This window comes from Variovorax sp. N23 (assembly GCF_025486315.1).
Taxonomy (GTDB): domain Bacteria; phylum Pseudomonadota; class Gammaproteobacteria; order Burkholderiales; family Burkholderiaceae_C; genus Variovorax.
In genome coordinates, this window is sequence record NZ_JAOOPY010000002.1 from 163,004 (window position 1) to 217,735 (window position 54,732).

At 69.8% G+C, this 54,732-nt stretch carries 54 protein-coding genes (2 of these 54 only partly in view); 29 read left to right on the forward strand and 25 right to left on the reverse strand.

Annotated features, from left to right (window positions below; all coding sequences use genetic code 11):
- A protein-coding gene (locus N8A90_RS03735) for an ATP-binding protein (protein ID WP_262073307.1) crosses the window boundary here: on the forward strand, nt 1–784 show its 3' portion. It extends 509 nt beyond the left edge of the window; 784 of the gene's 1,293 nt are visible here — the last part of the coding sequence; its start codon lies beyond the left edge, outside the window; it ends in the stop codon at nt 782–784.
- A gap of 33 nt (nt 785–817) precedes the next feature.
- Here the strand turns inward: N8A90_RS03735 and N8A90_RS03740 are convergent, their stop codons facing one another.
- A complete protein-coding gene (locus N8A90_RS03740; protein WP_262073308.1) occupies nt 818–1,513 on the reverse strand; it encodes a dienelactone hydrolase family protein in 696 nt (231 codons plus the stop codon).
- Between the two features lie 17 nt (nt 1,514–1,530).
- Complete coding sequence (locus N8A90_RS03745; RefSeq protein WP_262073594.1) at nt 1,531–2,352, reverse strand: alpha/beta fold hydrolase; 822 nt, start codon at nt 2,350–2,352, stop codon at nt 1,531–1,533.
- Nucleotides 2,353–2,808: 456 nt separating this feature from the next.
- Between N8A90_RS03745 and N8A90_RS03750 the strand changes: the two genes are divergently transcribed.
- Nucleotides 2,809–9,249, forward strand: a complete 6,441-nt coding sequence (locus N8A90_RS03750) for an AAA family ATPase (RefSeq protein WP_262073309.1) — start codon at nt 2,809–2,811, stop codon at nt 9,247–9,249.
- 12 nt (nt 9,250–9,261) lie between these two features.
- Here the strand turns inward: N8A90_RS03750 and N8A90_RS03755 are convergent, their stop codons facing one another.
- Nucleotides 9,262–9,615, reverse strand: a complete 354-nt coding sequence (locus tag N8A90_RS03755) for a response regulator transcription factor (protein ID WP_262073310.1) — start codon at nt 9,613–9,615, stop codon at nt 9,262–9,264.
- A 190-nt stretch (nt 9,616–9,805) separates the two neighbouring features.
- On the opposite strand from N8A90_RS03755, the gene N8A90_RS03760 reads away from it, so the two are divergent.
- From N8A90_RS03760 to N8A90_RS03770, 3 genes are read left to right on the forward strand one after another with little or no spacing between them, the layout of a single operon-like run.
- Nucleotides 9,806–10,525, forward strand: a complete 720-nt coding sequence (locus N8A90_RS03760) for a response regulator (protein WP_316044000.1) — start codon at nt 9,806–9,808, stop codon at nt 10,523–10,525.
- A gap of 44 nt (nt 10,526–10,569) precedes the next feature.
- Complete coding sequence (locus N8A90_RS03765; protein WP_262073312.1) at nt 10,570–11,475, forward strand: cation diffusion facilitator family transporter; 906 nt, start codon at nt 10,570–10,572, stop codon at nt 11,473–11,475.
- Nucleotides 11,472–11,873 (forward strand): DUF4189 domain-containing protein, encoded by a 402-nt coding sequence (locus N8A90_RS03770; protein ID WP_262073313.1) that lies wholly within the window; start codon nt 11,472–11,474, stop codon nt 11,871–11,873. Before N8A90_RS03765 ends, N8A90_RS03770 begins: the two co-directional genes overlap by 4 nt.
- A 16-nt stretch (nt 11,874–11,889) precedes the next feature.
- Here the strand turns inward: N8A90_RS03770 and N8A90_RS03775 are convergent, their stop codons facing one another.
- On the reverse strand, nt 11,890–12,351 hold the full coding sequence (locus N8A90_RS03775; RefSeq protein ID WP_262073314.1) for a GNAT family N-acetyltransferase: 462 nt from the start codon (nt 12,349–12,351) through the stop codon (nt 11,890–11,892).
- Nucleotides 12,352–12,505: 154 nt separating this feature from the next.
- On the opposite strand from N8A90_RS03775, the gene N8A90_RS03780 reads away from it, so the two are divergent.
- The 7 genes from N8A90_RS03780 to kdpE all read left to right on the forward strand — a co-directional run bounded on the left by N8A90_RS03780 (nt 12,506) and on the right by kdpE (nt 20,850).
- A complete protein-coding gene (locus tag N8A90_RS03780) occupies nt 12,506–12,640 on the forward strand; it encodes a hypothetical protein (protein ID WP_262073315.1) in 135 nt (44 codons plus the stop codon).
- On the forward strand, nt 12,637–12,735 hold the full coding sequence (gene kdpF / locus N8A90_RS03785) for a K(+)-transporting ATPase subunit F (RefSeq protein ID WP_262073316.1): 99 nt from the start codon (nt 12,637–12,639) through the stop codon (nt 12,733–12,735). Before N8A90_RS03780 ends, kdpF begins: the two co-directional genes overlap by 4 nt.
- Nucleotide 12,736: 1 nt before the next feature.
- Nucleotides 12,737–14,539 (forward strand): potassium-transporting ATPase subunit KdpA, encoded by a 1,803-nt coding sequence (gene kdpA, locus N8A90_RS03790; RefSeq protein ID WP_262073317.1) that lies wholly within the window; start codon nt 12,737–12,739, stop codon nt 14,537–14,539.
- A 10-nt stretch (nt 14,540–14,549) separates the two neighbouring features.
- The gene (gene kdpB / locus N8A90_RS03795; protein WP_262073318.1) at nt 14,550–16,649 is read left to right on the forward strand and encodes a potassium-transporting ATPase subunit KdpB; all 2,100 of its coding nucleotides are present in this window, start codon (nt 14,550–14,552) and stop codon (nt 16,647–16,649) included.
- Nucleotides 16,650–16,659: 10 nt separating this feature from the next.
- A complete protein-coding gene (kdpC, locus tag N8A90_RS03800; RefSeq protein WP_262073319.1) occupies nt 16,660–17,232 on the forward strand; it encodes a potassium-transporting ATPase subunit KdpC in 573 nt (190 codons plus the stop codon).
- A 9-nt stretch (nt 17,233–17,241) separates the two neighbouring features.
- Nucleotides 17,242–20,022 (forward strand): DUF4118 domain-containing protein, encoded by a 2,781-nt coding sequence (locus N8A90_RS03805; RefSeq protein WP_262073320.1) that lies wholly within the window; start codon nt 17,242–17,244, stop codon nt 20,020–20,022.
- Between the two features lie 123 nt (nt 20,023–20,145).
- Nucleotides 20,146–20,850, forward strand: a complete 705-nt coding sequence (gene kdpE, locus N8A90_RS03810; protein WP_262073321.1) for a two-component system response regulator KdpE — start codon at nt 20,146–20,148, stop codon at nt 20,848–20,850.
- Nucleotides 20,851–20,869: 19 nt separating this feature from the next.
- Here the strand turns inward: kdpE and N8A90_RS03815 are convergent, their stop codons facing one another.
- The 3 genes from N8A90_RS03815 to N8A90_RS03825 all read right to left on the reverse strand — a co-directional run bounded on the left by N8A90_RS03815 (nt 20,870) and on the right by N8A90_RS03825 (nt 23,508).
- Nucleotides 20,870–21,283: a DoxX family protein gene (locus N8A90_RS03815; protein WP_262073322.1), complete on the reverse strand. Its 414-nt coding sequence runs from the start codon at nt 21,281–21,283 to the stop codon at nt 20,870–20,872.
- A 3-nt stretch (nt 21,284–21,286) separates the two neighbouring features.
- On the reverse strand, nt 21,287–21,748 hold the full coding sequence (locus tag N8A90_RS03820) for a hypothetical protein (RefSeq protein ID WP_262073323.1): 462 nt from the start codon (nt 21,746–21,748) through the stop codon (nt 21,287–21,289).
- 110 nt (nt 21,749–21,858) lie between these two features.
- The gene (locus N8A90_RS03825) at nt 21,859–23,508 is read right to left on the reverse strand and encodes an adenylate/guanylate cyclase domain-containing protein (protein ID WP_262073324.1); all 1,650 of its coding nucleotides are present in this window, start codon (nt 23,506–23,508) and stop codon (nt 21,859–21,861) included.
- A 57-nt stretch (nt 23,509–23,565) separates the two neighbouring features.
- Between N8A90_RS03825 and N8A90_RS03830 the strand changes: the two genes are divergently transcribed.
- The 7 genes from N8A90_RS03830 (at nt 23,566) to N8A90_RS03860 (ending at nt 29,732) form a co-directional block, all read left to right on the forward strand.
- Nucleotides 23,566–24,285, forward strand: a complete 720-nt coding sequence (locus N8A90_RS03830) for a Crp/Fnr family transcriptional regulator (RefSeq protein ID WP_262073325.1) — start codon at nt 23,566–23,568, stop codon at nt 24,283–24,285.
- A gap of 115 nt (nt 24,286–24,400) precedes the next feature.
- On the forward strand, nt 24,401–25,084 hold the full coding sequence (locus N8A90_RS03835; protein WP_262073326.1) for a GntR family transcriptional regulator: 684 nt from the start codon (nt 24,401–24,403) through the stop codon (nt 25,082–25,084).
- Nucleotides 25,085–25,282: 198 nt separating this feature from the next.
- A complete protein-coding gene (locus N8A90_RS03840) occupies nt 25,283–26,263 on the forward strand; it encodes a Bug family tripartite tricarboxylate transporter substrate binding protein (protein WP_262073327.1) in 981 nt (326 codons plus the stop codon).
- A 65-nt stretch (nt 26,264–26,328) separates the two neighbouring features.
- Complete coding sequence (locus tag N8A90_RS03845; protein ID WP_262073328.1) at nt 26,329–27,927, forward strand: gamma-glutamyltransferase family protein; 1,599 nt, start codon at nt 26,329–26,331, stop codon at nt 27,925–27,927.
- A gap of 121 nt (nt 27,928–28,048) precedes the next feature.
- Nucleotides 28,049–28,393 (forward strand): hypothetical protein, encoded by a 345-nt coding sequence (locus N8A90_RS03850; protein WP_262073329.1) that lies wholly within the window; start codon nt 28,049–28,051, stop codon nt 28,391–28,393.
- A gap of 204 nt (nt 28,394–28,597) precedes the next feature.
- On the forward strand, nt 28,598–28,825 hold the full coding sequence (locus N8A90_RS03855; RefSeq protein WP_262073330.1) for a DUF3606 domain-containing protein: 228 nt from the start codon (nt 28,598–28,600) through the stop codon (nt 28,823–28,825).
- 85 nt (nt 28,826–28,910) lie between these two features.
- The gene (locus N8A90_RS03860) at nt 28,911–29,732 is read left to right on the forward strand and encodes a pseudouridine synthase (RefSeq protein WP_262073331.1); all 822 of its coding nucleotides are present in this window, start codon (nt 28,911–28,913) and stop codon (nt 29,730–29,732) included.
- A gap of 22 nt (nt 29,733–29,754) precedes the next feature.
- Here the strand turns inward: N8A90_RS03860 and aqpZ are convergent, their stop codons facing one another.
- A complete protein-coding gene (aqpZ, locus tag N8A90_RS03865) occupies nt 29,755–30,453 on the reverse strand; it encodes an aquaporin Z (RefSeq protein ID WP_262073332.1) in 699 nt (232 codons plus the stop codon).
- 202 nt (nt 30,454–30,655) lie between these two features.
- On the opposite strand from aqpZ, the gene htpG reads away from it, so the two are divergent.
- The gene (htpG, locus tag N8A90_RS03870) at nt 30,656–32,692 is read left to right on the forward strand and encodes a molecular chaperone HtpG (protein ID WP_262073333.1); all 2,037 of its coding nucleotides are present in this window, start codon (nt 30,656–30,658) and stop codon (nt 32,690–32,692) included.
- A gap of 55 nt (nt 32,693–32,747) precedes the next feature.
- Nucleotides 32,748–33,137 (forward strand): hypothetical protein, encoded by a 390-nt coding sequence (locus N8A90_RS03875; protein WP_262073334.1) that lies wholly within the window; start codon nt 32,748–32,750, stop codon nt 33,135–33,137.
- A gap of 99 nt (nt 33,138–33,236) precedes the next feature.
- Here N8A90_RS03875 and N8A90_RS03880 read toward each other — a convergent pair whose 3' ends face one another.
- On the reverse strand, nt 33,237–34,055 hold the full coding sequence (locus tag N8A90_RS03880) for an IclR family transcriptional regulator (RefSeq protein ID WP_262073335.1): 819 nt from the start codon (nt 34,053–34,055) through the stop codon (nt 33,237–33,239).
- Nucleotides 34,036–34,671: a flavin reductase family protein gene (locus N8A90_RS03885; protein ID WP_262073336.1), complete on the reverse strand. Its 636-nt coding sequence runs from the start codon at nt 34,669–34,671 to the stop codon at nt 34,036–34,038. Before N8A90_RS03885 ends, N8A90_RS03880 begins: the two co-directional genes overlap by 20 nt.
- 201 nt (nt 34,672–34,872) lie before the next feature.
- Between N8A90_RS03885 and N8A90_RS03890 the strand changes: the two genes are divergently transcribed.
- From N8A90_RS03890 to hpaH, 5 genes are read left to right on the forward strand one after another with little or no spacing between them, the layout of a single operon-like run.
- Nucleotides 34,873–35,847, forward strand: coding sequence for a Bug family tripartite tricarboxylate transporter substrate binding protein (locus N8A90_RS03890; protein ID WP_262073337.1), 975 nt, complete (start codon nt 34,873–34,875; stop codon nt 35,845–35,847).
- The gene (locus tag N8A90_RS03895; protein ID WP_262073338.1) at nt 35,844–36,266 is read left to right on the forward strand and encodes a RidA family protein; all 423 of its coding nucleotides are present in this window, start codon (nt 35,844–35,846) and stop codon (nt 36,264–36,266) included. Before N8A90_RS03890 ends, N8A90_RS03895 begins: the two co-directional genes overlap by 4 nt.
- Before the next feature lie 23 nt (nt 36,267–36,289).
- Nucleotides 36,290–37,177 (forward strand): amidohydrolase family protein, encoded by an 888-nt coding sequence (locus tag N8A90_RS03900; protein ID WP_262073339.1) that lies wholly within the window; start codon nt 36,290–36,292, stop codon nt 37,175–37,177.
- Nucleotides 37,174–38,061, forward strand: a complete 888-nt coding sequence (locus tag N8A90_RS03905) for a fumarylacetoacetate hydrolase family protein (RefSeq protein WP_262073340.1) — start codon at nt 37,174–37,176, stop codon at nt 38,059–38,061. The genes N8A90_RS03900 and N8A90_RS03905 overlap by 4 nt, the downstream gene beginning before the upstream one ends.
- Nucleotides 38,058–38,870 carry a 2-oxo-hept-4-ene-1,7-dioate hydratase gene (gene hpaH, locus N8A90_RS03910; protein WP_262073341.1) on the forward strand — a complete coding sequence of 271 codons (813 nt, stop codon included), beginning with the start codon at nt 38,058–38,060 and terminating at the stop codon, nt 38,868–38,870. The genes N8A90_RS03905 and hpaH overlap by 4 nt, the downstream gene beginning before the upstream one ends.
- A gap of 58 nt (nt 38,871–38,928) precedes the next feature.
- On the opposite strand, the gene N8A90_RS03915 is transcribed toward hpaH, so the two are convergent.
- The 5 genes from N8A90_RS03915 to N8A90_RS03935 all read right to left on the reverse strand — a co-directional run bounded on the left by N8A90_RS03915 (nt 38,929) and on the right by N8A90_RS03935 (nt 42,799).
- Nucleotides 38,929–39,963 carry a serine/threonine protein kinase gene (locus tag N8A90_RS03915; protein ID WP_262073342.1) on the reverse strand — a complete coding sequence of 345 codons (1,035 nt, stop codon included), beginning with the start codon at nt 39,961–39,963 and terminating at the stop codon, nt 38,929–38,931.
- 93 nt (nt 39,964–40,056) lie between these two features.
- Nucleotides 40,057–40,482 (reverse strand): organic hydroperoxide resistance protein, encoded by a 426-nt coding sequence (locus N8A90_RS03920; RefSeq protein ID WP_262073343.1) that lies wholly within the window; start codon nt 40,480–40,482, stop codon nt 40,057–40,059.
- A 58-nt stretch (nt 40,483–40,540) separates the two neighbouring features.
- Entirely contained in the window at nt 40,541–40,990 is a 450-nt protein-coding gene (locus tag N8A90_RS03925; protein WP_262073344.1) for a MarR family winged helix-turn-helix transcriptional regulator, read from the reverse strand.
- A gap of 82 nt (nt 40,991–41,072) precedes the next feature.
- A complete protein-coding gene (locus tag N8A90_RS03930; protein WP_262073345.1) occupies nt 41,073–41,888 on the reverse strand; it encodes a crotonase/enoyl-CoA hydratase family protein in 816 nt (271 codons plus the stop codon).
- A 62-nt stretch (nt 41,889–41,950) separates the two neighbouring features.
- A complete protein-coding gene (locus N8A90_RS03935; RefSeq protein WP_262073346.1) occupies nt 41,951–42,799 on the reverse strand; it encodes a 3-hydroxybutyryl-CoA dehydrogenase in 849 nt (282 codons plus the stop codon).
- Nucleotides 42,800–42,956: 157 nt separating this feature from the next.
- On the opposite strand from N8A90_RS03935, the gene purT reads away from it, so the two are divergent.
- Complete coding sequence (gene purT / locus N8A90_RS03940) at nt 42,957–44,174, forward strand: formate-dependent phosphoribosylglycinamide formyltransferase (protein WP_262073347.1); 1,218 nt, start codon at nt 42,957–42,959, stop codon at nt 44,172–44,174.
- 60 nt (nt 44,175–44,234) lie between these two features.
- Here the strand turns inward: purT and N8A90_RS03945 are convergent, their stop codons facing one another.
- The 3 genes from N8A90_RS03945 to N8A90_RS03955 form a co-directional block, all read right to left on the reverse strand.
- Entirely contained in the window at nt 44,235–45,746 is a 1,512-nt protein-coding gene (locus N8A90_RS03945) for a tripartite tricarboxylate transporter permease (RefSeq protein ID WP_262073348.1), read from the reverse strand.
- 13 nt (nt 45,747–45,759) lie between these two features.
- Complete coding sequence (locus N8A90_RS03950) at nt 45,760–46,248, reverse strand: tripartite tricarboxylate transporter TctB family protein (RefSeq protein ID WP_262073349.1); 489 nt, start codon at nt 46,246–46,248, stop codon at nt 45,760–45,762.
- Nucleotides 46,249–46,434: 186 nt separating this feature from the next.
- Nucleotides 46,435–46,851, reverse strand: coding sequence for an RNA recognition motif domain-containing protein (locus N8A90_RS03955; protein ID WP_262073350.1), 417 nt, complete (start codon nt 46,849–46,851; stop codon nt 46,435–46,437).
- A gap of 306 nt (nt 46,852–47,157) precedes the next feature.
- Here N8A90_RS03955 and N8A90_RS03960 point away from each other — a divergent pair, with 306 nt between their 5' ends.
- On the forward strand, nt 47,158–48,414 hold the full coding sequence (locus tag N8A90_RS03960; protein ID WP_262073351.1) for a DEAD/DEAH box helicase: 1,257 nt from the start codon (nt 47,158–47,160) through the stop codon (nt 48,412–48,414).
- A 3-nt stretch (nt 48,415–48,417) separates the two neighbouring features.
- On the opposite strand, the gene N8A90_RS03965 is transcribed toward N8A90_RS03960, so the two are convergent.
- The 7 genes from N8A90_RS03965 to gorA all read right to left on the reverse strand — a co-directional run bounded on the left by N8A90_RS03965 (nt 48,418) and on the right by gorA (nt 54,289).
- Nucleotides 48,418–49,179, reverse strand: a complete 762-nt coding sequence (locus tag N8A90_RS03965; RefSeq protein WP_262073595.1) for an ABC transporter permease — start codon at nt 49,177–49,179, stop codon at nt 48,418–48,420.
- A 46-nt stretch (nt 49,180–49,225) separates the two neighbouring features.
- The gene (locus N8A90_RS03970) at nt 49,226–50,176 is read right to left on the reverse strand and encodes an ATP-binding cassette domain-containing protein (protein WP_262073352.1); all 951 of its coding nucleotides are present in this window, start codon (nt 50,174–50,176) and stop codon (nt 49,226–49,228) included.
- Nucleotides 50,177–50,255: 79 nt separating this feature from the next.
- The gene (locus N8A90_RS03975; protein WP_262073353.1) at nt 50,256–50,483 is read right to left on the reverse strand and encodes a DUF3820 family protein; all 228 of its coding nucleotides are present in this window, start codon (nt 50,481–50,483) and stop codon (nt 50,256–50,258) included.
- 4 nt (nt 50,484–50,487) lie between these two features.
- Entirely contained in the window at nt 50,488–50,850 is a 363-nt protein-coding gene (locus tag N8A90_RS03980) for a translation initiation factor Sui1 (protein ID WP_262073354.1), read from the reverse strand.
- 56 nt (nt 50,851–50,906) lie between these two features.
- Complete coding sequence (locus N8A90_RS03985; RefSeq protein ID WP_262073355.1) at nt 50,907–52,391, reverse strand: AMP nucleosidase; 1,485 nt, start codon at nt 52,389–52,391, stop codon at nt 50,907–50,909.
- A 77-nt stretch (nt 52,392–52,468) separates the two neighbouring features.
- Entirely contained in the window at nt 52,469–52,864 is a 396-nt protein-coding gene (locus N8A90_RS03990) for a YkvA family protein (RefSeq protein ID WP_262073356.1), read from the reverse strand.
- 60 nt (nt 52,865–52,924) lie between these two features.
- Nucleotides 52,925–54,289, reverse strand: a complete 1,365-nt coding sequence (gene gorA, locus N8A90_RS03995) for a glutathione-disulfide reductase (RefSeq protein WP_262073357.1) — start codon at nt 54,287–54,289, stop codon at nt 52,925–52,927.
- Nucleotides 54,290–54,345: 56 nt separating this feature from the next.
- Here gorA and N8A90_RS04000 point away from each other — a divergent pair, with 56 nt between their 5' ends.
- A protein-coding gene (locus N8A90_RS04000; protein WP_262073358.1) for a rhodanese-like domain-containing protein crosses the window boundary here: on the forward strand, nt 54,346–54,732 show its 5' portion. Its footprint extends 36 nt past the window's final position; only the first 387 of its 423 coding nucleotides appear in the window; the start codon lies at nt 54,346–54,348; the stop codon falls past the right edge of the window.

Here is a 54,732-nt window from a genome sequence, read left to right on the forward strand (position 1 = left end):
GAACGGCGACCCCACGCGCCTGGCGCAAGTCGTCGGCAACCTGCTGCACAACGCCAGCAAATACACCCCCGACGATGGCGCCATCGACCTGAGCGTTCGCCAGGACGGGGCGTCCGTGGTGCTGCGTCTGAAGGACAACGGAGGCGGCATCGCCGAAGAGGCGATCGAGGGCATCTTCGACCTCTTCACGCAGGAGGAGCGCTCGCTGAGCCGCAGCCATGGCGGCCTGGGTGTGGGGCTTGCCGTGGTGCGCAGCATGGTGGAACTGCACGGCGGGACGATCTCGGTGCACAGCGACGGTGTCGGTCGAGGGACCGAATTCACGGTCGTTCTCCCGCGGATCGACCATGTGGCCGAGCCGGCCCCGGCGCACGCGAGCGAACTCGGCTTCGGCCCCGCGCGCGTCCTGGTCGTCGACGACAACCAGGATGCCGGCGACATGCTCGCCATGCTGCTGCAGGTGTCCGGCCATGAGGTGGAAGTCGCCCGCGACGGGCTCACCGCGCTCGCCACCTTCGCGCGGCAGCGCTCGGAGGTCGTGCTGTGCGACATCGGCCTTCCCGGCATGAGCGGCTACGAGGTCGGGAAACGCATTCGCCTCGAGAAGAAGGAGGACGGCCTCGAACCGCTGCTGATCGCGCTCACGGGGTATGACTCACCCGCCGACCGGGCCAGAACGCTGGCGTCGGGCTTCGATTGCCACGTGGCGAAGCCGGCTGATTTCGACGCCATCCTCGCGTTGATCCAGCGTCACTTCGCCGCGAGACGCGCGATCAACCCCTGAGGCCGGCACCACGTCCTCGACGCACGTGTCGGGTCATGCCTGCAGCCGTGCCTTGAAAAAATCGTGCGTTCGGGCATTGGCCAGCCGTGCGGCCGCCGCGTCGTAGTGCGCGCCCCCGTGCCGCGCGAAGGCATGCATGCAGCCGGGGTAGCGGTAGACCTCGACGTTCGGCTTGCCGGCCAGTGCGTCGACGATGGCCTGCTGCGCGGCCGGGTCGATGAACTCGTCGTCCTCGCCCAGGTGCATGAGCAACGGCGCGGTCAGCCCCGGCGCTTCATTTAGAAACTCGTTCGTGCGGCCGCCGTAGTACGCCACGGCCGCGTCGGGGGCCGCACGCACGGCCGTCAGGAAGGTCATGAGCCCGCCGAGGCAGAAGCCCATGAGCCCGACCTTGCCCGAGGCAACCGGCAGATGCCGGGCGGCCTCGAGCGTGGCGGCCACGTCGCGCACGCCGGCGTCCAGGTCGTAGGCCTGGTAGAGCGCCAGGGCCCGCGGCCAGTCGGTGTCCGGCGACAGGTCCAGCCCCGGTTCGAGGCGCCAGAACAGGTCGGGGCACAGGGCGATGAAGCCCTGCGCCGCCAGCGCGTCGCAGGTGGCGCGCAGGTCGGCGTTGATGCCGAAGATCTCCTGGCAGACCACGATGGCGGGCGCGGGCTTCGCGCCCGGCGCCGGGCGTGCCGCGTAGGCCGCGAAGTCGCCGTCCGGCGTGGTGATGGTCACGCTGTTCATCGGGGTCCGCCTCGGGCTCAGCCCTTGATGAAGCTCAGCAGGTCGGCGTTGATGACGTCCGCATGCGTCTTGAACATGCCGTGCGGGTAGCCCGGGTAGATCTTGAGCGTGGCGCCCTTCACCAGCTTGGCCGACAGCACGGCGGCGTCCTGGTAGGGCACGATCTGGTCGTCGTCGCCGTGCATCACGAGGGTGGGCACGTCGATCTTCTTCAGGTCTTCCGTGAAGTCGGTTTCGGAGAAGACCTTGATGCAGTCGTAGTGCGCCTTCACGCCGCCGGCCATGCCCTGGCGCCACCATTCGGTGCGGATGGCTTCGGACACCTTGGCGTTCGGCCGGTTGTAGCCGTAGAAGGGGATCGTGAGGTCCATGTAGAACTGCGAGCGGTTGGCGGCCACGCCGGCACGGATGCCGTCGAACACCTCGATCGGCAGGCCGCCCGGGTTGGCGGCGGTCTTCACCATGATGGGCGGCACGGCGCTGATCAGCACGGCCTTGGCGACGCGCTTGGTGCCGTGGCGTCCGATGTAGCGGGCGACTTCGCCGCCGCCGGTGGAGTGGCCGATGTGGATCGCGTTCTTCAGGTCGAGTGCTTCGGTCAGCGCGGCCAGGTCGTCGGCATAGGTGTCCATGTCGTTGCCGGTCCAGGTCTGGGTCGAGCGGCCATGGCCGCGGCGGTCGTGCGCGATTACGCGGTAGCCCTTCTGCAGGAAGTACAGCATCTGGATGTCCCAGTCGTCGGCCGAGAGCGGCCAGCCGTGCGAGAACACGATGGGCTGGCCGGTGCCCCAGTCCTTGTAGTAGATCTGGGTGCCGTCTTTGGTGGTGATGGTGGGCATGGGTTGGTTTCCTTTGGAGAGCGGTTGATGGGATGGGAAAGGGCTGCCACCTGCGGCGCAGCCTGGCAGGGCCATGGCGGCGGTCACGGCCGCCGCGCCGCCCGCCAGCAGCAGCTGGCGGCGCGACAGGTCGGCGAGGAAGGTGGTCGGGGATTCGTTCACGGGGACTCCTGATGGGGCGTTGTGCCTGCGGAAAGTCTGCAGGCCGGCCATCGCAAGGGCGTCTCCCCGAAGGGGCGAAAGGCTTCCGTCCGATGGCGCATCGATGGGAACCCGAATGGCGCGCGCGCGCATCGGTCAATGGGGGGAGATGGCGCGGAACGGGCGTGCGCGCCGTATGTCCGCTGTCGACGATGCGCGTCGCCTGGTCACAATGGCACGCGGCGCGGCGCCTTCCAATGCGCGTGCGCCCACCACGACCGGGGCGCGACGGGATCTCAACATGCTGGATGGACGATGGGAACTTTGCAGGGCAGCCGCGTGACCGACGGCGCGGACCGGCCGCCGAGCCGGCTGGTCGACCGCACGCTGCGCAGCGACGCCCAACTGCTGCTGGCGCGGCGCACCGCGACCGGCGGCGGCGCGTCGGTGCTGATCCTGCGCACCGCCGCGACCCGGCCCGGCGCTGCGCTGCGCGAGCGGCTGCGCCACGAGTACGCGCTGCGCGAGCGGCTCGACGACGGCTGGGCCGCGCGGCCGATCCACCTCGACCTCGAGGCCGAGCACCCCGCGCTCACGCTCACCGACCCGGGCGGCGAGCTGCTGTCGCGCCGCATGGGCGGACCCTGGCCGGTGCGCGCGGCGCTGCGGGTGGCGGTGGGCATGGCCGCCGCGCTCGGCCAGCTGCATGCGCGCGGGCTGGTCCACAAGGACATCCAGCCCGGCCATTTCTTCGTCGACGTGGCGGCGGCGCGGGCCTGGCTCACTGGCTTCGGGCTCGCCTCGGCCGTGCCGCGCGAACAGGCCAGCGCGGCGCACTCGGACATCATCGCCGGCACGCTGCGCTACATGGCGCCGGAACAGACCGGCCGCATGAACCGCTCGGTCGACGCGCGCAGCGACCTGTACGCGCTGGGCGCCACCTTCTACGAGATGCTGACCGGCGTCGCCCCCTTCCAGGTCACCGACCCGGCCGCGCTGATGCACGCCCACCTCGCGCAGCAGCCGGTCGCCCCCGGCGTGCGCGTGCCCAGCCTGCCGAACACGCTGTCGCGCATCGTCATGAAGCTGCTGGCGAAGGCGGCGGAAGACCGCTACCAGACCGCCGCCGGGCTCGAGCTCGACCTACGGCGCTGCCTGTCGGACTGGGAGCGCCAGGGCAGCCTCGACGACTTCGTGCTCGGCACCGCCGACGTGCCCCGCCAGCTGCTCGTGCCGGAGCGGCTCTACGGCCGCGAGCGCGAGGTGGCCGCGCTGCGCGCCGCCTTCGACCGCGTGGCCGACCAGGGGCGGATCGAGCTGGTGCTGGTGCATGGGCCCGCGGGCATCGGCAAGTCGTCGATGGTGCGGGAGCTGCAGCGCGCACTGCTCGGCGCCGGCGGGCTGTTCGCCTCGGGCAAGTTCGACCAGTACACGCGCGACGTGCCGCTGGCCACGCTGTCGCAGGCGCTGCAGGGCCTGCTGGGCATGGTGCTCGGCCGGCCCGAGCCCGAGCGCGCCGCGTGGCAGGCCGCGCTGCGCAAGGCGGTGGAGCCGCACGGCCATTTCGTCGCGGGGCTGCTGCCGCAGCTGGAGACGTTGATCGGCCCGCAGCCCGAAGGGCCGGAGCCCTCGTCGCAGGACGCGCAGGCCCGCTTCCATCAGGTGTTCCGGCGCTTCCTCCAGGTCTTCGCGCGGCGTGAGCATCCGCTGGTGCTGTTCCTCGACGACCTGCAATGGGCCGACCGGGCCACCAGCGACCTGCTGGTGCAATGGCTCATGGCGCCCGACGACGCGCATCTCCTGCTGGTCGGTGCCTGCCGCGACGTGGGGGGCGATGCGGCATCGGCCGACGCCTCCGATCTGGTGGCGCGGCTGCGGGCCCTGGGCGGCGAGGGTGCGCCGGTCAGCGAGATCGCGCTGCGCCCGCTCGACCTCGAGGACATCGGCTGGCTGGTGGCCGACACCCTGCGCACCGACACGCATCGCGTCGCCGCGCTGGCGCGGCGGGTGCACGAACGCACCGGCGGCAACCCCTTCTTCGCGGGCCAGTTCATCACCGAGCTGGCCGACGAGCACCTGCTGCTCTACGACGCCCCGACCGCCGGCTGGACCTGGGACATCGCGCGCATCGATGCACTGGCCGAGGCCGACCCGGGCGCCGACGCCGTGGTCGCGCTGATGGCGCTGAAGCTGCAGCGGCTGCCGGCGGCTACCCGCGGCCTGCTGCAGCAGCTGGCCTGCCTCGGCGTGCAGGCCGAGGCAGCGGCACTGGCCGTCGCCGCGCCCTGCGACGCCGACACGCTGGGCGTGCTGCTGCATCCGGCGGTCGCGGCCGGCCTGCTGCTGCAGCGCCAGAGCCTGTGGGTCTTCGCGCACGACAAGGTGCGCGAGGCGGCCTACGCGCAGGTGCCGGCCGCCGCCCGGCCGCGGCATCACCTGCAGATCGCGCGGCGCATGCTGGCCGGCACGCCGTCGCCGGACGCGCGCATCGCCGCGGTCTTCGACATCGTCGACCAGCTCAACCGCGGTGCCGCCGCCATGACGCGCCAGACCGAACGCGAGGCGGCGGCCGAACTCAACCTGATGGCGGCCCACCGCGCGCGCCGGGCCACCGCCTACGGTTCGGCGCTGGGTTACCTGGGCGCCGGCATGGCGCTGCTGACCGAGGCCTCGTGGCAGCGCCGCCATGCGATGTGCTTCGACCTGCACCTGGTGCGCAGCGAATGCGAACTGCTGGCAGGCCTGACCGCGCAGGCCGACCCGCGCCTGGCCGCGCTGCTGCCGCGCGCCCGCACCCGGGCCGAGCGCGCGGCGGTGTATCGCCTGCGCGTGGTGATGCATGTGCTGTGTTCGGACTACGCCCGTGCGGTGGCGCAGGCCATCGAATGCCTGTCCGACTTCGGCATCGACCTGGTGCCGCACCCGAGCGACGCGCAGCGTGACGCGGCCTACGCCGACGTGCTGATGCGCCTGGGCGACCGCCCCATCGAGTCGCTCAGCGACCTCCCGCGCGCGGTCGACCGCGACGTCGAGGCGGCCATGGCGGTGCTCTCGGAACTCTTTGCGCCGGCCTGCTTCACCGACGAACGCCTGGCCTTCGTGTACCTGTGCCACATGGTGCGGCTGAGCCTGTCGCACGGCATCACGCCCGGCTCGGCGCAGGGCTTCGCCTGGTTCGGCATCCTGCTCGGCCGCTTCTACGGCCGGCACGACGAGGGGCTGCGCTTCGCCCAGCTGTCGCGCGCGCTCGTGCTGCGCCACGGCTTCGGCGCCTACGAAGCCAAGAGCCTGTTCTCGCTCGAGATCGCCAGCGGCTGGACCCGCCCGCTCGACGTGGCGGTGCGGCTGGCGCGCGCCACCTTCACCGCGGCGGCCGAACAGGGCGACGTGGCCGTGGCCTGCTTCGCCAGCCACCATGTGGTGAACGACCTGCTGCTGCGCGGTCATCCGCTCGACGCGGTGGCGCAGGACATCGAGGCCGGCCTGGCCTTCGTGCGCAAGGCGGGCTTTCGCGACGTGGTCGACGAGCTGCTGTCGCAGCAGCGTTTCGTGCAGGCGCTGCGCGGCCGCACGGCCGGCATCAAGAACTGGGACGGCGACGGCTTCGACACCGCCGCATTCGAAGCCACGCTCGAGCCCGACCGCATGCCCACGATGGTCTTCTGGCACTGGCTGCTGCGGGCGCAGTCCTTCTTCATCGGGGGCCGGCCCGACCTGGCGTGGGACGCCGCGCAGCGCGCGCAGGCGTGGCTGTGGTCGGCGGTGCATGTGCAGTGCGCCAACCAGCCCTACATCGCGGCGCTGGCGCTGTCCGGCCTGCCCGCCGAACACCCGGCCTGCGGGGCCGACCGGCCGCAGCGCCTGCGTGGCTACCGCGACCAACTCGCCGGCTGGGGCAGCCACGCGCCCCATACCTTCGCCGACAAGGTGGCGCTGCTCGACGCGGAGATCGCGCGGCTGGAAGGCCGCACGCTCGACGCCGGGCGCCTCTACCAGCGCGCCACCGACCTGGCCCGCACCCACGGGCTGCTGCAGAACGAAGCCATCGCCAGCGAACTGGCGGCCCGCTTCCACGCCGGCGAGGGCCTCGCGACCGTGAGCGAGACCTACCTGCGCAGCGCGCGGCACGCCTACCTGCGTTGGGGCGCCGATGCCAAGGTGCGCCAGCTGGAGCAGACCTTCGCCTTCCTGCGGCACGAGCCGGTGACGGGCGGCGACGTGGCGCCGGACTTCGAGCTCTCGGCCGAGCGCATCGACCTCGCGGCGATGATCCGCGTGTCGCAGGCGCTGTCGGGCGAGATCGTGCTCGACCGCCTCATCGACACGCTGCTGACCGCGGGCATCGGGCATGCCGGCGCGCAGCGCGGCCTGCTGGTGCTGTCCGACGGCGATGCCTGGCGCGTCGAGGCCGAGGCGCACACGCGCCGGGACGGCGAGGGCGTGGGGGTCGACTTCCGCCGCACGGCGCTGACCGAGCACGACATGCCTGCCACCATGCTCCAGCACGTGGTGCGCACCCGCAAGCGCATGCTGCTCGACGACGCATCGGTGGCGCAGGTGCTGAGCCCGCAGGGTGCCGGCCGCGTGGACGAGCGCGCCGGCCGCCGCTCGGTGCTGGCGCTGCCGCTGGTGCGGCAGGGCCAGCTGCTCGGCCTGCTGTACCTCGAGAACAACCTGGCGCCGCGCGTCTTCACGCCGGAGCGGCTGAGCCTGCTCGAGGTGATGGCCTCGCAGGCGGCGATCTCCCTGGAGAACGCGCGGCTCTACGCCGACCTGGCGCGCGAGAACCATGAACGCCGCGTGGCCGAGCGCGAGAACGCGCGCGTGCAGGCGGCGCTGCAGGACAGCGAACTGCGCTTTCGCCGCATGGCCGACGCGACCCCCGACGTGATCTGGATCACCGAGCTCGTGCCCGAGCGCGTGGTGTACGCGAGCCCGAGCTTCGAGCGCATCTGGGGCCGCAAGGTGGAAGACCTGTACCGCGAGCCGCACCTGTGGATCGACAGCATCCACCCGGCGGACCGCGGCCGCATCGGCGAGACCTTCGGCCAGTGGCTCGACGGCGGCGCCCACGCGCCGTGGAACGCGGAGTTCCGCGTGCTGCGGCCCGACGGCGCGGTGCGCTGGATCCACGAGCGCGGCGTGCTCATCTCCGACGGCCAGGTGCAGCGCGTGAGCGGCATCTCGACCGACATCACCGAGCGCCGCATGGCCGAGGCCGCATTGCGCGAATCCGAAGAACGCTTCGCCCTGGCGGTGGCGGGCGCCAACGACGGCATCTACGACTGGGACATCCTGAGCGACCAGATGTTCATGTCGGAACAGGCCCAGCGCCTCTACGGACTGGAACTCGGCCCGACCCTGCGCACGCGCTGGGAATGGCTGATGCTGGTGAAGATCCACCCCGACGACATCGCGGTGCGCAGCGAGAGCATCTTCGGCTACCTCGAAGGCCGCCTGCCGACCTGCGACGGCGAATGGCGCATGCTGCACCCCGACGGCGTCTACCGCTGGCTGCGCGTGCGCGGCGTCTGCGTGCGCGACGCCAGCGGGCGCGCGACGCGCCTGGCCGGCTCGGTCAGCGACATCGACCTGCAAAAGCGCGCCGAGGCGGCGTTGCAGCAGAGCCAGCGGCTGGAGGCGGTCGGCACGCTGGCCGGCGGCATCGCGCACGACTTCAACAACATCCTGGGCGCCATCCTCGGCTTCGGCGAGATGGCGCTGCGCGGCACGCGCGCGGGCAGCCGCACGCGGCGCGACATCGAGTTCATCCTGAAGGCCGGCGAGCGCGGCCGGGCGCTGGTCGAGCGCATCCTGGCCTTCAGCCGCAGCGGCCTGGCCGAGCGCGTGCCGGTGCACGTCGAGGGCGTGGTGGAGGAGGCGCTCAACCTGCTGTCGGCCGGGCTGCCCGAGGGCGTGCGCGTGCGTACCGAGCTGCACGCGGGGGCGGCCGCCATCCGCGGCGACGCCACGCAGATGCACCAGGTGTTCATGAACCTCGCCACCAACGCGCTGCAGGCCATGCCCGAGGGCGGCACGCTGCGCGTCGGCCTGGCGCCGCAGCGGCTCGCGCAGCCGCAGGTCGCGACCACCGGCACGCTCCCGGCCGGCGAGTACCTGGTGCTGTCGATCGCCGACACCGGCGCGGGCATCGGCCCGGAGAACATCGCGCGCATCTTCGACCCCTTCTTCACCACCAAGGAAGTCGGCTCGGGCACCGGCCTGGGCCTGTCGCTGGTGCACGGCATCGTCTCGGAGTTCGGCGGCGCGCTCGACGTGCGCACGGTGCTCGGCGAGGGCAGCACCTTCACCGTGTACTTGCCGCGCATCGACGACCTGCCGCTGCCGGTCGAGCGTGCGCCGCACGCGCTGCCGCGCGGCGCGCACGAGCAGGTGCTGGTGGTCGACGACGAGGAGGCGCTGGTGCGCCTGGCCACCGACACGCTCACCAGCCTGGGCTACGTGCCGGTCGGCTTCACGTCGAGCGAGGAGGCGCTGGCCGCCTTCACCGCGCACCCCGACCGCTTCGACGCCGTGCTCACCGACGAGCGCATGCCGGGGCTGTCGGGTGCGGAGCTGATCCGTGCCCTGCGCCAGGTGCGGCCCAGCGTGCCGGTGGTGCTGGTGAGCGGCTACCTTGGCGCGGCGGTGGTGCGGCGCGCGCGCGAGGCCGGGGCCGACGCGGTGCTCGGCAAGCCCGTGGCCCGGCACGAGCTGGCGAACGCGCTGGCGCGCTTGTTGGGAGCCGTGAGCTGATCCTGGCGGGGCTCAGCCCATCGCCGTCTCGACCGCCTGCATCAGCTCGCCGTGCGTGAAGGGCTTGGGCAGCACGGCGGCCGCGCCGAGCTGCCCGATCAGCGGCGCCGACGTGCCTTGGCCGCGGCCCAGGCGCGCCGACAGAACGATCAGCGGGACGTGCTGCAGCGCCTTGAGCCGGCGCACCAGCGGTGCCGCCGAACGCGGGCTGGACACGTTGGCGATGACCAGGTCGACCTGCAGCCCGGCCAGCGTGCCGGGCTGCGCGACCGTCACCGTGTGGCCGGCCTCCGCCAACCATTGCACGATCAACTGGCGCATGAGGTCGTCGCTCTCGACGACGGCGATACGGTAGGCAGGGGGCACGGTGTCGTCTGTCTCTTTCCGGTGGGGCGCAGGGCCGTGGCCGATGCGCGTGTTGTTCCGCCATTGAAAACCGCCTGCGGCCACTTTGGATGCCAGAAGGATGGCCCCATGTGTCATCGGACACAGACGGGGCGTGAGATGATCGAAGGCGGAGCGAAAATGAGCCATGCATGAGAGCGGCGAGACCGGTTTGACGCACGTCCTCGCGGTGGACGACGACCCGTCCGTGCGCGACCTCATCGCCACCTACCTGGGCGATTACGACATGCGCGTCACGGCGGTGCCGGACGAGCAGGGGATGTCCAAGGTGCTGGCCCGCGAGGCGGTCGACCTGGTGTTGCTGGACCTGCGCCTCAAGGGCGAGGACGGCATGGACATCGCCCGCAGGCTGCGCGCCGAGTCGAAGCTGCCCATCATCATCCTCACCGGCCGGCAGGATGACGCCGACCGCGTGATGGGTCTCGAACTCGGTGCCGACGACTACCTCACCAAGCCCTTCTCGCCCCGCGTGCTGCTCGCGCGCATCCGTGCACTGCTGCGTCGCACCCGCATGCACGAGACGCTGGCCGACACGGTGGCCAACATCCGTGCCTACCGCTTCGCCGGCTGGGACCTGAACCTGCGGCTGCGCCGGCTGAGCGCGCCCGACGGCCGCGCCGTGCCGCTGCGCAACGGCGAGTTCAACCTGCTGATCGCCTTCCTGTCGGCGCCGCAGCGCGTGCTGGCGCGCGAGCAGCTGCTCGACCTTTCCCGCCTGCACAACGCCGAGGTGTATGACCGCTCGGTCGACGTGCAGGTCGGCCGGCTGCGCCGCAAGATGGAAGAGAACCCGCGCGCGCCGACGCTCATCGTCACCGAGCGGGGCGCGGGCTACGTGTTCAAGGCTGCGGTCGACGTGGTGCGCGACTAGGGCCTACAAGGCGACGGCCGTCGAGCGGCTAACCTCGGGCCTCCATGGCCGAATCCCGCATTGCCATCTATGGCGCCATCGTCGCGAACGTGGCGATCGCCGTCACCAAGTTCGTCGTCGCCGGCCTCACCGGGAGTTCGGCCATGCTGTCCGAGGGCATCCACTCGGCGGTCGATACGTTCAACGGCGTGCTGCTGCTGGTCGGCCTCAGGCTGAGCCAGCGCCCCGCGACCGACGAGCACCCCTTCGGCCATGGCAAGGAGCTCTATTTCTGGAGTCTCATGGTGGCCGTGCTGATCTTCGGTCTGGGCGGCGGCGTGTCGTTCTACGAGGGCATCCACCACATCCGCGACCCCGAGCCGCTCAGCGACCCGACGTGGAACTACATCGTGCTGGGCGCGGCGGCGCTGTTCGAGGGCGCGAGCTTCGTCATCGCGCTGCGCCAGTTTCGCGGGCAGGCACGCGGGCGGCCGTTCTGGAACGCGCTGCACGCGAGCAAGGACCCGGGCACCTACACCGTGCTGGCCGAAGACGGTGCGGCGCTGCTGGGGCTGGTCGTTGCCGCCACGGGCATATTCCTGAGCCACCGCTTCGGCATGCCCGAGCTCGATGGCGCCGCCTCGGTCGTCATCGGCCTCCTGCTGGCCGGCGTGGCCGTGCTGCTGGTGCGAGAGTCGCGCGGGCTGCTCATCGGCGAAGGCATCCGGCGGGAGACGGCGCAGGACATCCGGTCGATCGCACGGGCCCAGCCGCATGTGCGCGACGTCGGCCGCATCCTGTCGATGTACATGGGGCCCGAGGAGGTGCTGGTCACCGTCGACCTCGATTTCGACCCCGGCACGCGCACCGAAGAGGCTGCGGCGGTCATCACGGTCATCCAGCGACAGGTGCGCGCGCGTTATCCCATGATCCAACGACTTTTCATCGAGGCCGGAGAGGCCCGCGCATGACCGCATTCCGATCGAGATTCCGCCTGAGATGCGCGTTGGCGGCGCTGGCCTGGCTGCCCCTGTGCGCGACGCCCGCGCTGGCCGTCGCGCCCAGCTGGGGCGCCATTGCCGCCCGGCCCGGCGGCTACGGCTATTCGTTCAACCAGACCAGCCGCGCCGCGGCCGAGCGCGTGGCGCGTGCGCAGTGCGAGGGCGCGGCCGGCCGCTCGACGCGCTGCGAGGTGCGTGTCTATTTCGATCGCAGCTGCGCGGCGCTGGCCACCGGCAATTTCGGTGAGTGGGGCACGGCCATCGGGCCCGACCGGAAGGCTGCGGGACAGGCCGCGGTCGCGCAGTGCGACGGGCACCTGCCGACCGAACCCTGCAAGCTCGCGGTCAGCGTCTGTTCGCTGCCCTGAGAAGCTGTGAACGAGGTCAAAGCAGCTTGCGATAGACCACGAAGCCCGACCTGTCGGCCACCTGGTCGTAGAGACGCATCGCCGTGTGGTTGGTTTCGTGCGTCTGCCAGTACACCCGCCCGGCGCCGGCCTGGGCCGCGCTTCGGTAGACCTCCTCGATGAGCGCGCGGGCCACGCCCTTTCCGCGCGCGGCCTCCACGGTGAAGAGGTCTTGCAGATAGCAGGTCGGATTCAGCTGGATCGTGCTGCGGTGAAAAAGAAAGTGCACCAGCCCGATGAGTCCATCGGCGCTCTCTGCGACCCGCGCGTGCATCGGTTCCTGCGGGTCGAGAAAGCGTGACCAGGTGGTGCGGGTGATCGCTTCGGGCAAGGCCGTCTCGCCGCTGCGTCCGTAGAAGGCGTTGTAGCCGTCCCAGAGCGGGCTCCAGGCCGCGAAGTCGGTGTCTGCGATGGGGCGGATGCGAAGGGGAGAAGGCATGGGAGGGTCCGGTTGTCTGTCGGGGGGGCGGGTGCGGCTACGCAGTCGTCCAGTCATTTTTATGCTTTCTTTACGCTCCGCCACCGCCTCTGTTCCCCGTTTTTACGGCCCTCGGCGCAAACTCACTGCCGTGTCTCGACCAGAGGAGTGACAGATGGACATCGTATGGATTGCGGCGGTCGCCGTGTTGTGGATAGCCGTTGCCGAGATGGTGGTGGGGCTGAACAAGCTCGCCGCCCCGAAGGGCCGGGAGAAGGCCGCCTCGGCATCATCGGGAGCACGGACGTGATCAGCCTCGACGTGCTCTACGGCGCGGGCGGCCTGATCGCCGTCATTCTCTTCGCGTACCTCGTCTTCGCACTGATCTGCGCCGAGGAGTTCTGAGATGACCACTTCTGCCTGGGGCCTGCTGGTCCTGCTGCTGGTCGCGCTGGTCGTGCTCGGCTGGCCGCTGGGCCGCTTCATCGCCGCCTTGTGCGACGGCCGCCTGCCGCGCTGGATGCAGCGCGTCGAGGCGCCGCTCTTCAAGCTCGCCGGGGTCGCCCCCGACGAATCGATGCACTGGCGCACCTACGCCTTCGCGCTGCTGGCCTTCAATGCCATCGGCGCCTTCGCCGTCTATGGCCTGCAGCGCCTGCAGGCCGTGCTGCCGCTCAACCCGGCCGGCATGGCCGCGGTGTCGCCCGACTCGTCGTTCAACACGGCGCTGAGCTTCGTCACCAACACCAACTGGCAGGGCTACGCCGGCGAGTCGACCATGAGCTATCTCACGCAGATGCTCGGCCTCACGGTGCAGAACTTCCTGTCGGCCGCCACGGGCATCGCGGTGGCCTTCGCGCTGGCGCGCGGCTTCGCTGCGCGCAGCACCGACGGCAGGGGTTCGGTCGGCAACTTCTGGGTCGACATCACGCGCATCACCGCCTGGCTGCTGCTGCCGATCTCCTTCGTGCTGGCGATGTTCTTCGCCGGCCAGGGCGTGATCCAGAACTTCGACGCCTACCAGGCCGTCACCACGGTCGAGGCCACGGCCTACCAGACGCCCAAGCTGGATGCCGACGGCCAAGCGTTGAAGGACGCGGCCGGCGCGCCGGTGATGGAAGACGCCAGCACGCCGACGCAGACGATCGCCATGGGCCCGGTCGCGTCGCAGGAGGCGATCAAGATGCTCGGCACCAACGGCGGCGGCTTCTTCAACGCCAACTCGGCGCACCCCTACGAGAACCCGACCGCGCTCGCGAACTTCGTGCAGATGCTGGCGATCCTGCTGATCCCGGTGGCGCTGTGCTTCGCTTTCGGCCGCGTGGTCGGCGACCTGCGCCAGGGCTGGGCGGTGCTGGCCGCGATGACGGTGCTGTTCGTCGCCGCCGTGGTCGTCATCATCCCGGCCGAGCAGGCGGGCAACCCGCTGCTGCAGCCGCTGGGTGTCGACCAGATGGCGTCCGCGCTGCAGGCCGGCGGCAACATGGAAGGCAAGGAGACGCGCTTCGGCATCACGGCGTCGGCGCTGTTCGCCGCCATCACCACGGCCGCTTCGTGCGGTGCGGTGAATGCCATGCACGACTCCTTCACGCCGCTGGGCGGCATGGTGCCGATCGTGCTGATGCAGCTGGGCGAAGTCGTCTTCGGCGGCGTCGGCAGCGGGCTCTACGGCATGCTGATCTTCGCGATCCTGGCGGTGTTCATCGCCGGCCTGATGATCGGCCGCACGCCCGAGTACCTCGGCAAGAAGATCGAGGTGCACGAGATGAAGCTCACGTCGATCGCCATCCTCATCACGCCGATCGTCGTGCTGGCGGGCACGGCGGTGGCGGTGAGCATGGGCCTGGGCAAGGCGGGCATCGCCAACCCCGGCGCGCACGGCTTCTCGGAGATCCTCTACGCCTTCACCTCGGCCGGCAACAACAACGGCAGCGCCTTCGCCGGCCTGTCGGCCAACACGCCGTACTACAACGCGCTGCTCGGCATGGCCGTGTGGCTCGGCCGCTTCGGAATGATCGTGCCGGTGCTCGCCATCGCCGGCGCGCTCGCCGCCAAGAAACGCCTGCCCGTCACGGCCGGCACCATGCCCACGCACGGCCCGCTGTTCGTCGTGCTGCTGGTGGGCACCGTGCTGCTGGTCGGCCTGCTCAACTACGTGCCTGCGCTCGCGCTGGGTCCCGTGGTCGAACATCTGATGCTCTGGAAGTGAGGGTCGCACCATGACCTCGAAAACTGCAAGTTCCCTTTCGCTCTTCGACATGGCGCTGGTCCGGCCCGCGCTGTGGGGCGCCGTCGCCAAACTGAGCCCGCGCGTGCAATGGCGCAACCCGGTGATGTTCATCGTCTACATCGGCAGCATCCTCACGACGCTGCTCTGGGTGCATGCGCTGAGCTTCCCGGGGGACACGGGCATGCCGCCGGCCTTCGTGCTGGCCATCACGATCTGGCTCTGGTTCACCGTGCTCTTCGCCAACTTCGCGGAGGCGCTGGCCGAAGGCCGCAGCAAGGCGCAGGCCGCCTCGCTGCGCGGGCTGCGCAAGGACACCTGGGCCAAGAAGCTGAAGGAGCCGTTCCACGGGTCGAGCTTCCTTCCCGAACAGGCGCCGAATCTCCGGAAGGGCGATGTCGTGCTGGTCGAAACCGGCGACGTCATTCCGCTCGACGGCGAAGTCATCGAAGGCGTGGCCTCGGTCGACGAGAGCGCGATCACCGGTGAATCGGCACCGGTGGTGCGCGAGTCGGGCGGCGACTTCTCGGCGGTGACCGGCGGCACCCGCGTGCTGTCGGACTGGCTGGTGGTGCGCATCGCCGTGAACCCGGGTGAATCCTTCCTCGACCGCATGATCGGCATGGTCGAGGCGGCCAAGCGCCACAAGACGCCCAACGAGATCGCGCTGACCATCCTGCTGGTCGCGCTGACCATCGTGTTCCTGATGGTCACCGTCACGCTGCTGCCCTTCTCGGTGTTCAGCGTGAGCGCGATGGGCACGGGCACGGTGGTGTCGCTGACGGCACTGGTCGCGCTGCTGGTGTGCCTGATTCCGACCACCATCGGCGGGTTGCTGTCGGCCGTGGGCGTGGCCGGCATGAGCCGCATGATGCAGGCCAACGTGATCGCGACCTCGGGCCGCGCGGTGGAAGCCGCCGGCGACGTCGACGTGCTGCTGCTCGACAAGACCGGCACCATCACGCACGGCAACCGCCAGGCCAGCGCCTTCCTGCCGGCGCCGGGCGTGAGCGCCGAGCGCCTGGCGCGCGCCGCACTGCTGTCGTCGCTGCCGGACGAAACGCCCGAAGGCCGCAGCATCGTCGAGCTGGCCCGCCGCGGCGGCACCGACGACAGCGCGATCGCCGACGCACGCTTCGTGCCCTTCACCGCGCAGACCCGCATGAGCGGCGTCGACCTGCCCGCGGCTGGCAACAGCCTCGACGCCGACCTCGTCGCGTTGCGCAAGGGCGCGGTCGATGCCGTGCGCAAGCATGTCGAAGCGCTGGGCGGCCACATGGCCCCCGAGGTGCTGCGCGCCGCGGACGAAGTCGCGCGCCGCGGCAGCACGCCGCTGGCCGTGGCCGAGGGCAACCGCGTGCTCGGCGTCGTCGAGCTCAAGGACATCGTCAAGACCGGCATCAAGTCGCGCTTCGCCGAGCTGCGTGCGATGGGCATCAAGACGGTGATGATCACCGGCGACAACAAGCTCACCGCCGCCGCCATCGCGGCCGAGGCGGGCGTCGACGACTTCCTGGCCGAGGCCACGCCCGAAGACAAGCTCGCGCTGATTCGCCAGTACCAGGCCGAAGGCCGGCTGGTCGCGATGACCGGCGACGGCACCAACGACGCTCCCGCGCTGGCGCAGGCCGACGTGGCGGTGGCGATGGGCAGCGGCACGCAGGCCGCGAAGGAGGCGGGCAACATGGTCGACCTCGACTCCAACCCGACCAAGCTGCTCGAAGTGGTCGAGACCGGCAAGGCGCTGCTGATGACGCGTGGCTCGCTCACGACCTTCTCGATCGCCAACGACGTGGCGAAGTACTTCGCGATCATCCCCGCGATCTTCGTGTCGACCTACCCGCAGCTGGGCGCGCTCAACGTGATGCGGCTGGCGAGCCCGTCGTCGGCCATCCTGAGCGCGGTGATCTTCAATGCGCTGGTGATCGTGTTCCTGATCCCGCTCGCGCTCAAGGGCGTGCGCTACCGGCCCGTCGGTGCCGCCGCGCTGCTGCGCCGCAACCTCGCCATCTACGGCCTGGGCGGCCTGGTCGTGCCCTTCATCGGCATCAAGCTGATCGACTGGCTGCTGGTCGCCGTGCACCTCGTCTGAAAGAGACACCATGAAAACCATTCTTCGCCCCGCCCTCGTGCTCTTCGTGCTGTTGAGCGCGCTCACCGGGCTGGTCTATCCCTTGATCGTCACCGGCGCCGCGAAAGCGGTGTTCCCCGAGCAGGCAGCCGGCAGCCTGATCACGCGCGACGGCAAGGTCGTCGGCTCGCGGCTGATCGGCCAGAACTTCTCGGACCCGAAGCACTTCTGGGGCCGCCCGTCGGCCACCGCGCCGATGGCCTACAACGCCGCCGCGTCGGGCGGCTCCAACCAGGGGCCGCTGAACCCGGCGCTGGTCGATGCGGTCAAGGGCCGTGTCGAGGCGCTGCGTGCGGCCGACCCCGGCAACACGGCGCCGGTGCCGGTCGACCTCGTGACGACCTCGGCCAGCGGGCTCGACCCTGACATCAGCCCGGCCGCCGCCAACTACCAGGCGGCACGGGTCGCACGCGTGCGTGGTGTGCCGGTCGACCAGGTCCAGGCGCTGATCGCGCGCCACACCGAAGCGCCCTTCGGCGGTTTCCTCGGCGAGCCGCGCGTGAACGTGCTGGCGTTGAACCTGGCGCTCGACGCCATGCAGTAAAACCCCCGCATGGACGCTCCCCGCCCCGACCCCGACGCGCTGCTCGCGCAGATGCGCGGCGACGAAGCCCGCGCCCGCCGCGGGCGTCTGCGCATCTACTTCGGCGCCAGCGCGGGCGTCGGCAAGACCTGGGCGATGCTCGCGGCCGCGCAGCGCGAACACGCGGCGGGTCGCGACGTGCTGATCGGCGTGGTCGAGACGCATGGCCGCAGCGAGACGGCCGCGCTGCTGACCGGGCTGGCCCGCCTGCCGCTGCGCGACATCGCCTACCGCGGCCGCACTCTGGCCGAGTTCGACCTCGACGGGGCGCTGGCCCGCAAGCCCGCCGTGCTGCTGGTCGACGAGCTCGCGCATTCCAACGCGCCGGGCTCGCGCCATGCCAAGCGCTGGCAGGACGTGCAGGAGCTGCTGGCCGCCGGCATCGAGGTCTGGTCGGCGCTCAATGTGCAGCACCTCGAAAGCCTCAACGGCACGGTCGGTGCCATCACCGGCGTGCGGGTGCACGAGACGGTGCCCGACACCGTACTCGACGAGGCCGACGAGGTGGTGCTGGTCGACGTCACGCCCGACGAACTCACCGCGCGGCTGGCGGCCGGCAAGGTCTACCTGCCCCAGCAGGCCGAGCGCGCGGCGCAGAACTTCTTTCGCAAGGGCAACCTGATCGCGCTGCGCGAGATCGCCTTGCGCCGCACCGCCGAGCACGTGGAAGACGACGTGCGCGGCTGGCGCGTCGAGCAGTCCGGGCTGAACGGCAAGGATGGCGCAGGCGGCCCGCAGGCCTGGAACACCTCGGGCGCGATCCTCGCCTGCGTCGGCCCGCACGAGGGCGCGGCGCAGACGGTGCGCACGGCTGCGCGCCTGGCCGGGCAGCTCAACGTGCGCTGGCATGCCGCCTACGTCGAGACGCCGGCGCTGCAGCGCCTGCCGGCCGCGCAGCGCGACCGCATCCTGGCCGTGCTCAAGCTGGCCGAGGAGCTGGGCGCGGCGACCGCGGTGCTCACCGGCGCCAACGTGCCGCAGGCGCTCACCGCGCAGGCGCAACGGCTGAACTGCGCGACGCTGGTGGTGGGGCGTGCGGAGCCGGTGGCGGGCTGGCGCCGCTGGTGGCCGTCGGCGTCGCTCACGCGCGAGCTGGCGCGGCTCGCGCCCGCGCTCGACATCGTCGAGACGGCGCGTTCAGAAAGCTCGCGCCGCCTTGGCCGCACGCTGCTCGGTGCGGCACGCGACGTGGCGACCGGCGACGACATTCCCGACGACGCCGACCGGCCGCATGCGCGCTGGCCCGGCTACGTGTGGGCCGCGGCGATGGGCGTGGCCGTCACGCTGATCGCCACGCCGCTCTCGGGCGTGCTGGAGCAGGTGAACATCGTCATGCTGTTCCTGCTGGGCGTGGTCGGCATCGCGATGCGCTTCGGCCGCGGGCCGGCCGCGCTGGCGGCGCTGCTCAACGTGGCGGCCTTCGACTTCTTCTTCGTCTCGCCGCGGCTCTCGTTCGCCGTGGGCGACGTGCAGTACCTCGTCACCTTCGCGGTGATGCTCGGCGTCGGCCTGCTGGTCGGGCAGCTCACCGCCGGCCTGCGCTTCGCCGCGGGCGTGTCGACCAGCCGCGAGCGGCGCGCGCAGTCCTTGTTCGAGCTCACGCGCGAGCTCTCGGCCGCGCTCGAAAGCGCGCAGGTCGTCGAACTCGGCGCGGCGGCGGTGCAGGGGCACTTCGGCGGGCATGCGCTGGTGCTGGTGACCGACGCGAACGACCGCCTCGTCATGCCGCCCTCACCGCCGCCCGGCTTCGACGCGAGCGTGGCCGACTGGGCCTTCCGCCAGGGCCAGCCCGCCGGCCTGGCCACCGCCACACTGGCCGCGCAGCCCTGGCATTACGTGCCGCTGAAGGCGCCGATGCGTGTGCGCGGCGTGCTCGCGCTGGCGCCCGCGCAGCCGCGCTGGCTGCTGATCCCCGAGCAGGTGCAGCAGCTCGAGACGCTGGCGCGCCAGATCGCCATCGCGCTGGAGCGCGTGCACTACGTCGAGGTGGCGCAACAGGCCGTGGTCGAGATGGAGTCGGAGCGCCTGCGCAACACGCTGCTGGGCGCCATCTCGCACGACGTGCGCACGCCGCTGACCGCGCTCATCGGCCTGGCCGAATCACTGCAGACGGCCGGCCCCGGTGCATCCGATGAGCGCGGCGAGACGGTGCAGGCCATCGTCGCGCAGGCGCGCGCGCTGCATGCGCTGGTGAACAACCTGCTGGACATGGCGCGGCTCGAAGCCGGTGGTGCGGGGGGCTCGGTGCAACTGCGGCGCGACTGGCAGTCGGTGGAGGAGGTGGTCGGCGCGGCCATCCGCTCGGCCGGCCCGGCGCTCGGCGGGCGGGCGGTGCAGACGGCGCTCGCGCCCGACCTGCCGCTGGTCGAGTTCGACGCGGTGCTGATCGAACGCGTCCTGGTCAACCTGCTCGAGAACGCCGCCAAGTACGGCGCGCCGCCCATCGTCGTGAACGCGCACGCAACCGCCGAGGCGCTGGTGCTGTCGGTGCGCGACCACGGCCCGGGCCTGCCGGCGGCGCTGCGCGGCCGCGAGCAGCTGCTGTTCGACAAGTTCACGCGCGGCCAGACCGAGTCGGCGACGCCGGGCGTCGGGCTGGGGCTGGCGATCTGCAAGGCCATCGTCGGTGCGCACGGCGGCGAGATCGCGGCCGCCAACGCATCGGGCGGCGGCGCAGAATTCACGGTCACGCTGCCGCGCCGCACGCCACCGGACGTCACCGAGGCATCTTCCGCCTCTCCCGGCGTCTGAAGAGGAGTCCAACTGAATGAAACCGGCGCAACTCATTCCAGGGACACCGCGGAACTGGCTTTGCCAGACCGCTGGTGTCGCCCCCTTGAGGGGGAGGCGCCGCAGGCGCATCGGGGGTGTTTCATGGTGACACCTGTTGCCATCGTCATCGAGGACGAACCGCAGATCCGCCGCTTCGTGCGCGGCGCGCTGGAGTCCGAAGGCTGGGCGGTGCACGAGGCCGGCACCGTGCGTGATGGCCTGGCGGCGGCGGGCACGCGCCAGCCCGACCTGGTGGTGCTCGACCTCGGCCTGCCCGACGGCGACGGCGTGGGACTGATCCGTGACGTGCGCGGCTGGTCGGCGGTGCCGATCATCGTGCTGTCGGCGCGCATCGACGAGGCCGACAAGATCGCCGCGCTCGATGCCGGTGCGGACGACTACCTCACCAAGCCCTTCGGCACCGGCGAGCTGCTGGCGCGCGTGCGCGCCAACCTGCGCCGGCCGCGCGCCGCGGCGGGCGGTGCGGCGAACGCCGAGGTGGCCGAGCCGCTGTTCCGCTTCGGCGAGATCGAGGTCGACCGCGCCGCGCGCCTGGTGCGTCGCGCCGGCGCCGAGGTGCACCTCACGCCCACCGAATACCGGCTGCTCGGCGTGCTGGTGGCGAACGCGGGACGCGTGCTCACGCAGCGGCAGCTGCTGCGCGAGGTGTGGGGTCCCTCGCATTCGGAGCAGAGCCACTACCTGCGCATCTACATGGGCCACCTGCGGCAGAAGCTGGAGGCCGACCCGGCCCAGCCGAAGCACCTGCTGACCGAGACGGCCGTGGGTTACCGGCTGGTCGCCTGACGGCGTCGAGGCGCGGGGCTCACTGCCACCAGCGCGTGCCGGGTCTGCCCACCCGCAACGGGCCGGCGCCGAGCAGTGCAACCACCAGGGCCGTCAGCAGGAAGAAGCCCTGCAGCTCCAGCGCCCAGCCGCCGCTCTTGGCCATCGTGAAGAACTGGCCGGTGTGGACCAGCAGCAGCGCCACGACCATGTTGAAGGCGATGACGAGCGCAGCCGGCCGGGTGAAGAAACCGAGCAGGATCAGCGCCGGTGCCAGCACTTCGCCCACGTAGACCAAGTGGCCGATGGCGGTCGGCAGGCCGGCGGCGCCGAGCATGCGGTAGACGAAGTCGGCGCCATTCTCCATCTTCCCGATGCCGTGAATGATCAGCAGCCCGCCCAGGGTGAGGCGAAGCAGCAGTTTGCCGAGCGCGTCGGTGCGTGCGGTATCCATCGCTTACTGCGCCGCGGGCGTTGCCTGGTCGGCGGCGGCGCTGCCAGTGGTGCCTTGCACGCGCTGCAGCTCGGCCGTGTAGACGCCGTTGTGGCGGGCGCGCTGGTAGGCGGCGAGCTGCTTGGCGTAGGCTGGTGCGTTGCTCTGGGCCGTGTCGGCCAGCGAGGCCGTTTCCAGGCCGGCGCGGCGCCACAGGTTCAGGTCGGCCTGCACCTCGGCGCGGCTGAGCGTGCCGGCGGCGTTGCCGGCCGAGGCCTGCGTGCCGACCCAGGCTTCGGGCGCTGCCGCAGCGACGCGGGCGTTGCGCTGCAGGTCGGCGGCGACGTCGGCGCGGCTGACGGCACCGGTGGCGGCGATCGGCGTGCCGACCCAGGCTTCGGCGGGAACGGTCTGCGCGGCCGCGGTGCCGGCCGTGCCGGCGGCAACGACCAGGGCGGAGAGGGCGAGGAGGTGCTTGGCTTGCATGGTGAAGAGTCCTTTGGTTGTTCGTGCCGTTGCCGATGAAAGGCGATGGCTGGGCAACGAAGTCTCTTCGCTGACGTCGCCGCGCGATGTGCGCTGGCGCACCTCTTTCCTCAGGTCGTTTCGGCAGCGGGCCGTGCCGGACGCGGCACATGCAGCACCTCGATCGGCTCGGCGCGTCCACGCAACTGCACCGTGTGTGCGGCACCGAAGCGGTCGGCCATGTCGGCCTGTCGGGCCGCGAACACCGAGACCACCAGCCGCGCATCGGCCGCCTTCGAATGGTCCTGCAGCCGGCTCGCGGTGTTGACCACCTCGCCCACGGCGGTGAAGGTGGTCGTCTCAAGGTAGCCCACTTCGCCGACGGCGGTGCGCCCGGCGTGCAGGCCCATGCCGAAGTCGAGCCGGTGGCCGAACTGGGCCTCGAAGCCGGCGCCCCAGGCGTCCATGCGCTCGCCGATCCGCGCGGCGGCGTCCATGGCCTGGCGGCAGGCCGTGGGCAGGTCGACATCCAGCCCGAAGATCGCCATCACGCTGTCGCCGATGAACTGGTTGGGCACGCCGCCGCTGTCGCGCACCGCGGCACCGACGGTGGCGAAGTAGCGCTCCAGCAGGTAGGCCAGGTCGAAGGGCCACTGGTTCTCCGACAGGCCCGACCAGCGCCGCAGGTCGACGAAGAGGATCGCCACGTCGCGCTCGCGGCCGAAGCGGGCCGGCTGCGTGGCGGCGCCGGTCTCGAACAGCGGCGTGACTGCGAGTTCGCCCTGCGGCCGCAACTGGCAGGCCAGGCGCACGTCGGCCGGTGCGCGCACGCGGGCCAGCGTGCGGCGCTCGTCGCGGCCCGGCGCGTCGAGGTGTTCCGGCGGGCCGCTCACGCGCACGCGGCAGGTCGAGCAGCGCGCCCGGCCGCCGCACACCGACAGGTGCGCGATGCCGTGCGCGCGGCTGGCATCGAGCACGCTCCAGCCGCGCGGCACGTGCACGCTGCGTTCGGGGTAGCGCAGCACGATCGATGCGCCGGGCCGGCGCTCGCGGCGCAGGCGCAGCCCGCGCGCCGCGAACACGGCGAGCAGCAGCAGGCCGTAGAACAGTTCGATGTGGCGCTCGGCCCGGTCGATGGCCACGCCCTGCGCCGGCGTGGGCACCTGCGGCGGCATCACGCCCGACCATTGCAGCTCGCGGCCCATGCCGAGGAAGCCGGCCGCGGCCAGCACCGGCAGCAGCACCGCTGCCACGAGCAGCAGGTGCGAATGCCGCCGGTAGCCGGGCCGTGCCCGCAGCGCCAGGTGCACGCCGAGACAGCCATGCGCCCAGGCGGCGGCCATCAGGGCGAACTGGCCCCCCGCCCCGCCGATGCTCCACAGCCCACGCACCACGCGCGCATACGACGGCTGGAGCGCGAAGGCCTCGTAGGCCCAGCGCATGGCGCTCAGGTGCGATGCCAGCAGCAGCGGCAGCGAGAAGCCCAGCAGCAGCCGCACCGCCTCGATCGGCGGCATGCGCAGGCTGCGGCGCTCCCACGCGCCCTGCAGCGCCAGCACCAAGTGCGTGGCGGCCGCACCGTACAGCAGCAGCGTGCCCGGCAGGCTGTGCCAGAAGCCGTGCACCGCCCGCAGCACCGCTTCGGCGAAGGCCAGCGACACCAGGCCCAGCGCATGGTTCAGCAGATGGCCGGTGACGTAGCCCAGCAGAATCAGGCCGCTGGTCCACCGCAGGTTCCGCCGTGTGGGCAGGGCGAGTCGGGGCGGGGAACGGACGGGCATGCAGGCGGCTCGAAGGGGCGCCCGAGCATAATCCGCGCGCCCTGGCGCCCCTCACGCATGCCCCACACCACTGTCCGTTCTTCCCTTGCGCTGCGCCGGGTCGCCCTGTTCGACGCGCTGCCCGACGACCGGCTCGACCGCGTGGCGCAGGCCTGCCGCTGGCAGAGCGTCGAGGCCGGCCAGCCGCTGGTGCTGCGGGCGCAGGACGAGGGCGACGTCTACTTCATCGTGTCGGGGCGCGTGCGCATCACCACCTACGCGGCCAGCGGACGACAGGTCACCTTCCGCGACTGCGGGGAGGGCGAGCTGTTCGGCGAACTGGCGGCCATCGACGGCGGCCCGCGCTCGGCCGACGTGCTCACGCTGCAGCCCAGCGTGCTGGCCAGCCTGCCACCGGCCGACTTCCGCGCGCTGCTGCGCGAGGAGCCGCCGCTGGCCGAGCGCGTGATGCTTCGCCTGGCCTCGCTGGTGCGCCAGCTGTCCGAACGCATCGTCGACCTCAGCACGCTCGAGGTGCCGCAGCGCCTGCAGGCCGAGCTGCTGCGCCTGGCGCAGGCCGCCGGCGTGGCCGACAACCGCGCCCGGCTGGAGCCGTCGCCCAAGCACGCGGCGCTGGCCAGCCAGATCAGCACCAACCGCGAACAGGTCACGCGCGAGCTGAACGCGCTGGTGCGCCAGGGCGTGCTGCAGAAGGACGGCAAGGCGCTGGTGGTGGCGGACGTGCAGCACCTGGCGCGCGCCGTGGCGAACGCGCGCGGCGACGCGGCCACCCTGTAAGCACCCCCTGAAGGCTTGCGCTGCCGCGTCAACTCTCCTAGACTTCATCCACGTATATGTGGATACAAAGTTACATTCAGAATTATTCGAGTGTGTCGTCGGCCGGGCGTCGCGCATGATCGACATCCACCGCCTGACCGGCCTGACGGCGTCGTTCACCGCCGAGGAAGAGGCCTACAGCCACATCATCCAGCGCATCCGCAGCGGGCAATACCGTGCGGGCGATCGCCTGATTCCTGAGGAAATCGCCACGGAGATCGGCACCAGCCGCATGCCGGTGCGCGAGGCCTTTCGCCGGCTGGCGACCGAGGGCCTGGTCGACATCCGGCCGCACCGCGGGGCGGTGGTTCGCAAATTGTCGACCGCCGAAATGGTCGAGGTGTTCCAAATGCGCGCCGTGCTGGAGGGCCTGGCGGCGCGGGTCGCTTTCAGCACCATTCAGGAAAAGCACATTGCGGTGCTGGACGATCTGATCGGGCAAATGGAATTGGCCGAGGATGATGTCCAGGAATGGGTGTCGCTGCACCGCCAATTCCATGAATACCTGTGCTCGCTGAGCCACAACCCGCGCCTGATGCGGCAGATCTCGTCGCTGCATTCGGTGGTCGAGCCGCACATGCGGCTGTGGCTGGAGAAGTCGGACAGTCCCCACCGCTCGCGCAGCGCGCACGGCTACGTCATCGATGCCTTGCGGGCCGGGCCGGCGGAAGAGGTCGAGAAGGTGCTGCGCCAGCATGCCGAGCGAACCATCGCGAGCCTGGAGAAATTCATGGCGCCGGAGTCGCCGAAAAAAGCGTAGCGCCAACCCTCATGCACGCAATCGGGTCGTGAAAAATGCACCGATTCATGCGTCATGCGCAATTCAGTGCAAGCGATCTCCGGATTTGCGTGCGAATTGCGCATTTCCGAAATTTCGGTAATTCGAGGCGTTGATTCGGGCATGCTAATTGCGAAATTGCAGATGTTCCTTCCTTCCACAATCTGCAAGAGGTATGCAATGACATTGCGCTCGCTCCACCGCTGCGTCGCGCTCCTGGCGGCGGCTTTCGCGTCCCACGGCATGGCCCAGACGGCCGCCACCCCCTGGCCCACCCAGCCCGTGAAAATCATCGTTCCCTTCGGCGCGGGTGGCGGCACCGACCAGCTGACCCGCCTGATCGCCAACGGCCTCGGCGCCGACCTGCAGCAAAGCTTCGTCGTCGACAACAAGCCCGGCGCCGCCACGCTGATCGGCAGCGAACTGGCCGCCCGCGCGCCGGCCGACGGCTACACGCTGATGATGTCCGGCCCGGCGTCGATGGTGACGAACCGCTTCACCTTCAAGAAGCTCAACTACAACCCCGAGTCCTTCGAGAAGGTGGCGCTGGTGGGCTACACGCCCAACGTGCTGGTGGTGAACCCGGCCATGCCGTTCAAGACAGTCAAGGAGATGGTCGCCTACGCCAAGGCCAACCCGGGCAAGCTGACCTATGCGTCCTTCGGCGCGGGCACCACCTCGCACCTCGCCGGTGAAATGCTGCGCGCGGTGGCGGGCATCGACATCCTGCACGTTCCGTACAAGGGCGCGGCGCAGGCGCTGCCGGCGGTGGTGAGCGGCGAGGTGTCGATGTTCTTCGACACCATCGTGACCAGCATGCCCTTCGTCGCCGACGGCAAGCTGCGCGCGCTGGGCGTGACCAGCCCGCAGCGCTCGTCGATCGCGCCGAACATTCCCACGATCGCCGAGCAGGGCTACCCCGACTTCGACGTGGTGGTCTGGTACGGCATCGTCGCGCCGCAGGGCACGCCCAAGCCCATCCTCGACAAGCTCGACGCATCGCTGACCAAGCTGATGAAGGACCCGGACTTCAAGGTGAAGTTCGCTGCCGCCGGCGCGGAGCCCGCCGTGGGCGGCCGCAAGGAATTCGAGTCGGTCATCGCCAAGGAACTGGTCAAGACCGAACGGCTGGTCAAGCAATCCGGCATGACCATGCAGTAGCCTCCCGCTCGCACGGACGCCGCCGGTGCCCGTGCGTTGTTTCTCCGTCCCTCACCCCACGATCCATGAACTGGTCCCTTCCCCATCCGTCCGGCCGGCAGCCGGTGCTGGCGCGCAATGTCGTCGCGACCTCGCAGCCACTGGCCGCGCAAGCCGGTGCGGCCGCCTTCGCCCGCGGCGGCAACGCCATCGACGCCGCGCTGGCGGCGGCCATCACGCTCACCGTGGTCGAGCCGGTCATGAACGGCATCGGCGGCGACGGTTTCGCCCTGGTGTGGGACGGCACGCAGCTGCACGGCCTCAACGCCTCGGGCCGCTCGCCGGCCGGCTGGGACGCAGCGCGCTTCAAGGGCATGCGCACCATGCCGGCCCGCGGCTGGGACACGGTCACCGTGCCGGGCCAGGTGGCCGGCTGGGCCTCGCTGTCGGAGCGCTTCGGCGCGCTGCCCTTCGACGACCTGTTCGTCGATGCGATCCGCCACGCGCGCGACGGCTTCCCCGTGAGCCCGGTCATCGCCGGGCAGTGGGCCGAGTCCGTCCGCGACTTGCACACCTACCCCGGCTTCGAAGCCTTCATGCCGCGTGGCCGCGCGCCCGCCGTGGGCGAGGTCTGGCGCTTCGCGCAGCAGGCCGACACGCTCGAGGAGATCGCGCGCACCCGCGGCGCTTCCTTCTACACCGGCCGGCTGGCGAACGAGATCGCCGGCTTCGCGGCGTCGCATGGCGCGGCGCTGGGCCTGGCCGACCTCGCGGCGCACCGCAGCGAGTGGGTCGAGCCGATCCGCGTCGGCTTCCGCGGCCACCAGGTGCACGAGATCCCGCCGAACGGCCAGGGCATCGCCGCGCTGATGGCGCTCGGCATCCTCGAACACCTGCCCTACGAAGACACGGCCATCGGCTCCGCGGCGCGCATGCACCTCGAGATCGAAGCGATGCGCCTGGCCTTCGCCGACCTGCAGACCCACGTGGGCGACCCGGCGCACATGCGGCTCACGTCGGCGCAACTTCTCGACCCCGCCTACCTGCGCGAACGCGCGCGCCTGATCGACCCGAAGCGGGCCGGGCAGTACGCGGCCGGCGCACCGCCGGTGGGCGGCACCGTCTACCTGTGCACGGCCGACGCGGAGGGCCGGATGGTGTCGTACATCCAGTCGAACTACCGTGGCTTCGGCTCCGGCGTGGTGGTGCCGGGCACCGGCATCGCGCTGCACAACCGGGGCTCGGGTTTCGTCACGACGCCCGGCCATGTGAACGAGGTGGCGGGCAACAAGCGCCCTCAGCACAGCATCATCCCGGCCTTCCTGACCCGCGGCGATGAGCCCGCGATGGCCTTCGGCGTGATGGGCGGCAACATGCAGGCCCAGGGCCATGTGCAGATGGTGCTGCGGCACGTCGTCGAAGACCTCAACCCGCAGGCCTGCGCCGACGCGCCGCGCTGGCGCATCAACGACGCCGCGGCCCTGACCGTCGAGCCGACCGTCCCCGCCGCCGTCGTCGAAGGCCTGCAGGCCCTGGGCCACGCGCCCGAGAAGATGGCGCCGGGCAACCTGCTCTTCGGCTCCGCGCAGCTGGCGCAGCGCCTGCCAGCCGGTCCCGATGACGACGGCATCGTGTACGCGGCCGGCTCCGACCACCGGCGCGACGGGCAGGCTGTCGGTTACTGAGCGAGCGCGCTGACCGGCGCGCCGCATTGACGCCTTCTTTACGCCGCCGGCCGGAGGCTTTGCACCGTTTTGACGGGTGCTTCCCGACACTGGCTTCCTGTTCATTTCCAGCAGGAATGCCATGGCCTATGCCGCCTACCGGGAGCCTCCTGGTGCCACCTCTGTCGTCCGCGAGACGGCCTTCCACGTGCTCGATGTCACGGTCGCCTCGGTCGATGCCTGTCGCGTCCGCCGGGCGCTGGCGGCGTGCCAGGGGGTGGGCGTGCTGCGCTGCGAACCGCTGCTGCACGCCTCCGCGGCCTGCGCGCATGCCGTGCCGCGCGTGCGGCTCATGGTGCGTCTGCCGCTGTCGCGCTACGCCGAGGTGCTGCACGGCGTGCTGGCCTGCGTGCCGGACGGCGAGATCGGGCCGCTGACGAGCTGGCGCGCCCACCTTCAGCGTTGCGGGGTGGCTCATGGCGGGTGAACTGCTGCGTGTGCTGTGCGCTCTCGCGACCGTCTTCATCCCGCTGGCCATCGCTGGCGCGTCGGTGTACTGGCGCGCCCACCGTGCAAGGCGGCGGGGCCATGTCGGACGCCTCCTGCAACGTCGATCTACACCGTCCGGTCGCATCCGCTGAGGGGCCGAGGCACCGTCCCGGGGCGATCAGAAACCGATGGAGACATGGTGATGGCCAACGACTTTGAAACCCGCAGCCCCCGGGACACGGGGTGGATCAACCTGGGTGAGCCGCAGGAGGTCCGCTACTGGACCCGCGTGCTGGCCGTGACCGAGACGCGCCTGCGCGCGGCCGTGGGTGCCGCCGGCGATTCGACCCAGGCGGTGTGCCGTCATCTCGGCATCCCGCGCGTGGTGAGCCGCCCGGCAAGCGCGCTGCAGGAGGCCGAGCAGATCTGACGCGCGCCGGCGTGCGCGTTCGGCGGCCTGGGGCCGACGCGCAGGGTGGACGAGAATAGACGCTCGCCCGACTCGCTCCGACCCCATGCCCACGCCCGCCGAACCCGTCCGCCTCAACAAACGCATGGCCGAACTCGGCATCTGCTCGCGCCGCGAGGCCGACGACTGGATCGCGCAGGGCTGGGTGAAGGTCAACGGCAAGCCGGCGGAGATGGGCGTGAAGGTGACGCCCGCCGACAAGGTCGAGGTCGACAAGAAGGCCCACGGCCAGCAAGCCCAGCAGGTGACCATCCTGCTGCACAAGCCGATGGGCTACGTCAGCGGCCAGGCCGAGGACGGCCACGAGCCTGCGGTGATGCTCATCAACCCGCGCACGCACTGGCGCGAGGACACCAGCACGAACCGGTTCTCGCCGCCGCAGTTGCGCGGCCTGGCGCCGGCCGGGCGGCTGGACATCGATTCGGTCGGGCTGCTGGTGCTGACGCAAGACGGCCGCGTGGCACGCCAGCTCATCGGCGAGGACTCGGGCATCGAGAAGGAATACCTGGTGCGCGTGGCCTACCACGGCCCCGGCAAGCCCGCGCCCCTGGGGCAGCTGGTGCGCATCGACGACGACGATCCCGTCACGACCAATGTGCAGGCGGTCTTTCCGCCCGCCATGCTGGCCAGGCTGCGCCACGGCCTGAGCCTCGACGGCCAGCCGCTGAAGCCGGCGCGCGTCGACTGGCAGAACCCCGAGCAGTTGCGCTTCGTGCTGACCGAAGGCAAGAAGCGGCAGATCCGCCGCATGTGCGAGCAGGTCGGGCTCAAGGTGGTGGGCCTCAAGCGCATCCGCATCGGGCGCGTGGTGCTGGGCAACCTGCCGGCCGGGCAGTGGCGCTACCTGGGCGCGCACGAGAAGTTCTGACGGCGCCGGGCGCCGCCAGCGTTCACTCGTCCTTGAGCAGCACGTTGTAGATCAGCGCGCCGATCACGGCGCCGGCGATCGGTGCCACCCAGAACAGCCACAGCTCCGACACCGCGTACGACGGGCCGAACAAGGCCGGGCCGGTGCTGCGGGCCGGGTTGACCGAGGTGTTGGTCACCGGGATCGAGATCAGGTGGATCAGCGTGAGGCACAGACCGATCGCCAGGCCGCCGAAACCGGCCGCCGCGCGCTTGGCGGTCGCGCCGAGGATGACGATCAGGAAGACGGCGGTGAGCACGATCTCGGTGATGAGCGCCGCCACCATGTTGAACTTGCCGGGCGAGTGCTCGCCATAGCCGTTGGTGGCGAAGCCGCCGATCTCGGCGCCGGGCTTGCCGGTGGCGATCAGGTAGAGCACGCCTGCCGCCACGATGGCACCGAGCACCTGGGCGATGACGTAGCCCGGGAGCGCCGATGCCTTGAAGCGCCCGCCGACCACGAGCCCGACCGACACGGCCGGGTTGAAGTGCCCGCCCGAGATCGGGCCGAGCGCGTAGGCGCCGGTGAGCACCGTGAGCCCGAAGGCCAGGGCGACGCCGGCGAAGCCGATGCCCAGTTGCGGGAAGGCGGCGGCGAGCACCGCGCTCCCGCACCCGCCGAACGTGAGCCAGAAGGTGCCGATGAACTCGGCGGACCATTTCTTGATGTTGCTGTGTTCCATTTTTCCCATCCTCTGTGTTGTGTGTGTCATGAATGCCGGGCATGGCCCTGCGCGGCGGATTCTAAAAAGGGATGGCGCCTCTTTCCGCACCGGATTGCCCCATCCGGTATCTCTTCACGGTGCGACGGTTGAAAATAGCCGGCTCGACGCCACATCGCGATGGGGCGCCGCGCCCCGTTTCTTTTTTCGACCACAGAGAACCATGACTGCAACGACCAAACTCCCATTCCAGGCCGAAGTGGCCCAGCTGCTGCACCTCGTCACGCACTCGCTCTACTCGAACAAGGAAATCTTCCTGCGTGAACTGATTTCCAATGCCTCGGACGCCTGCGACAAGCTGCGCTTCGAAGGCATCGACAACCCTTCGCTCTACGAAGACGCGCCCAACCTGGAAGTGCGCGTGTCCTTCGACAAGACGGCCCGCACGCTCACCATCGCCGACAACGGCATCGGCCTGTCGAAGCAGGAAGCCATCGACAACCTGGGCACCATCGCCAAGAGCGGTACCAAGGACTTCATGAGCAAGCTGAGCGGCGACCAGAAGGCCGACGCCCAGCTCATCGGCCAGTTCGGCGTGGGCTTCTATTCGGGCTTCATCGTGGCCGACCGCATCACGGTCGAGTCGCGTCGCGCGGGCCTCCCGGCCGACCAGGGCGTGCGCTGGGCCAGCGGCGGCGCGGGCGACTTCGAGGTCGACGACATCGAACGCGCGCAGCGCGGCACCAGCGTCACGCTGCATCTGCGCGACGATGCCGAGGAATACCTCAACGCCTGGAAGCTCAAGCAGGTCATCGGCAAGTACTCCGACCACATCTCGCTCCCGATCCTGATGGAGAAGGAAGAGTGGAAGGAAGGCGAGAACGATCAGCCTGGCGACATGGTCAAGACCGGCGAATGGGAGCCGGTGAACAAGGCCAGCGCCCTGTGGACGCGGCCCAAGAAGGACATCAACGCCGAGCAGTACGCCGAGTTCTACAAGACCATCAGCCACGACTATGAAGACCCGCTCGCCTGGAGCCACAACCGGGTCGAGGGCAGCACCGAGTACACGCAGCTGCTCTACATCCCGGCCAAGGCGCCGATGGACCTGTGGAACCGCGAGAAGACGGCGGGCGTGAAGCTCTACGTCAAGCGTGTCTTCATCATGGACGACGCCGAGGCGCTGATGCCCGGCTACCTGCGCTTCGTCAAGGGCGTGATCGACTCGGCCGACCTGCCGCTCAACGTGAGCCGCGAACTGCTGCAGGAAAGCCGCGACGTGAAGGCGATCCGCGAGGGCAGCACCAAGCGCGTGCTGTCGATGCTGGAAGACCTGGCCAAAAAACAGAAGGCCGCCGCCGACAGCGCGGCCGGCAAGATCGACGTGGGCTCCGGCGAATCGGTGCCGGCACCCGAGCCGACCGAGGTCACCGACGTGGTGGACAAGAACGACGCCGTGCCGGCTGCCGAAGCGGCCGCCGAGTTCGCGGGTGACGAGGACGCGGGCAAGTACGCCAAGTTCTATGCCGAGTTCGGCGCCGTGCTCAAGGAAGGCCTGGGCGAGGACTTCGGCAACCGCGAGCGCATCGCCAAGCTGCTGCGCTTCGCCTCGACCACCACCGACACGGTCAGCGTGGGCTTCGCCGACTACAAGGCGCGCATGAAGGACGGCCAGGAGGCCATCTACTACATCACCGCCGATTCGCTGGCCGCCGCCAAGAACAGCCCGCAGCTCGAGCTCTTCAAGAAGAAGGGCATCGAGGTGCTGCTGATGACCGACCGCGTCGACGAATGGGCGCTGAACTACCTGCAGGATTTCGACGGCACGCCGCTGCAGAGCGTGGCCAAGGGCGCGGTCGACCTGGGCACGCTGCAGGACGAGGCCGAGAAGAAGGCCGCGGAGGAAGCGGCCGAGACCTTCAAGCCGGTGCTCGAGAAGCTGAAGGAAGCGCTCAAGGACAAGGCCGAGGACGTGCGCGTGACCACGCGCCTGGTCGATTCGCCCGCTTGCCTGGTGGTGCAGGACGGCGGCATGAGCACGCAGCTGGCGCGCATGCTCAAGCAGGCAGGCCAGCCGGCACCGGAACTCAAGCCGGTGCTCGAGGTCAATGCCGAGCACCCGCTGGTGAAAAAGCTGGAGGGTTCGGCACATTTCGAGGACCTGGCGAACATCCTGTTCGACCAGGCCTTGCTGGCCGAAGGCGGCCTGCCGGAAGATCCGGCCGCCTACGTGCGGCGCGTCAACGCGCTGCTGGTCTGAGCGAAGCGGCCGGTCGGCCGCTTCGATGGCACATCACCAGGGAGCGACCGACACCATGACAAAGAACCACCGCCTTTCCTCCTCTCTCGCCGCCGCCTCGCGTGGCGGCGTTTTCCTGGCCGTGCTGGCCCTGGCGGGCTGCGCCTCCGGCGGCACCGGCGTCGGCGTGGGCCTCGGCATCCCGCTGTTCCCGGGGCTGTCGCTCGGCGTGGGCGTCGGCTCGGGCGGGCCGAGCGTCGGTCTCGGCACCGGCTGGGGCCCGGTCGGTGCAGGCGTCGGTGTGAACACCAGCGGGCAGGTCTATGGCGGTGCGGGCGTGGGGGCCAGCACCGGCGTGGGCGGCGGCGCTTCGGTGGGCGTGGGCGTCGGGCAGAGCGTGCTGCTGCACGACCCGAACGCAGCGCCGGCCGCGCCCGTTCCTCCGCCGGCGCCTGTCCTGCCCTGAGCGGCGGCGTCTCGCGCGGCCGGACGGTCGGCCGACCTGAATGCGGTGTTCTTTTGCCGAAACGTCCATGTCATGGACGTTCTCGGGGTCTTCCCTCTCTCAACCGCCGCTGCGGCCACCTCTGCGCCGGGCGAGTTCGGCGGCCTGCGCGCCGATCAGCGCGGCGCGTTCCTTCATGTGCGCGACCACGGTGGGCACGCGTTCGTCGGGCAGGCGCTCGGTGATGGTCGCGATGGCCAGGCCGGCGACGGTGCGGCCATCGGCCACGCACACCGGCACGGCCACGGCCCGCGAGCCGGGCACCACCCCCACCGGTGCGTAGGCATAGCCTTGGGCGCGAGTCCGCGCCGCGCGCTCCAGCAGTTCGGCCGGGTCGACGTGCAACGTCTGCAGCCGGCGCGCATTGCGCCGCACCACCTCGTCGGCTTCCTCGGCCGGCAACGCGGCGAGCAGCACCAGGCCGCTCACGCCCACGCCGAGCGGCCGCCGCGCGCCGACCTCGATCGACAGCACCTTCACCGGAAAGCTGCCGGGCCGGCGGTCGATGCAGACCGAGTCGGCACCGTTGCGGATGGTGAGGAAGGCGGTGTCGCCGAGGATCTCGCTGAGGTGGCGCAGGTGCGGTTCGGCGATCGCGCGGATCGGGAAGCGCGTCGAGCGCGCGAGCCCGAGCAGCGAGACCTCGCCGCCGATCAGGTAGCGGCGCGTGGCCGGGTCCTGCTCGACGGCGCCTTCTTCCACCAGCACGCGCAGGATGCGGTGCACCGTCGGGCGGTTCAGGCCGGTGTGGCTCACCACGTCGGTCAGGCGCACGCCGCGCTCCTGGCCGGTGGCGAGCACGCGCAGCACCGCGAGCGCGCGGCGCACGCTCTGGGCGCCCGCGGTGGCGGCCGTGTCCTTATCCGCCGCTGCCGCCATCCATCACCGTCTTGGCCGTCTGCTGCATGCCGCGCAGCGTGACGATGCGGCCCAGCGTCGCGTAGTTCGGCCCGCCGATGCGGCACACCGGGTCGAGGGCGAGGGTGTCGACCTTGCCGTCGTGCAGCAGCCCGTCGCGCAGATGGAAGGCCGTGACCTCGCCGACGATGAACTCGGCGCCGGTCTCGCCGAAGGCGATCACGCGCTCCAGCCGGCACTCCATGCTGACCGGCGCGTCGGCCAGGCGCGGCACGCGCACCGTCCGGCAGGGCAAGGTGCCCAGGCCGAGCAGCTCGGTCTCGCTCACGTCGGGTGCGTGCTCGGCGCTGCTCTCGTGGATGGCGACCATCTGCGAGGCGTCGCCGATGTTGACGACGAACTCACCCATCGCGTGGATGTTGGCGCCGGTGTCCTTGCGCTGGCCGGCCTTGCGCCCGATGTTCACGCCCAGCATCGGCGGCTTGTTCGACACGAAGGTGAAGCAGGAGAAGGGCGCGAGGTTGACCACGCCGGCGTCCGACACCGTGGTGATCCAGGCGATCGGGCGCGGCACGACGATGCCGCTCATCAGGCGGTAGGTGGCTTCGGGCGATAGGTCGCCGGCATCGAGAAACATGGCAGGGCCTTCCGTGGTGGCTGAGCCTCGATTGTCGGGAGCGCTCCGCTGGCGGCGCCGGTGCGCTTTCGCAAAACGTCCATCATACGGAACACTCTGGACTTATTGCATTGCAGCATCCGACCCGGGGTTCTTAGAGTGGACCAGTCGCCGATGAACCGCAGCCACTTGCGATGTCGGTACCAGAGCAGGAGACATGTTTTGAGAAATGCCATCGCCACCTTCGCCGTTGCCACGTGCGCCGCCCTCGCCGTTCTGCCCGCCGCCGCGCAGGGCAGCTGGCCCGACAAACCCGTGAAGCTCGTGCTGCCCTACCCACCCGGCGGCAACGTCGACGGCGCCGCCCGCATCATCAGCGAGCAACTGCAGGCCACCTTCAAGCAGCCCTTCCTGGTCGAGAACCGCCCCGGCGCCGGCGGCATGATCGCCGGTGAATACGTCGCCAAGTCCACGCCGGACGGCTACACCTTCTTCATGGGTGCGAACGGGCCGATCCTGTTCTCGCCGACCATCTTCAAGCGCAACGCCTACGACTGGAAGAAGGACTTCGCGCCGGTCAGCTCGGTGTCGTTCACGCCGCTGGTGCTGCAGGTGAACGCCGGCACGCCGTACAAGACGATGGGGGAATTCATCGCCGCCGCCAAGAAGTCGGGCAACGCCCTGACCATGGCGTCGCCCGGTGCCGGCACCACCAACCACCTGGTGAGCGAGTACCTGCAAAAAGAGAGCGGGGCCAAGTGGCTGACCGTTCACTACAAGGGCAACGCGCCGGCGACCACCGACCTGCTGGGCGGACAGGTGCAGTTCAACTTCGACCAGCTCTCGGTCGCGCAACCGTTCATCCAGCAAGGCCGCACGCGCGCGCTCGCCGTGACGTCGGCCCGTCGCGTGCCGTTGCTGCCGGACGTGCCCACGCTTCAGGAGGCGGGCTTCAAGGGGTTCGAGGCCGAGACCTTCACGGGCATCCTGGCGCCGACCGGCACCCCGCCGGACATCCTGGCGCGCTTCTCCGAGGCGTTGCAGAAGATCCTGGCCGACAAGGCCGTGCAGGCCAAGTTCGAGACGCTGGGCGCCGAAGCCCGCGGCAGCACGCCCAAGCAGTTCACCCAGTTCCTGACGAAGGAAGACGCGCGGTGGATGCCGATCATCAAGCAAGCCAACATCTCCGCCGAATGAGCACCGTCACCTCGCCCCTGGGGCGCACCGCGCCTGCCGCCCGCACCAGCGTCTACGTCGAGGGCTTCAGCCACAAGAACCCGATCCCGGCCGGCTGCCGCGTCGGTCCGCTGCTCGAGAGCGGCAGCATCCAGGGCAACGACCCGGCCACGGGCAAGCCCGCCGAGACCATCGAGGCGCAGTGCCGCTTCATGCTCGACAACGTGCGCCGCATCGTCGAGGCCGCGGGCGGCGGCACGCAGGACATCGTGAAGCTCACCGTCTGGATGAAGGACCGCAGCCAGCGCCCCGCGCTCAACGTGCCCTGGCTCGAGATGTTCCCCGATGCCGCCTCGCGGCCCGCGCGCCACGCGATCATCGCGCCCGAGCTCGACATGGGGAAGCTGATCGAGTGCAGCTTCACCGCCTGGATCGCCTGATCCTTCCCATTGCCACCCCGCCCATGCCCGACTACCTTCCCTTCGATCCGAATCCGCGCGCGCCGAACCCGCTGCCGCCGCCCCTGTCCTGCGACAGCCAGTTCCACGTCTTCGGTCCGCGGGAGCGCTACCCCGTGCGACCCAACGCGGCCTACGAGATGCCGAGCGCGACCTGGCAGGTCGCTCAAAAGCTCCACGCCACGCTCGGCATCGAGCGCGGGGTGATCGTCCAGGCCACGACCTACGGCGCCGACCACACGGTGGTGCTCGATGCGCTCGAGGGCCTCAACGCCGGCGGCCCGCGCCGCTACATGGCCTGCGCCAACGCGGCGGTGCTGACCGAGCGCGACGACGCCTACCTGCACAAGCTGCATGACGCCGGCGTGCGCGGTGCGCGCTTTACGCGCGGCGGCCTCGGCATCAGCCTGACGGCGGCCGAGCAGGCGCGCGCCTTCGCCCGCGTCAAGGAACTGGGCTGGTACGTCAAGGTGCAGCCCGAGCCGAACGGTATCGCCGAGCAGCTGGCCGCCTTCGAATCGCTCGACGTGCCGGTGCTGCTCGACCACATGGGCCGTGCCGACCCCTCGCGCGGCGACGCCGACCCGAGCCTGGTGCGCATCCTCGAACTGTTCCAGCGCGGCAACTTCTGGGTGATGCTCTCGCTGTCCGAGAAGATCTCGAAGGCCGGCGCGCCGTGGGACGACGTGGTGCCGCTGGCGCAGCGCCTGATCGACGCCGCGCCCGAGCGCTGCGTGTGGGGCAGCGACTGGCCGCACCCGGTGTCGGTCAAGCAGCCGCCCAACGAAGGCGCGCTGCTCGAACTGCTCTACCGCTTCGCCCCCGACGCCGCCACGCGGCAGAAGATCCTCGTCGACAACCCCGCCCGCTTCTTCGGATTCGAGACGCCATGAAACTCATCAGCTACCTCCACGGCGGGGCCTCGCACTGGGGCTGCGTTATCGACAACAGAAACGGCGACGGTGTCGTCGACCTCGGCCGCCGCCTGCCGGCCTTCGCGTCGGTCGCTGCGCTGCTCGAAGGCGGCGACGCCGCGCTGGCACAGGCCCGTGCCGCCGCCGAGGGCGCCGCACCCGACCACGCGCTGGTCGATGTGCGCGTCGAGACGCCCATCGCGCGGCCGCGCCGCATCTTCTGCATCGGCGTGAACTACGCGCATCGCAACGCCGAGTACAAGGACGGCAGCGACCTGCCCAAGTACCCGAGCATCTTCATGCGCGTGGCCGAGTCCTTCGTCGGCCACGGCGAGCCGCTGCTGCAGCCGCTCGAATCGACACAGCTCGACTACGAGGGTGAAATCGCCATCGTCATCGGCCGCCGCGCGCGCCGCGTGAAGGGCGACGACGCGCTGGCCTGCATCGCTGGCCTCACCTGCATGAACGAAGGCACCATCCGCGACTGGGTGCACCACGCCAAGTTCAACGTGACGCAGGGCAAGAACTGGAATGCGTCCGGCGCCATCGGTCCGTGGATCGTCACCGCCGATGAATTCCCGAAGGGCTACGACGCGCTGCGTGTGCAGACGCGCGTCAACGGGGAGACGCGGCAGGACGACACCACGGCGAACCTGATGTTCGACTTTGCCTACCTCGTCGGCTACCTCTCGACCTTCACCACGCTGGAGCCGGGCGACATCATCGCGACGGGCACGCCGATCGGCGCCGGCATCCGCTTCGATCCGCCGAAGTTCCTGCAGCCGGGCGACGTGGTCGAGGTCGAGGTGAGCGGCGTGGGCGTGCTGCGCAATGTCGTGAAGGCCGAAGAGGTGGCAGCATGAGCCTGGACCAGACCACCCTGGCCCAGGCCGCCGAGCGGCTGGAAGAAGCCGAGCGCACGCGCGTCGCCTGCCGGCAGTTCTCGCTCGACTACCCCGACATGACGATCGACGACGCCTACGCGATCCAGCACGCCTGGATGCAGCTCAAGCTGCGCAACGGCCGCATGGTCAAGGGCCACAAGATCGGCCTCACGTCGAAGGCGATGCAGCGGGCGGTGAACATCGCCGAGCCCGACTACGGCACGCTGCTCGACGACATGTTCTACCGCGATGGCGCGGTGATCCCGTCGGAGCGCTTCCTGCAACTGAAGATCGAGGCCGAGCTGGCCTTCGTGCTCGCCAGGCCGCTGTCGGGCCCCGACTGCACGCTGTTCGACGTGCTCGACGCCACGGCGTACGTCACGCCCGCGCTGGAGATCCTCGATGCGCGCATCCAGCGCATCGACCCCGAGACGAAGCGCACGCGCAACGTGTTCGACACCATCTCCGACAACGCGGCCAACGCGGCGCTGGTGCTGGGCGGGCGGCCCTTCAAGCCGGCGGTGATCGATGCCGACATGCGGCGCATCGGCGCCATCGTCAGCCGCAACGGCGAGGTCGAGGAGACGGGGCTGGCGGCCGGTGTGCTCAACCACCCGGGCTACGGTGTGGCGTGGCTGGCCAACCGGCTGCACCGCTTCGGCGTCACGCTGCAGCCGGGGCAGGTCATCCTCGCGGGCTCGTTCATCCGGCCGATCGAGGTCGGCAAGGGCGACACCGTCGTGGCCGACTACGGCGAGTTCGGCACCGTGTCCTGCCACTTCGGTTGAGCGCCGTGTGGCCGGCGCGCTCCGATCACTTCAGGAGCGCGCATGCTTGCCTGCGGTACTACGCGTACAGTGGCTCCTCGTCCATCGACTCGCACTGGTCCTGCAGCATCTGGATCTGGCCCTTCCAGTAGTCGCTGGTGCCGAACCACGGGAAGTTGATCGGGAAGATCGGGTCTTCCCAGCGGCGCGCCAGCCAGGCGCTGTAGTGGATGAGGCGCAGCGTGCGCAGCGGCTCGATCAGCGCGAGTTCGCGGCGGTCGAAGGACCGGAACTGCTCGTAGCCGTCGAGCAGGCCGCTCAGCTGGCCGGTGCGCTGGGCGCGGTCGCCTGACAGCAGCATCCACAGGTCCTGCACCGCGAAGCCGGTGCGCGCATCGTCCAGGTCGACGAAATGCGGGCCGCCGTCGGGCCGGTCGGTCGGCGTCCACAGGATGTTGCCGGGGTGCACGTCGCCATGCAGGCGCAGCTTGCGCAGTGTCGCGTCGGCGGAGGTGGGCGACAGCGCCGTGGCGGCGATGCGGTCGAGCGCCTCGTTGCAGGCCTTTTCCCAGTCGCGCTGCACGTCGAGCGGAATCTTCTCGTTGCCCAGCAGCCAGTCGCGCGAGGCGATGCCGAAGGTCTGCAGGTCGAGCGGCGGGCGCGCGGCGAAGGGCCGGGCCGCGCCGATGGTGTGGATGCGCGCCAGAAAGCGGCCGATCCATTCGAGCACCTCGAAGTCGTCCAGCTCCGGCGAGCGTCCGCCGCGGTAGGGGCTCACGCTGAAGGCGAAGCCGTCGTGGTGATGCAGCGTGCTGCCATGCACCTCGATCGGCGGCACGGCGGGCACGTCGGCGGCCGCGAGTTCGAGCGAGAAGGCGTGCTCTTCCAGGATCTCGGGCGTGCTCCAGCGCTCGGGCCGGTAGAACTTGACCACCACCGACGGGTGTGCCGCGGGCTGGTCGAGGAAGACCTGGTAGACCCGGTTCTCGTAGGAATTGAGGGCGGTGAGCCGCCCGTCGCCGTGCAGGTCGAGCGTGGCCAGCGCGTCGAGCACCACGTCGGGCGTGAGGCTCTCGTAGGGATGGGTGTTCGCCGGCGCGCTGGAAAGTGTCATGGGGCGATTGTCGGCCGGTACCGCACCGCATGGTGCAATGGCAAAAAGGGCAGCACGGCCATCGGCCGTGCTGCCCTTCGTGGGTGGCGTCGATCAGGCGATCGTGATGTCCACGTCGATGTTGCCGCGGGTGGCGTTCGAGTACGGGCACACCTGGTGCGCGGTGTCGACCAGCTTCTGCTTCTGCTCGGCGTCGAGGCCGGGCAGGCTGATGGCCAGCTGCACGCTGATGCCGTAGGCCGCACCGCCGTTGGTCGGGCCGAGCGAGACCTTGGAGTCGATCGCGACGTCGTCCGGCACCTTCACGCCGACCTTGGGGCCGACGGCCTTCATCGCGCCGATGAAGCAGGCGGCGTAGCCGACCGCGAACAGCTGCTCGGGGTTGGTGCCCGGCTTGCCCGAACCGGGCGAGCTCAGCTTGACGTCGATGGCGCCGTCGCTGCTCTTGCCGGCGCCGTCGCGGCCGCCCACGGTGTGGGCTTCGGCGGTGTAGAGAACCTTGTCGAGTTTGGTGGTCATGGTCGTTCCTTGGGAGTGGAGGGAAGTGAAATGCCTTCGGTGAGGCGGAGAAAAATCGTCAGGCGGCCCGCACGCGGTCGCGCAGGGTCTGCAGCTGCTGCGTGAGGCCGGCGAGTTCGTCGAACGAACACTGGCTCGCGGCGAGCAGGCAGGCCGGCACATCGGCGGCACGGGCCTTGAGCTTGCGCCCGGCGGGCGTGAGCGTGATGTGCACGCGGCGCTCGTCGGCCACGTCGCGCAGCCGCGAGACCAGGCCGTTCGCCTCGAGCCGCTTGAGCAGCGGCGTCAGCGTGCCGGAGTCGAGCGACAGGCGCTCGCCGAGTTCCGACACCGTCGGGCCATCGATTTCCCACAGGGCCAGCATCACGAGGTACTGGGGGTAGGTGAGCGACAGCTTCTCGAGCAGCGGCTTGTAGAGCCGCGTCATGGCGAGGGAGGCGGAGTACACGGCGAAGCACAGCTGGTTGTCCAGTTTGAGCAGTTCGTCGGGGGTGGGTGCGGAGCGCATGGAGCGAATGATAGCGAGCAATTAAATTGCGTGCAATTGATATGCGGCCAATGACCCTGCACGGGTCAGGGTCGGGAAGGCTTCAGTGGCCGGTGAAGCGGGCGGGCCGGCGCTCGACGAAGGCGCGCACGCCCTCGGCCGCATCGTCGCTGCGGGCCAGACGCTGCTGCGTCTCGATGAACTCGGCCATCGCGGCCAACGGCCCGTGTTCGACCGCACGCAGCGTGTTCAGGCGGGTCGCGACGACGGCGAGCGGCGCCTGTGCGGCGATGCGCTGCGCGATGGCGAGCGCGGCGTCGAGTTCTTCGCCGGCACGCACCACCTTCTGGACGAAGTGCAGGCGCAGCGCCTCGGCGCTGTCGAACTCGTCCGCCGTCAGCAGGTGCAGCATCGCGTTGCCGAGCCCGGCGCGCTCGGCCATGCGCAGCGTGGCGCCGCCGGTGGCCATGATCCCGCGCTGCACCTCGAGCTGCGAGAAGCGGCAGTCGTCCGCCGCGACCACGATGTCCGCTGCCAGCATCAGCTCGATGCCCACCGTGAAGCAGATGCCCTTGACCGCCACCACCATCGGCTTGGCGCGGCGCCGGTAGCCGGGCGTGCCGAGGTCGTTGGGTTCGACCAGCCCCTGCGGATAGGCCTTCTCGCCGCGCTTCATCAGCTCGCTGAACGACGGCAGGTCGAGCCCGGCGGTGAAGTGGTCGCCCAGCGCGTGCAGCACGCCCACGCGCAAGGCCGGATCGTCGTCGAGTCGCGTGTAGGCCTCGGCCAGCTCGCGGAACATGCGCGGCGTCCAGCCGTTGCGCTTGGCGGGGCGGTTGATGCCGATCAGCAGTACGTGGTCGAGCACCTGGGTGTCGATGCAGCCTTCGGGCGGGGGCGTGGTGGCGGAATGGATCATCGGTTGTCTCCGTTGTTGTTCTGTCGCGCCGGGAAGCGGGCGGATGTGCCCGCACGGCACGCTCAATAGGTGTACACACCGCGGCCGGTTTTACGGCCGAGTTGACCGGCCGCGACCATTTCTTTCAACAGCGGGCAGGGCCGGTACTTGGAGTCGCCGTACTCCTCGAGGTACACGTCCATCACCGCCAGGCACACGTCCAGGCCGATCATGTCGGCCAGGGCCAGCGGGCCGATGGGCTGGTTGGTGCCGAGCTTCATGCCGGCGTCGATGTCCTCGGCCGTCGCGATGCCTTCGGACAGCACGAAGAAGGCCTCGTTGATCATCGGCACCAGGATGCGGTTGACCACGAAGCCCGGCGCGTTCTTCACCGTGATCGGCGACTTGCCGAGCGCCACGGACAGTGCCTTCACCGCGTCGTGCGTGGCGTCGCTCGTGAGGTAGCCGCGGATGATCTCCACCAGCGCCATCATCGGCACCGGGTTGAAGAAGTGCATGCCGATGAAGCGATCGGCACGCGAGGTGGCGGCCGCCAGCTTGGTGATCGAGATCGAGGAGGTGTTCGACGCGATGATCACCTCGGGCGCGAGCATCGTGTCGATCTGCTTGAGGATCTTCAGCTTGAGCTCGTAGTTCTCGGTGGCGGCCTCGATCACCAACTGGGCGCCCTTGAGGTCCTCGTAGTTCGTCGAACCCTGGATCAGCGCCAGCGCCGCGGTCTTCTGTTCGGCCGTCAGCTTTTCCTTCTTGATCAGCCGGTCGAGGCTGCCGCTGACCGTGGCCAGGCCCTTGTCGACGGCGGCTTGCGCGATGTCGACCATCACGACCTTCATGCCGGCGACCGCGCAGGCCTGCGCGATGCCGTTGCCCATGGTTCCGGCTCCGATGATGCCGACGGTTTGAATGCGCATGAAATGCTCCTCGTTTGGTGTTGCGATGAAAGGATGCGAGCGTAGCCCGCACGATGACGGCCATTGTGTCGCAGCGCGGCGAGCAAACGTTGTGCTCCAGCCGACAGGACCGGTGCATTAAAGTGCCCGGTTTTCCAGTCCCCCTCGGAGCGCTTTCATGACGACCCCCCTCGGCACCCCCCTGTCCCCCCACGCCACCCGCGTGATGCTGCTCGGCTCCGGCGAGCTCGGCAAGGAGGTGCTGATCGCGTTGCAGCGCCTGGGCGTGGAGACCATCGCGGTCGACCGCTACGAGAACGCGCCCGGCCAGCAGGTCGCGCACCATGCGCGCACCATCACGATGAGCGACCCGGCGCAGCTCAAGGCGCTGATCGAGGCTGAGAAGCCGCATCTGGTCGTGCCCGAGATCGAGGCCATCGCCACGCCGATGCTGCAGGAACTGGAAAGCGCCGGCGTCGTGCGCGTGATCCCGACCGCCCGCGCGGCCCGCCTCACGATGGACCGCGAAGGCATCCGCCGCCTGGCGGCCGAGACGCTGGGCGTGCCGACCAGCCCCTACAGGTTCTGCGATTCGCTGGAGGAACTGCAGGCTGCGATCGATGCCGAGAATGGCGAAGGAATAGGTTACCCCTGCATCGTCAAGCCGGTGATGAGCAGCTCCGGCAAGGGCCAGAGCAAGATCGACGGCCCGGCCGACGTGAAGAAGGCGTGGGACTACGCCATGGCCGGCGGCCGTGTGAGCCATGGCCGCGTGATCGTCGAAGGCTTCATCGACTTCGACTACGAGATCACGCTGCTGACGGTGCGTGCGCTCGATGCCAAGGCTTCCGTGCAGACGCAGTTCTGCGAGCCCATCGGCCACGTGCAGGTGAGCGGAGACTACGTCGAGAGCTGGCAGCCGCACCCGATGTCGCCGGTGGCGCTGAAGAAAGCCCAGCAGATCGCCAAGGCGGTGGCCGACGACCTCGGCGGCCAGGGGCTGTTCGGCGTCGAACTCTTCGTGAAGGGCGAGGAGGTCTGGTTCAGCGAAGTCAGCCCGCGCCCGCACGACACCGGCATGGTGACGATGGCGACGCAATGGCAGAACGAGTTCGAGTTGCACGCCCGCGCCATCCTGGGCCTGCCGGTCGACACCACGCTCAAGAGCGCCGGCGCCAGCGCCGTGATCTACGGCGGCGTCGACGCCACCGGCATCGTCTTCGACGGCGTGGCCGATGCCCTGCAGGTGCATGGCGTCGACATCCGCCTGTTCGGCAAGCCCGAGAGCTTCGTCAAGCGCCGCATGGGCGTGGCGCTGGCGCATGCTCCCGACATCGACACCGCCCGCGCGAACGCCAAGGAAGCTGCTTCGCGCGTGAAGCCCCGCAAGGCGTAAAGCACGACGCCCAAAAGCAGAAAGCCGCCCGAGGGCGGCTTTCTTGTTGGCGCGAAGAACTTACTCCTCCACAAAGGCCTCTTCGCGCTTCGCCTTGATCGACGGCAGCAGCACGATGCCGAGCAACAGGCACGCCGCCACCAGCAGGCCGGCCGACAGCGGACGCGTGACGAACACGCTCCAGGTGCCACGCGACAGCAGCAGCGCGCGGCGCAGGTTCTCTTCCATCATCGGCCCGAGGATGAAGCCCAGCAGCAGTGGCGCGGGCTCGGTCTTGAGCTTGAGGAAGACGTAGCCGATCACGCCGAAGATCGCGACCATCCACACGTCGAAGGTGTTGTTGTTGGTCGAGTACACGCCGACCGCACAGAACAGCACGATGGCCGGGAACAGGAACTTGTAGGGGACCGTCAGCAGCTTGATCCACATGCCGATCAGCGGCAGGTTCAGGATCACCAGCATCGCGTTGCCGATCCACATCGAGGCGATCAGACCCCAGAACAGTTCCGGGTTGCTGGTCATCACCTGCGGGCCGGGCTGGATGTTGTGGATGGTCATGGCACCGACCATCAGCGCCATCACGGCGTTGGGCGGAATGCCCAGTGTCAGCAGCGGGATGAAGGAGGTCTGCGCACCGGCGTTGTTGGCCGATTCGGGCGATGCCACGCCGCGGATGTTGCCCTTGCCGAAGGGCACTTCGCCGGGGCTCATCTTGACCTTCTTCTCGAGCGCGTAGGCCGCGAAGGCCGCCAGCAGCGCGCCGCCGCCGGGCAGGATGCCCAGGGCCGAGCCGAGGGCGGTGCCGCGCAGCACGGCCGGGGCCATGCGCTTGAAGTCTTCCTTCGTGGGGAACAGGCCCTTCACGTTGGCGGTGAACACCTCGCGCTCGTCATCGGGCTGCGACAGGTTGCCGATGATTTCGCCGTAGCCGAACACGCCCATGGCGATGACCACGAAGCCGATGCCGTCGGTCAGTTCCGGGATGTCGAAACTGAAGCGCGCCACCCCCGAGTTCACGTCGGTGCCGACGATGCCCAGCAGCAGGCCCAGCACGATCATGGCGACCGCCTTGAGCAGCGAGCCCGAGGCCAGCACCACGGCGCCGATCAGGCCCAGCGTCATCAGCGAGAAGTACTCGGCCGGGCCGAACTTGAAGGCCAGCTCGGTCAGCGGTGGCGCGAAGGCCGCCAGGATCAGCGTGCCGACGCAGCCGGCGAAGAAAGAGCCCAGGCCGGCCGCCGCGAGCGCAGGGCCCGCCCGGCCCTGCCGCGCCATCTGGTAGCCGTCGATACAGGTCACGACCGACGATGATTCACCGGGCAGGTTCACCAGGATGGCCGTGGTCGAGCCGCCGTACTGCGCGCCGTAGTAGATGCCGGCCAGCATGATCAGCGCCGACACGGGCGGCAGCGCGTAGGTGGCGGGCAGCAGCATCGCGATGGTCGCGACCGGGCCGATGCCGGGGAGCACGCCGATCAGCGTGCCCAGAATGCAACCGACCAGGCAGTACAGCAGGTTGGTGAAGGTGAAGGCGACGCCGAAGCCGATCGCCAGGTTGTGGAACAGGTCCATGTCGTGTCTCTCCTCAGCCCGAAATGAAGGTCGGCCAGACCTGGATCTGCAGCTTGAGGGCCCAGATGAACGCGATGTAGCTGCCCACGGCGAGGATGGTGGCGAGCACCAGCACGTCGCGCAGCTTGAAGTGCTCGCCCGCCAGGCTCGCGATGATGGTGAGGGCGTAGATCGCCATGATCAGGCCCATGGCCGGCAGGCCGATGCTCGGCAGACCGCCCAGCAGCACGCCGAAGGCGACGTTGGCGGCGATCACGAAGAACAGCGGCTTCCAGGCCCATTTGCCGATCTTTCCGCCGTCGGCGGTTTCCACCACCAGCGCCTGGAAGATGATCAGCAGGCCCAGCACGGCCAGCAGAATGCCCAGCATGAGCGGGAAGTAGCCCGGCCCCATGCGGGCGCCGTCCCCGATGTTGTAGGTGGTGGCGCCGACCGCGAAAGTGGCGCCCACCGCAGTGAACATGACCCCCGAAAAGAAGTCAGCCTGACTCTTGATTCCCATTGTCTCGACCCCGTGAATTGGAGGCGTGAGGGTCGTTGGATGAGGCTGACCACTGGCTGACGCGAGGGCTAAGCAGTAACGCGTAGCGCCTCGTACGGGTATCCGAGCGGGTGCTCAATAAATGGGCAATCCAGGACGCAAAAAAGGCTCCCGAAGGAGCCTTTTTTCAGTGAGGTGCGAGAGGGCTTAGTAGCCGCCGCGGCCACCGCCGCCGCCGCCGTAACCACCACCGCCGCCACCGCCGCTACGGCCACCGCCGCCGCCGCCGTAACCGCCGCCACCACCACCGCCGTAGCCGCCACCACCGCCGCCGCCACTGCGGCCGCCGCCGAAGCCGCCGCCAGCAGGACGGGGTTCCATCGGACGGGCTTCGTTCACGGTGAGTGCACGGCCGTCGAGGGAGTGGCCGTTCAGGCCTTCGATGGCAGCCAGCGCTTCAGCGTCGGTGCCCATTTCCACGAAGCCGAAGCCCTTGGAGCGGCCGGTTTCGCGTTCCATCATGACCTTGGCGCTGGTCACAGCACCGAACTCGCCGAAGGCTTGTTCCAGATCGTTGTCGCGGATGGAGTAGGACAGATTGCCTACGTACAGTTTTTTGCCCATGGAGGGACTCCTAATTCAAACCAAAATAACAAAGCGATGGAGTCCCAGAATCACAACTGACTGAATGAGCGCTGTGGCGCGAAACTGACCTATCACCGTTCACGTTTCCGACGAAGGTTCGCCAGAAACGCTTGCACATTGTCGTCCACTCCTGGGCTTTTAGGGAAAAAGCTTTCGTTACACGCGAATAAAGCGCAAAACGCCGGCCGGCGGGCGTCGTCGGCGAGGGCGCTGGCTATCCTTCCAGGCTTCGGCGGCGCGCCGCGCGCCCGTCTTTTCCGTGCTCCATTCCAATCGTTCCGCCGCATGCCATTCACCGCCCTGGGCCTCATTTCTCCTCTGGCGCAAGCCGCCGCCGGACAGGGTTATGCCGTGCCCACGCCGATCCAGCGCGAAGCGATCCCGGCCGTTCTGGCCGGGCGCGATGTCCTGGCGTCGGCCCAGACCGGTTCCGGCAAGACGGCCGCCTATGCCCTTCCTTTGCTGCAGGGATTGTTGGATCGCCGCCACGAAAAAACCCGTCATCCGCGCGCATTGGTGCTCGTTCCCACCCGCGAACTGGCCCAGCAGCTGGGTGAAACCCTGCATGAATTCGCGAAGAGCCTGCCCGAAACGCTTCGTATCGCCGTGATGTTCGGCGGTGTCTCGATCAACCCGCAGCTCATGGGCCTGCGCGGCGGCGCCGACCTGGTGGTCGCCACGCCGGGCCGGCTGCTCGACCTGATCGCCCACAACGCGCTGCGCCTGGGCAACGTGGCGACGCTGGTGCTGGACGAGGCCGACCGGCTGCTCGACCTGGGCTTCGCCGAAGAACTTGGGCGCATCCTCGAGCAGCTGCCGGAGCGGCGACAGACGCTGCTGTTCTCGGCCACCTTCCCGCAGGCGATTGCCGCATTGGCCACCTCGGCGCTGCGCGACCCGTTGCGCATCGACGTGCCGGCCGAGCCTGAAAGCGCCCCCGACATCGCGCAGCGGGCCATCGAAGTCGACCCGTCGCGGCGTACACAACTGCTCGCGAAGCTGGTCAAGGATGAGGCTTGGCCGCGGGTGCTGGTCTTCGTCGCGACCAAGCATGCGGCCGAGATCGTGGCCGACAAGCTGCGCAAGACCGGGCTGGAGGCCGAGCCTTTCCACGGTGTGCTGAGCCAGGGCAAGCGCAGCCAGGTGCTGGCCGACTTCAAGGCTTCCCGCGTGCAGGTGGTGGTCGCCACCGACCTGGCGGCGCGCGGCATCGACGTGGTGCAATTGCCGGCGGTGGTGAACTACGACCTGCCGCGCTCGGCGGTCGACCACGTGCACCGCATCGGGCGCACCGGCCGTGCCGGCGAGAGCGGTGTGGCGGTCAGCTTCGTCAGTGCCGAGACCGAGGCGCACTTCCGCCTGATCGAGAAGCGCCAGGGCGCGCAGGTGCCGCGCGAGCAGATCGCCGGTTTCGAGCCAGCGCCGCCGGCCGAACCGCTGCCGGGCGCCGTCGCGCCGTCCGGCACGGGTGGCGTGAAGGGCAAGCGCCCGAGCAAGAAGGACAAGCTGCGTGCGGCGGCAGCCGCCGGCAAGCCCTCCTGAGCCTCAGGCCTTGAAGCGGCGCCGCGTGAGCGCCAGCGCGACCCAGAACGCGGCCACCGCATAGGCGGCCAACACCCCCCCGTGGCGCAGCGCGTCGCTCGGCCACTGGTCCATGAAGAGGGGGCGCACCAGCGCGACCGCATTGGTCAGCGGCAGCCAGGCCGCGATGGTTCGCACGAAGCCCGGCAACTGTTCCAGCGGGAAGAACACGCCCGACAGGAACATCATCGGCGTCATGAAGAGCGTGAAGTAGTAGGTGAAGAAGTCGTAGCCCTTGGCGAGCGCGTTGAAGATCAGCGCGACCGACGAGAAGGTGATGCCCGAGCCCACCAGCACGGCCCACGCGACGACCAGCTTGGGGCTGTGGCTGATGCCCAGCGCGAGCATCACGGCCATGATCGCCGTCACCGTGAAGATGGCCTTGAAGGCGGCCCACAGCATCTCGGCCAGCACCACGTCGTCGAGGCCGATGGGCGCGTTCATGATCCCGTCCCAGGTCTTCTGCACATGCATGCGCGAGAACGCCGAATACAGCGCCTCGAAGCTCGCTGCGTTCATCGCGCTCATGCAGATCGAGCCGCTCGCCAGGAACAGGATGTAGGGCACCTGCGTGCCGTTCACCTCGACCTGCCCGACCAGTGCGCCCATGCCGTAGCCGAACGCGACCAGCCAGATCAGCGGCTCGGCGATGTTGCCGATCAGGCTGGGGATCGCCAGCTTGCGCCACACCAGCCAGTTCCGCAGGAACACCGGCCACCATCGCATCGAGAGCGTGGGCGGGCGCCAGACAGACGGCGTGGGCCGCGTCGCTTCAACCGTCTTCACGAATCTGCCTCCCGGTGAGTTTCAGGAACAGGTCTTCCAGGTTGGCCGGGCGATGGAAGGTGCGCAGCCCGCCGCGCTGCGTCAGCGCATCGAGCAGCCGCCGCGCGTCCTGCGTGTAGAAGAACACCGTCTCGCCGCTGACCTCGATGCGCGCGGCCAGCGGCGCGAGGTCGGCCGCGCCGGCCAGTTCGAGCGCGCCGTTGCCGTAGACCTCGACCACGTCGGGCTCGAGGTGCTCGGCGATCAGGTCGCGCGGCCGGCCCTCGGCGATCTTGCGGCCGTGATCGAGCACCAGCAAGCGCGTGCACAGGCGCTCGGCCTCGTCCATGAAGTGGGTGGTCAGCAGGATCGACTTGCCGCGCTGCAGCAGCACCTGCAGCCGCTCCCACATCAGGTGGCGCGCCTGCGGGTCGAGCCCGGTGGTGGGTTCGTCGAGCAGTAGCAGCTTCGGGTCGTTGACCAGCGCGCGTGCCAGCGACAGGCGCCGCTTCATGCCGCCCGACAACTCGCCCGGTTTGGCGCTGGCCTTGTGCGTGAGCGCCGCGAACGCGAGCAGTTCGGGGATGCGCGGCGCGATGTCGGCGCGGCGAAAGCCGAAGTAGCGGGCGTAGACCATCAGGTTCTCGGCGCAGTCGAAGTCCGGGTCGAGCGTGTCGAACTGGGTCACCACGCCCAGCTGCGCCTTGATGGCCAGTGCGTCGCGCGGCATCTGCAATGCACCGGCGTCCCCGAAGTAGGTGATGTCGCCGTCGTCCGGTGCCGTGAGGCCCAGGCACATGCGGATGGTGGTCGTCTTGCCGGCCCCATTGGGGCCGATGACGCCGAGGCATTCGCCGGGCGCGATCTCGAAGGACAGATCGTCGACGACGGTCGACTCGGCGTAGCGCTTGCGCAGGTGACGGACCTGGAAGAGGGGGGTGTTGCTCACCGGCCGCATTGTGGGGGAAGCCGGCCAGGCGCCGGCCATCGACAGGGGGGCCGACGGTGGCCCGCTATCCGAACGCCTGTACCTCCGTCTAAGCGCTGCGGCTGCCGGCGTTGCGCAGCGGCGCGAGCAGCGGCTTGAGGCCGTTGTGGTCGATCTCGTGCATCAGCTGCAGCAGCCGGCCGATCTCGCCCTTGGGAAAGCCCTCGCGGGCGAACCAGGTCAGGTAGTTGCCGGGCAGGTCGGCGATCAGCGTGCCCTTGTACTTGCCGAAGGGCATCGGCAGGGTGACGAGGCGCTGCAGGTCTTCCGGGTTCATGGGCCTACCCGCCCGCGCGCTTGACCGTCATGCCCTGCTTCTGCAGCGCGGCGGCGACGGTGTCGCGGTGGTCGCCCTGGATCTCGATGACGCCGTCCTTCACCGTACCGCCCGAGCCGCAGTTCGCCTTGAGCTGCTTGGCGAGCGCGGTCAGCGCGTCGGCCGCGAGCGGCACGCCGCGCACCAGCGTCACGCCCTTGCCCTTGCGGCCCTTGATGTCGAGCGAGATGCGCACGATGCCGTCGCCCTTCGGCGCTGCGGCCGTGGCCTTGCAGCGGCAGTCGGCGATTGCCTGCCGGCAGTCGGGGCAGACGCGGCCTTTGTCGGTGGAATAGACCAGGCGGCTGGAGGACGTGCTGTGCATCATGTTGGGAACAATGGAATCGCGGGGGAGCGGGTGCCACCTTCGGTGGCGGCCTGCGCCTATTGGAATGCGACCTCGGCGAAGCTGCGCAGCTTGCGGCTGTGCAGCCGGCTCGAGCCTTCGGCGCGCAGGATCTCGATCGCCTTCATGCCGATGCGCAGGTGCTGCTCGACCCGCTCGCGGTAGAAGTGGTTGGCCATGCCGGGCAGCTTGATCTCGCCGTGCAGCGGCTTGTCGGACACGCACAGCAGCGTGCCGTAGGGCACCCGGAAGCGGAAGCCGTTGGCCGCGATGGTGGCGCTTTCCATGTCGAGCGCCACCGCGCGGCTCTGGCTGAAGCGGCGCTGCGGCTCGTTCTGCGGCAGCAGCTCCCAGTTGCGGTTGTCGGTGCTGGCCACGGTGCCGGTGCGCATGATGGTCTTGAGGTCGGGGCCGCTGATCTGCGTGACTTCTTCCACCGCCTTCTCGAGCGCCAGCTGGATCTCGGCCAGCGCCGGGATCGGCACCCACAGCGGCAGCTCCTCGTCGAGCACATGGTCCTCGCGCACGTAGGCGTGGGCCAGCACGTAGTCGCCCAGCTGCTGGCTGTTGCGCAGGCCCGCGCAGTGGCCCAGCATCATCCAGGCGTGCGGGCGCAGTACGGCGATGTGGTCGGTGATGGTCTTGGCGTTCGACGGGCCGACGCCGATGTTCACCATCGTGATGCCGGCGCGGTCTTCGCGCACCAGGTGGTAGGCCGGCATTTGCGGCAGCCGCGGCGGCGCCATGCCGCCTTCCGGTCCCTGGTAGCCGTTGCGGTAGGCGGTCACGTTGCCCGGCTCGATGAATGCGATGTAGGGGCTGTCGGGGTTCGCCATCTCCTGGTGGCCGAGCGCTACGAACTCGTCGATGTAGAACTGGTAGTTGGTGAACAGCACGAAGTTCTGGAACCACTCCGGCGCCGTGCCCGTGTAGTGGCGCAGCCGGTGCAGCGAGTAGTCCACCCGCGCACCGGTGAACAGCGCCAGCGGCTGCGGCTCGCCGGCCTTCGGCTCGTAGGTGCCGTTGGCGATGCCGTCGTCCATCGCGGCCAGGTCGGGCAGGTCGAACACGTCGCGCATCAGGGCGCGGCGTTCGGCGCTCATGGTGCCCTCGATGTGGTCGTTCTCGGCGAAGGAGAAGTGGATCGGGATCGGCTGGGTGGCGGTGCCGACTTCCAGTTCCACCCCGTGGTTCTCCAGCAGCAGGCGGAACTGCTCCAGGTAGTAGCGGTGGAACAGGTCGGGCCGCGTCAGCGTCGTCTCGTAGCGGCCCGGCCCGGCCACGAAGCCGTAGCTCAGGCCGGCGGTGGTCGGCGGGCTCTGGCGCGACACGGTGTGCGTGTGCACCCGCACGAAGGGGTAGCAGGCCCGCACCCGGCCCGGCAGCGTCTCGCCCGCCACGAAGCGCAGCATCGACTCCCGCAGGTGCGCCAGCGCCTCCTGGTAGATCCTCTGGACCTGGGCCAGCGCGGCGGCGGCATCGGTGAAACGGGCGGGGGCGACGAAGGGCGGCATGTAGGGCATGGCGCCATTGTGCAGTTGTCCGCCGGTGCGGCTGCGCGTGCCGCTCGCCGAGGCTGTGCCCTGCGCGCGATCCGCCGTCAGGAAGCGGATCGCGCGAGCCAAAACCCTGTCGCCACGCCGGCCGCCAGCCACAGCGCCACGACCAGGACCGCGCCGATCCGGCTGCGGGGCTTCGAGCCCTTCGCCAGCATCCAGGCGTCGGCCTGAGCGCGGCATTCCGAGCGCACGTCCTCGGGCAGGAGCCGGATGGCCAGCCAGATCAGGCCGGGCAGCAGCAGCACGTCGTCGACGTAGCCGAGCACGGGAATGAAGTCGGGGATCAGGTCGATGGGGCTCAGTGCGTAGGCCACCACCACGGCGCCCAAGGCCTTCGCGTACCACGGCGTCCGGGCATTCCGGGCCGCGAACCACAGCGTCACGCCGTCACGCTTGACCCGCCTGGCCCATTGCTTCAGCGCGTCGGTCAGGCGCATGGCGTGTGCCGTGAGGGTCTTGGCACGACGTGCCGCAAGGGTCGGGCCGGTATGGCGACCTCAACCCGGCATGGGTTCGCGCATGGTGACGAACTCTTCGGCGACCGTCGGGTGGATGCCGATGGTCGTGTCGAAGTGCGCCTTGGTGGCGCCGGCACGCATCGCCACCGCGAAGCCCTGCACCACCTCGCCGGCGTCGGGGCCGACCATGTGCAGGCCGACGACGCGGTCGCTGGCGGTGTCCACGATCAGCTTGAGAAAGGTGCGTTCCTGGCGGCCGGAGAGCGTGTGGCGCAGCGTCTTGAACTCGCTGCTGAAGAGCGTGACCTTCTCGTACTTCTTGCGCGCCTCGGCTTCGGTCAGGCCGCAGGTGCCGACGTTCGGGTGCGTGAAGACGGCAGTGGGCACGCAGTCGTAGTCGACCTTGCGCTTCCCGTCGCCGAAGAGCGCGTCGACCAAGGCCATCGCCTCGGCCAGCGCGACCGGCGTGAGCTGCATCTTGGTCGACACGTCGCCCAGTGCGTAGACCGAGGGCACGCTGCTGCGGTAGTGCGCGTCGACCTTCACCGCGCCGCGCTCGTCGAGGGCGACGCCGGCGGCCTCCAGGCACAAGCCCTCGGTGTTGGGCACGCGGCCGGTGGCGTAGAGCACGGTGTCGGCTTCGATCTGCTGGCCGCGCGACAGCATGACGGCGAGCGGGGCGTCCGTGCCGCGGCTGCGTGCGACGGAGGCGACCTCGGCGTTGAGCCGGATGTCGACGCCCGCCTTGCCCATCTCGCGCGCCAGGAATTCGCGCACGTCTTCGTCGAAGCCGCTCAGCAGATGCGCCTGGCGCTGCACCAGCGTCACCTGCGCGCCCAGGCCGTTGAAGATGGACGCGAACTCGCAGGCGATGTAGCCGCCGCCCACGATGACAAGCCGTTTCGGGAAGGCCGGCAGGTCGAACATCGCGTCGGAGACCTGCACATGCTCGCGGCCCGGCAGCTCGGGGACGAAGGGGCGGCCGCCGGTCGCCACGAGGATGTGGCGTGCCGTGTGGCGCGACGTGCCGACCTTCACCGTGTGCGCATCTTCGAGATGCGCCCAGCCGTTGACGAGCGTGACGCCGGCCGCGTCGAGCAGCCCGCCGTAGATGCCGTTCAGGCGGTGGATCTCGCGGGCGCGGTTCGCCTTCAGCACGTCCCAGTCGAAGCGCGCCTCGCCGAGCTGCCAGCCGTAGCCCGGCGCTTCCTCGAAGGCCTCGGCATAGCCCGCGGCATAGCTGTAGAGCTTCTTGGGGATGCAGCCGACGTTGACGCAGGTGCCCCCCAGTTCGGCGGCCTCCGCCAGTGCCACGCGCGCCCCGCGCTGCGCGGCCATGCGCGCGGCGCGAACGCCGCCGCTGCCGCCGCCGATGACGAAGAGATCGAAGTTGTATATGGGCATTCGAGTTTTCCTTGCACCGACTGTAAGCTCCACGCATCCGAAATTCGAGGAATGACATGCGCTCCCAAGACACCGGCTTCACCCCCGCCGACGGTTACGCCGGCGACGTCACGCCCACGCAGGCCGCACAGTGGGTGGCCGATGGCCGGGCCGTGCTGGTCGATGTGCGCAGCGACGCCGAGCGCGAGTGGGTGGGCTACGTGCCGGGCGCCGTGCCGCTGGCGTGGAAGCAGTGGCCGGGCATGGCGATGAACCCGGGCTTCGACGAAGGCCTGCGTGCCGCCGTGCCGGCGGGCGGCAAGGCCGTGCTGCTGTGCCGCAGCGGGGTGCGCTCGATCGCCGCCGCGAAGCGCGCGACCGAACTGGGCATCGAGGCGTACAACATCCTCGAAGGCTTCGAGGGCAACCCCGATGCGCAGGGTCACCGGGGCCGCACCGGCGGC

What these genes read in the sequence shown, in the direction of transcription:
- hpaH (WP_262073341.1), top strand. Translation starts at nt 38,058, where the DNA reads ATGAGCCTGGACCAGACCACCCTGGCCCAGGCCGCCGAGCGGCTGGAA.
- N8A90_RS03875 (WP_262073334.1), top strand. Translation starts at nt 32,748, where the DNA reads ATGACAAAGAACCACCGCCTTTCCTCCTCTCTCGCCGCCGCCTCGCGT.
- N8A90_RS03960 (WP_262073351.1), top strand. Translation starts at nt 47,158, where the DNA reads ATGCCATTCACCGCCCTGGGCCTCATTTCTCCTCTGGCGCAAGCCGCC.
- N8A90_RS03825 (WP_262073324.1), bottom strand. Translation starts at nt 23,508, where the DNA reads ATGCCCGTCCGTTCCCCGCCCCGACTCGCCCTGCCCACACGGCGGAAC.
- N8A90_RS03930 (WP_262073345.1), bottom strand. Translation starts at nt 41,888, where the DNA reads ATGATCCATTCCGCCACCACGCCCCCGCCCGAAGGCTGCATCGACACC.
- N8A90_RS03900 (WP_262073339.1), top strand. Translation starts at nt 36,290, where the DNA reads ATGCCCGACTACCTTCCCTTCGATCCGAATCCGCGCGCGCCGAACCCG.
- purT (WP_262073347.1), top strand. Translation starts at nt 42,957, where the DNA reads ATGACGACCCCCCTCGGCACCCCCCTGTCCCCCCACGCCACCCGCGTG.
- N8A90_RS03970 (WP_262073352.1), bottom strand. Translation starts at nt 50,176, where the DNA reads ATGCGGCCGGTGAGCAACACCCCCCTCTTCCAGGTCCGTCACCTGCGC.
- N8A90_RS03860 (WP_262073331.1), top strand. Translation starts at nt 28,911, where the DNA reads ATGCCCACGCCCGCCGAACCCGTCCGCCTCAACAAACGCATGGCCGAA.
- kdpC (WP_262073319.1), top strand. Translation starts at nt 16,660, where the DNA reads ATGAAAACCATTCTTCGCCCCGCCCTCGTGCTCTTCGTGCTGTTGAGC.
- N8A90_RS03750 (WP_262073309.1), top strand. Translation starts at nt 2,809, where the DNA reads ATGGGAACTTTGCAGGGCAGCCGCGTGACCGACGGCGCGGACCGGCCG.
- N8A90_RS03945 (WP_262073348.1), bottom strand. Translation starts at nt 45,746, where the DNA reads ATGGACCTGTTCCACAACCTGGCGATCGGCTTCGGCGTCGCCTTCACC.
- N8A90_RS03955 (WP_262073350.1), bottom strand. Translation starts at nt 46,851, where the DNA reads ATGGGCAAAAAACTGTACGTAGGCAATCTGTCCTACTCCATCCGCGAC.
- N8A90_RS03880 (WP_262073335.1), bottom strand. Translation starts at nt 34,055, where the DNA reads ATGGCGGCAGCGGCGGATAAGGACACGGCCGCCACCGCGGGCGCCCAG.
- N8A90_RS03830 (WP_262073325.1), top strand. Translation starts at nt 23,566, where the DNA reads ATGCCCCACACCACTGTCCGTTCTTCCCTTGCGCTGCGCCGGGTCGCC.
- N8A90_RS03980 (WP_262073354.1), bottom strand. Translation starts at nt 50,850, where the DNA reads ATGATGCACAGCACGTCCTCCAGCCGCCTGGTCTATTCCACCGACAAA.
- N8A90_RS03905 (WP_262073340.1), top strand. Translation starts at nt 37,174, where the DNA reads ATGAAACTCATCAGCTACCTCCACGGCGGGGCCTCGCACTGGGGCTGC.
- N8A90_RS03845 (WP_262073328.1), top strand. Translation starts at nt 26,329, where the DNA reads ATGAACTGGTCCCTTCCCCATCCGTCCGGCCGGCAGCCGGTGCTGGCG.
- N8A90_RS03950 (WP_262073349.1), bottom strand. Translation starts at nt 46,248, where the DNA reads ATGGGAATCAAGAGTCAGGCTGACTTCTTTTCGGGGGTCATGTTCACT.
- htpG (WP_262073333.1), top strand. Translation starts at nt 30,656, where the DNA reads ATGACTGCAACGACCAAACTCCCATTCCAGGCCGAAGTGGCCCAGCTG.
- kdpE (WP_262073321.1), top strand. Translation starts at nt 20,146, where the DNA reads ATGGTGACACCTGTTGCCATCGTCATCGAGGACGAACCGCAGATCCGC.
- N8A90_RS03745 (WP_262073594.1), bottom strand. Translation starts at nt 2,352, where the DNA reads ATGCCCACCATCACCACCAAAGACGGCACCCAGATCTACTACAAGGAC.
- N8A90_RS03765 (WP_262073312.1), top strand. Translation starts at nt 10,570, where the DNA reads ATGGCCGAATCCCGCATTGCCATCTATGGCGCCATCGTCGCGAACGTG.
- N8A90_RS03780 (WP_262073315.1), top strand. Translation starts at nt 12,506, where the DNA reads ATGGACATCGTATGGATTGCGGCGGTCGCCGTGTTGTGGATAGCCGTT.
- N8A90_RS03935 (WP_262073346.1), bottom strand. Translation starts at nt 42,799, where the DNA reads ATGCGCATTCAAACCGTCGGCATCATCGGAGCCGGAACCATGGGCAAC.
- N8A90_RS03990 (WP_262073356.1), bottom strand. Translation starts at nt 52,864, where the DNA reads ATGCGCCTGACCGACGCGCTGAAGCAATGGGCCAGGCGGGTCAAGCGT.
- N8A90_RS03805 (WP_262073320.1), top strand. Translation starts at nt 17,242, where the DNA reads ATGGACGCTCCCCGCCCCGACCCCGACGCGCTGCTCGCGCAGATGCGC.
- N8A90_RS03815 (WP_262073322.1), bottom strand. Translation starts at nt 21,283, where the DNA reads ATGGATACCGCACGCACCGACGCGCTCGGCAAACTGCTGCTTCGCCTC.
- N8A90_RS03855 (WP_262073330.1), top strand. Translation starts at nt 28,598, where the DNA reads ATGGCCAACGACTTTGAAACCCGCAGCCCCCGGGACACGGGGTGGATC.
- N8A90_RS03820 (WP_262073323.1), bottom strand. Translation starts at nt 21,748, where the DNA reads ATGCAAGCCAAGCACCTCCTCGCCCTCTCCGCCCTGGTCGTTGCCGCC.
- gorA (WP_262073357.1), bottom strand. Translation starts at nt 54,289, where the DNA reads ATGCCCATATACAACTTCGATCTCTTCGTCATCGGCGGCGGCAGCGGC.
- N8A90_RS03975 (WP_262073353.1), bottom strand. Translation starts at nt 50,483, where the DNA reads ATGAACCCGGAAGACCTGCAGCGCCTCGTCACCCTGCCGATGCCCTTC.
- N8A90_RS03770 (WP_262073313.1), top strand. Translation starts at nt 11,472, where the DNA reads ATGACCGCATTCCGATCGAGATTCCGCCTGAGATGCGCGTTGGCGGCG.
- kdpA (WP_262073317.1), top strand. Translation starts at nt 12,737, where the DNA reads ATGACCACTTCTGCCTGGGGCCTGCTGGTCCTGCTGCTGGTCGCGCTG.
- N8A90_RS03740 (WP_262073308.1), bottom strand. Translation starts at nt 1,513, where the DNA reads ATGAACAGCGTGACCATCACCACGCCGGACGGCGACTTCGCGGCCTAC.
- aqpZ (WP_262073332.1), bottom strand. Translation starts at nt 30,453, where the DNA reads ATGGAACACAGCAACATCAAGAAATGGTCCGCCGAGTTCATCGGCACC.
- N8A90_RS03850 (WP_262073329.1), top strand. Translation starts at nt 28,049, where the DNA reads ATGGCCTATGCCGCCTACCGGGAGCCTCCTGGTGCCACCTCTGTCGTC.
- N8A90_RS03920 (WP_262073343.1), bottom strand. Translation starts at nt 40,482, where the DNA reads ATGACCACCAAACTCGACAAGGTTCTCTACACCGCCGAAGCCCACACC.
- N8A90_RS03965 (WP_262073595.1), bottom strand. Translation starts at nt 49,179, where the DNA reads ATGCGATGGTGGCCGGTGTTCCTGCGGAACTGGCTGGTGTGGCGCAAG.
- N8A90_RS03895 (WP_262073338.1), top strand. Translation starts at nt 35,844, where the DNA reads ATGAGCACCGTCACCTCGCCCCTGGGGCGCACCGCGCCTGCCGCCCGC.
- N8A90_RS03925 (WP_262073344.1), bottom strand. Translation starts at nt 40,990, where the DNA reads ATGCGCTCCGCACCCACCCCCGACGAACTGCTCAAACTGGACAACCAG.
- N8A90_RS03775 (WP_262073314.1), bottom strand. Translation starts at nt 12,351, where the DNA reads ATGCCTTCTCCCCTTCGCATCCGCCCCATCGCAGACACCGACTTCGCG.
- N8A90_RS03840 (WP_262073327.1), top strand. Translation starts at nt 25,283, where the DNA reads ATGACATTGCGCTCGCTCCACCGCTGCGTCGCGCTCCTGGCGGCGGCT.
- kdpB (WP_262073318.1), top strand. Translation starts at nt 14,550, where the DNA reads ATGACCTCGAAAACTGCAAGTTCCCTTTCGCTCTTCGACATGGCGCTG.
- N8A90_RS03985 (WP_262073355.1), bottom strand. Translation starts at nt 52,391, where the DNA reads ATGCCCTACATGCCGCCCTTCGTCGCCCCCGCCCGTTTCACCGATGCC.
- N8A90_RS03885 (WP_262073336.1), bottom strand. Translation starts at nt 34,671, where the DNA reads ATGTTTCTCGATGCCGGCGACCTATCGCCCGAAGCCACCTACCGCCTG.
- N8A90_RS03915 (WP_262073342.1), bottom strand. Translation starts at nt 39,963, where the DNA reads ATGACACTTTCCAGCGCGCCGGCGAACACCCATCCCTACGAGAGCCTC.
- N8A90_RS03835 (WP_262073326.1), top strand. Translation starts at nt 24,401, where the DNA reads ATGATCGACATCCACCGCCTGACCGGCCTGACGGCGTCGTTCACCGCC.